Annotated in this window: 56 protein-coding genes and 1 pseudogene (1 of these 57 cut by a window edge); 31 read left to right on the forward strand and 26 right to left on the reverse strand. The window is 72.0% G+C overall.

The window, feature by feature from the left end:
• From FHX32_RS27070 to FHX32_RS27100, 7 genes are all read left to right on the forward strand, one after another.
• The coding region (locus tag FHX32_RS27070) for a PH domain-containing protein (protein ID WP_167189326.1) at positions 1 to 776 on the forward strand (776 nt) is incomplete at its 5' end.
• Between the two features lie 89 nt (positions 777 to 865).
• The gene (locus FHX32_RS27075; RefSeq protein ID WP_167189329.1) at positions 866 to 2,068 is read left to right on the forward strand and encodes an erythromycin esterase family protein; all 1,203 of its coding nucleotides are present in this window, start codon (positions 866 to 868) and stop codon (positions 2,066 to 2,068) included.
• A 163-nt stretch (positions 2,069 to 2,231) separates the two neighbouring features.
• Positions 2,232 to 2,597: a nuclear transport factor 2 family protein gene (locus tag FHX32_RS27080; protein ID WP_167189332.1), complete on the forward strand. Its 366-nt coding sequence runs from the start codon at positions 2,232 to 2,234 to the stop codon at positions 2,595 to 2,597.
• 218 nt (positions 2,598 to 2,815) lie between these two features.
• Positions 2,816 to 5,401 (forward strand): rifamycin-inactivating phosphotransferase, encoded by a 2,586-nt coding sequence (gene rph / locus FHX32_RS27085; RefSeq protein ID WP_486481414.1) that lies wholly within the window; start codon positions 2,816 to 2,818, stop codon positions 5,399 to 5,401.
• 247 nt (positions 5,402 to 5,648) lie between these two features.
• Positions 5,649 to 7,385, forward strand: coding sequence for an IS1634 family transposase (locus FHX32_RS27090; protein ID WP_167189339.1), 1,737 nt, complete (start codon positions 5,649 to 5,651; stop codon positions 7,383 to 7,385).
• Between the two features lie 58 nt (positions 7,386 to 7,443).
• The gene (locus tag FHX32_RS27095; protein ID WP_167189342.1) at positions 7,444 to 8,019 is read left to right on the forward strand and encodes a hypothetical protein; all 576 of its coding nucleotides are present in this window, start codon (positions 7,444 to 7,446) and stop codon (positions 8,017 to 8,019) included.
• Between the two features lie 9 nt (positions 8,020 to 8,028).
• Positions 8,029 to 8,286 carry a hypothetical protein gene (locus FHX32_RS27100; protein ID WP_167189345.1) on the forward strand — a complete coding sequence of 86 codons (258 nt, stop codon included), beginning with the start codon at positions 8,029 to 8,031 and terminating at the stop codon, positions 8,284 to 8,286.
• Between the two features lie 6 nt (positions 8,287 to 8,292).
• On the opposite strand, the gene FHX32_RS27105 is transcribed toward FHX32_RS27100, so the two are convergent.
• Complete coding sequence (locus FHX32_RS27105; RefSeq protein ID WP_167189348.1) at positions 8,293 to 11,274, reverse strand: Tn3 family transposase; 2,982 nt, start codon at positions 11,272 to 11,274, stop codon at positions 8,293 to 8,295.
• A gap of 137 nt (positions 11,275 to 11,411) precedes the next feature.
• On the opposite strand from FHX32_RS27105, the gene FHX32_RS27110 reads away from it, so the two are divergent.
• Positions 11,412 to 11,750 (forward strand): hypothetical protein, encoded by a 339-nt coding sequence (locus FHX32_RS27110; RefSeq protein WP_167189351.1) that lies wholly within the window; start codon positions 11,412 to 11,414, stop codon positions 11,748 to 11,750.
• Between the two features lie 91 nt (positions 11,751 to 11,841).
• Here FHX32_RS27110 and FHX32_RS27115 read toward each other — a convergent pair whose 3' ends face one another.
• The 4 genes from FHX32_RS27115 to FHX32_RS27130 form a co-directional block, all read right to left on the reverse strand.
• On the reverse strand, positions 11,842 to 12,423 hold the full coding sequence (locus FHX32_RS27115; RefSeq protein ID WP_167189354.1) for a GNAT family N-acetyltransferase: 582 nt from the start codon (positions 12,421 to 12,423) through the stop codon (positions 11,842 to 11,844).
• A 443-nt stretch (positions 12,424 to 12,866) separates the two neighbouring features.
• On the reverse strand, positions 12,867 to 13,844 hold the full coding sequence (locus tag FHX32_RS27120; protein ID WP_167189356.1) for an ABC transporter permease subunit: 978 nt from the start codon (positions 13,842 to 13,844) through the stop codon (positions 12,867 to 12,869).
• Positions 13,841 to 14,740, reverse strand: a complete 900-nt coding sequence (locus tag FHX32_RS27125; RefSeq protein ID WP_167189359.1) for an ABC transporter ATP-binding protein — start codon at positions 14,738 to 14,740, stop codon at positions 13,841 to 13,843. The genes FHX32_RS27120 and FHX32_RS27125 overlap by 4 nt, the downstream gene beginning before the upstream one ends.
• Entirely contained in the window at positions 14,737 to 15,132 is a 396-nt protein-coding gene (locus FHX32_RS27130) for a GntR family transcriptional regulator (protein WP_167189362.1), read from the reverse strand. Before FHX32_RS27130 ends, FHX32_RS27125 begins: the two co-directional genes overlap by 4 nt.
• A 179-nt stretch (positions 15,133 to 15,311) precedes the next feature.
• Here FHX32_RS27130 and FHX32_RS27135 point away from each other — a divergent pair, with 179 nt between their 5' ends.
• The 4 genes from FHX32_RS27135 to FHX32_RS27150 all read left to right on the forward strand — a co-directional run bounded on the left by FHX32_RS27135 (position 15,312) and on the right by FHX32_RS27150 (position 17,896).
• On the forward strand, positions 15,312 to 16,151 hold the full coding sequence (locus tag FHX32_RS27135; RefSeq protein ID WP_396835922.1) for a helix-turn-helix domain-containing protein: 840 nt from the start codon (positions 15,312 to 15,314) through the stop codon (positions 16,149 to 16,151).
• 66 nt (positions 16,152 to 16,217) lie between these two features.
• Positions 16,218 to 16,799 carry a dihydrofolate reductase family protein gene (locus FHX32_RS27140; protein ID WP_167189368.1) on the forward strand — a complete coding sequence of 194 codons (582 nt, stop codon included), beginning with the start codon at positions 16,218 to 16,220 and terminating at the stop codon, positions 16,797 to 16,799.
• A gap of 125 nt (positions 16,800 to 16,924) precedes the next feature.
• Entirely contained in the window at positions 16,925 to 17,068 is a 144-nt protein-coding gene (locus FHX32_RS27145) for a hypothetical protein (protein ID WP_167189371.1), read from the forward strand.
• 54 nt (positions 17,069 to 17,122) lie between these two features.
• Positions 17,123 to 17,896, forward strand: a complete 774-nt coding sequence (locus FHX32_RS27150; RefSeq protein WP_167189374.1) for a uroporphyrinogen-III synthase — start codon at positions 17,123 to 17,125, stop codon at positions 17,894 to 17,896.
• On the opposite strand, the pseudogene FHX32_RS27155 reads toward FHX32_RS27150, so the two are convergent.
• A pseudogene (locus FHX32_RS27155) lies at positions 17,857 to 18,129 on the reverse strand (integrase core domain-containing protein); the annotation flags it as partial. The gene FHX32_RS27150 and the pseudogene FHX32_RS27155 sit on opposite strands and share 40 nt — an antisense overlap.
• Positions 18,130 to 18,249: 120 nt before the next feature.
• Here FHX32_RS27155 and FHX32_RS27160 point away from each other — a divergent pair.
• Together FHX32_RS27160 and FHX32_RS27165 are read left to right on the forward strand one after the other, a co-directional pair.
• Positions 18,250 to 19,661, forward strand: a protein-coding gene (locus tag FHX32_RS27160; RefSeq protein WP_486481008.1) for an IS3 family transposase whose coding sequence is annotated in 2 segments (ribosomal slippage) — positions 18,250 to 18,600 and positions 18,603 to 19,661 — 1,410 coding nt in all. Because the reading frame shifts where the segments join, the coding sequence is not laid out codon by codon here.
• 345 nt (positions 19,662 to 20,006) lie between these two features.
• Positions 20,007 to 21,707: an IS1634 family transposase gene (locus tag FHX32_RS27165; RefSeq protein WP_167185129.1), complete on the forward strand. Its 1,701-nt coding sequence runs from the start codon at positions 20,007 to 20,009 to the stop codon at positions 21,705 to 21,707.
• Positions 21,708 to 21,790: 83 nt separating this feature from the next.
• Here the strand turns inward: FHX32_RS27165 and FHX32_RS27170 are convergent, their stop codons facing one another.
• The 7 genes from FHX32_RS27170 to FHX32_RS27195 form a co-directional block, all read right to left on the reverse strand.
• Positions 21,791 to 22,072 (reverse strand): DDE-type integrase/transposase/recombinase, encoded by a 282-nt coding sequence (locus tag FHX32_RS27170; protein WP_167189377.1) that lies wholly within the window; start codon positions 22,070 to 22,072, stop codon positions 21,791 to 21,793.
• Between the two features lie 36 nt (positions 22,073 to 22,108).
• Positions 22,109 to 22,342 carry an IS3 family transposase gene (locus tag FHX32_RS27175; protein ID WP_167189381.1) on the reverse strand — a complete coding sequence of 78 codons (234 nt, stop codon included), beginning with the start codon at positions 22,340 to 22,342 and terminating at the stop codon, positions 22,109 to 22,111.
• A complete protein-coding gene (locus tag FHX32_RS27180) occupies positions 22,339 to 22,665 on the reverse strand; it encodes a transposase (RefSeq protein ID WP_167189384.1) in 327 nt (108 codons plus the stop codon). The genes FHX32_RS27175 and FHX32_RS27180 overlap by 4 nt, the downstream gene beginning before the upstream one ends.
• 294 nt (positions 22,666 to 22,959) lie before the next feature.
• Positions 22,960 to 23,640: a 2-phosphosulfolactate phosphatase gene (locus FHX32_RS27185; protein ID WP_167189387.1), complete on the reverse strand. Its 681-nt coding sequence runs from the start codon at positions 23,638 to 23,640 to the stop codon at positions 22,960 to 22,962.
• A gap of 179 nt (positions 23,641 to 23,819) precedes the next feature.
• Positions 23,820 to 23,909, reverse strand: coding sequence for a hypothetical protein (locus FHX32_RS35455; protein ID WP_486481355.1), 90 nt, complete (start codon positions 23,907 to 23,909; stop codon positions 23,820 to 23,822).
• A 19-nt stretch (positions 23,910 to 23,928) separates the two neighbouring features.
• Entirely contained in the window at positions 23,929 to 25,308 is a 1,380-nt protein-coding gene (locus FHX32_RS34670; RefSeq protein WP_208419441.1) for a hypothetical protein, read from the reverse strand.
• A gap of 268 nt (positions 25,309 to 25,576) precedes the next feature.
• Positions 25,577 to 26,185 carry a class I SAM-dependent methyltransferase gene (locus tag FHX32_RS27195; RefSeq protein ID WP_109905285.1) on the reverse strand — a complete coding sequence of 203 codons (609 nt, stop codon included), beginning with the start codon at positions 26,183 to 26,185 and terminating at the stop codon, positions 25,577 to 25,579.
• A 331-nt stretch (positions 26,186 to 26,516) separates the two neighbouring features.
• Here FHX32_RS27195 and FHX32_RS27200 point away from each other — a divergent pair, with 331 nt between their 5' ends.
• Positions 26,517 to 27,056 (forward strand): DUF1062 domain-containing protein, encoded by a 540-nt coding sequence (locus tag FHX32_RS27200; RefSeq protein WP_396835917.1) that lies wholly within the window; start codon positions 26,517 to 26,519, stop codon positions 27,054 to 27,056.
• Positions 27,057 to 27,152: 96 nt separating this feature from the next.
• Here FHX32_RS27200 and FHX32_RS27205 read toward each other — a convergent pair whose 3' ends face one another.
• Complete coding sequence (locus tag FHX32_RS27205) at positions 27,153 to 27,629, reverse strand: HNH endonuclease (protein ID WP_109905277.1); 477 nt, start codon at positions 27,627 to 27,629, stop codon at positions 27,153 to 27,155.
• 160 nt (positions 27,630 to 27,789) lie between these two features.
• On the opposite strand from FHX32_RS27205, the gene FHX32_RS27210 reads away from it, so the two are divergent.
• The 3 genes from FHX32_RS27210 to FHX32_RS27220 all read left to right on the forward strand — a co-directional run bounded on the left by FHX32_RS27210 (position 27,790) and on the right by FHX32_RS27220 (position 32,513).
• Positions 27,790 to 28,437: an ABC transporter ATP-binding protein gene (locus FHX32_RS27210; protein WP_167189392.1), complete on the forward strand. Its 648-nt coding sequence runs from the start codon at positions 27,790 to 27,792 to the stop codon at positions 28,435 to 28,437.
• Between the two features lie 153 nt (positions 28,438 to 28,590).
• The gene (locus tag FHX32_RS27215) at positions 28,591 to 31,623 is read left to right on the forward strand and encodes an FtsX-like permease family protein (protein WP_167189395.1); all 3,033 of its coding nucleotides are present in this window, start codon (positions 28,591 to 28,593) and stop codon (positions 31,621 to 31,623) included.
• Positions 31,620 to 32,513 carry an ABC transporter ATP-binding protein gene (locus tag FHX32_RS27220; protein ID WP_486481356.1) on the forward strand — a complete coding sequence of 298 codons (894 nt, stop codon included), beginning with the start codon at positions 31,620 to 31,622 and terminating at the stop codon, positions 32,511 to 32,513. Before FHX32_RS27215 ends, FHX32_RS27220 begins: the two co-directional genes overlap by 4 nt.
• A gap of 96 nt (positions 32,514 to 32,609) precedes the next feature.
• Here the strand turns inward: FHX32_RS27220 and FHX32_RS27225 are convergent, their stop codons facing one another.
• Positions 32,610 to 34,064, reverse strand: a complete 1,455-nt coding sequence (locus FHX32_RS27225; protein WP_167189398.1) for a hypothetical protein — start codon at positions 34,062 to 34,064, stop codon at positions 32,610 to 32,612.
• A 188-nt stretch (positions 34,065 to 34,252) separates the two neighbouring features.
• Between FHX32_RS27225 and FHX32_RS27230 the strand changes: the two genes are divergently transcribed.
• A complete protein-coding gene (locus tag FHX32_RS27230) occupies positions 34,253 to 34,756 on the forward strand; it encodes a DinB family protein (RefSeq protein WP_208419510.1) in 504 nt (167 codons plus the stop codon).
• 30 nt (positions 34,757 to 34,786) lie between these two features.
• On the opposite strand, the gene FHX32_RS27235 is transcribed toward FHX32_RS27230, so the two are convergent.
• The gene (locus FHX32_RS27235) at positions 34,787 to 36,331 is read right to left on the reverse strand and encodes an ArnT family glycosyltransferase (RefSeq protein ID WP_167189404.1); all 1,545 of its coding nucleotides are present in this window, start codon (positions 36,329 to 36,331) and stop codon (positions 34,787 to 34,789) included.
• 85 nt (positions 36,332 to 36,416) lie between these two features.
• Between FHX32_RS27235 and FHX32_RS27240 the strand changes: the two genes are divergently transcribed.
• On the forward strand, positions 36,417 to 36,812 hold the full coding sequence (locus FHX32_RS27240) for a cupin domain-containing protein (RefSeq protein ID WP_167189407.1): 396 nt from the start codon (positions 36,417 to 36,419) through the stop codon (positions 36,810 to 36,812).
• Between the two features lie 21 nt (positions 36,813 to 36,833).
• Here the strand turns inward: FHX32_RS27240 and FHX32_RS27245 are convergent, their stop codons facing one another.
• A complete protein-coding gene (locus tag FHX32_RS27245) occupies positions 36,834 to 38,051 on the reverse strand; it encodes an MFS transporter (protein ID WP_167189410.1) in 1,218 nt (405 codons plus the stop codon).
• A 69-nt stretch (positions 38,052 to 38,120) separates the two neighbouring features.
• Here FHX32_RS27245 and FHX32_RS27250 point away from each other — a divergent pair, with 69 nt between their 5' ends.
• The 3 genes from FHX32_RS27250 to FHX32_RS27260 all read left to right on the forward strand — a co-directional run bounded on the left by FHX32_RS27250 (position 38,121) and on the right by FHX32_RS27260 (position 39,796).
• Positions 38,121 to 38,618, forward strand: coding sequence for a MarR family winged helix-turn-helix transcriptional regulator (locus tag FHX32_RS27250; RefSeq protein WP_167189414.1), 498 nt, complete (start codon positions 38,121 to 38,123; stop codon positions 38,616 to 38,618).
• A 53-nt stretch (positions 38,619 to 38,671) separates the two neighbouring features.
• Positions 38,672 to 39,190, forward strand: a complete 519-nt coding sequence (locus tag FHX32_RS27255; protein WP_167189417.1) for a DUF2087 domain-containing protein — start codon at positions 38,672 to 38,674, stop codon at positions 39,188 to 39,190.
• Between the two features lie 180 nt (positions 39,191 to 39,370).
• The gene (locus FHX32_RS27260; protein WP_109899673.1) at positions 39,371 to 39,796 is read left to right on the forward strand and encodes an Hsp20/alpha crystallin family protein; all 426 of its coding nucleotides are present in this window, start codon (positions 39,371 to 39,373) and stop codon (positions 39,794 to 39,796) included.
• Here the strand turns inward: FHX32_RS27260 and FHX32_RS27265 are convergent.
• Positions 39,786 to 40,835 carry a helix-turn-helix transcriptional regulator gene (locus FHX32_RS27265; RefSeq protein WP_167189419.1) on the reverse strand — a complete coding sequence of 350 codons (1,050 nt, stop codon included), beginning with the start codon at positions 40,833 to 40,835 and terminating at the stop codon, positions 39,786 to 39,788. The genes FHX32_RS27260 and FHX32_RS27265 overlap by 11 nt on opposite strands.
• A 116-nt stretch (positions 40,836 to 40,951) precedes the next feature.
• Here FHX32_RS27265 and FHX32_RS27270 point away from each other — a divergent pair, with 116 nt between their 5' ends.
• Positions 40,952 to 41,950, forward strand: a complete 999-nt coding sequence (locus tag FHX32_RS27270) for a tyrosine-type recombinase/integrase (RefSeq protein ID WP_167189422.1) — start codon at positions 40,952 to 40,954, stop codon at positions 41,948 to 41,950.
• Between the two features lie 27 nt (positions 41,951 to 41,977).
• Here FHX32_RS27270 and FHX32_RS27275 read toward each other — a convergent pair whose 3' ends face one another.
• Genes FHX32_RS27275 through FHX32_RS27290 form a run of 4 tightly spaced genes read right to left on the reverse strand, consistent with a single transcriptional unit; the run spans position 41,978 to position 45,737 of the window.
• Complete coding sequence (locus FHX32_RS27275; protein ID WP_109899676.1) at positions 41,978 to 42,349, reverse strand: VOC family protein; 372 nt, start codon at positions 42,347 to 42,349, stop codon at positions 41,978 to 41,980.
• Between the two features lie 55 nt (positions 42,350 to 42,404).
• A complete protein-coding gene (locus FHX32_RS27280) occupies positions 42,405 to 42,890 on the reverse strand; it encodes a cation:proton antiporter regulatory subunit (RefSeq protein ID WP_167189425.1) in 486 nt (161 codons plus the stop codon).
• A gap of 2 nt (positions 42,891 to 42,892) precedes the next feature.
• Positions 42,893 to 44,416, reverse strand: a complete 1,524-nt coding sequence (locus FHX32_RS27285) for a potassium/proton antiporter (protein ID WP_167189428.1) — start codon at positions 44,414 to 44,416, stop codon at positions 42,893 to 42,895.
• 28 nt (positions 44,417 to 44,444) lie between these two features.
• Entirely contained in the window at positions 44,445 to 45,737 is a 1,293-nt protein-coding gene (locus tag FHX32_RS27290; protein WP_396835912.1) for an ArsB/NhaD family transporter, read from the reverse strand.
• Positions 45,738 to 46,350: 613 nt separating this feature from the next.
• On the opposite strand from FHX32_RS27290, the gene FHX32_RS27295 reads away from it, so the two are divergent.
• From FHX32_RS27295 to FHX32_RS27305, 3 genes are all read left to right on the forward strand, one after another.
• Positions 46,351 to 47,307: a HAMP domain-containing sensor histidine kinase gene (locus tag FHX32_RS27295; protein WP_167189431.1), complete on the forward strand. Its 957-nt coding sequence runs from the start codon at positions 46,351 to 46,353 to the stop codon at positions 47,305 to 47,307.
• The gene (locus FHX32_RS27300) at positions 47,304 to 47,951 is read left to right on the forward strand and encodes a response regulator (protein ID WP_109904939.1); all 648 of its coding nucleotides are present in this window, start codon (positions 47,304 to 47,306) and stop codon (positions 47,949 to 47,951) included. The genes FHX32_RS27295 and FHX32_RS27300 overlap by 4 nt, the downstream gene beginning before the upstream one ends.
• A 61-nt stretch (positions 47,952 to 48,012) precedes the next feature.
• Positions 48,013 to 48,471, forward strand: a complete 459-nt coding sequence (locus FHX32_RS27305; RefSeq protein ID WP_088993834.1) for an Rv0361 family membrane protein — start codon at positions 48,013 to 48,015, stop codon at positions 48,469 to 48,471.
• Between the two features lie 43 nt (positions 48,472 to 48,514).
• Here the strand turns inward: FHX32_RS27305 and FHX32_RS27310 are convergent, their stop codons facing one another.
• The 4 genes from FHX32_RS27310 to FHX32_RS27325 form a co-directional block, all read right to left on the reverse strand.
• Positions 48,515 to 49,228, reverse strand: coding sequence for a thymidine kinase (locus tag FHX32_RS27310; RefSeq protein ID WP_109904941.1), 714 nt, complete (start codon positions 49,226 to 49,228; stop codon positions 48,515 to 48,517).
• Between the two features lie 48 nt (positions 49,229 to 49,276).
• A complete protein-coding gene (locus tag FHX32_RS27315; RefSeq protein ID WP_109904943.1) occupies positions 49,277 to 50,671 on the reverse strand; it encodes an MFS transporter in 1,395 nt (464 codons plus the stop codon).
• A 17-nt stretch (positions 50,672 to 50,688) separates the two neighbouring features.
• On the reverse strand, positions 50,689 to 51,456 hold the full coding sequence (locus tag FHX32_RS27320) for a glycerophosphodiester phosphodiesterase family protein (protein WP_167189434.1): 768 nt from the start codon (positions 51,454 to 51,456) through the stop codon (positions 50,689 to 50,691).
• Positions 51,457 to 51,647: 191 nt separating this feature from the next.
• On the reverse strand, positions 51,648 to 52,421 hold the full coding sequence (locus FHX32_RS27325) for a lysophospholipid acyltransferase family protein (RefSeq protein WP_167189437.1): 774 nt from the start codon (positions 52,419 to 52,421) through the stop codon (positions 51,648 to 51,650).
• Positions 52,422 to 52,630: 209 nt separating this feature from the next.
• Here FHX32_RS27325 and FHX32_RS27330 point away from each other — a divergent pair, with 209 nt between their 5' ends.
• The 4 genes from FHX32_RS27330 to FHX32_RS27345 form a co-directional block, all read left to right on the forward strand.
• Positions 52,631 to 54,046 (forward strand): cytochrome ubiquinol oxidase subunit I, encoded by a 1,416-nt coding sequence (locus FHX32_RS27330; protein WP_199236059.1) that lies wholly within the window; start codon positions 52,631 to 52,633, stop codon positions 54,044 to 54,046.
• Between the two features lie 15 nt (positions 54,047 to 54,061).
• A complete protein-coding gene (gene cydB / locus FHX32_RS27335) occupies positions 54,062 to 55,060 on the forward strand; it encodes a cytochrome d ubiquinol oxidase subunit II (protein ID WP_109904951.1) in 999 nt (332 codons plus the stop codon).
• 63 nt (positions 55,061 to 55,123) lie between these two features.
• A complete protein-coding gene (locus FHX32_RS27340) occupies positions 55,124 to 56,161 on the forward strand; it encodes an NAD(P)H-dependent flavin oxidoreductase (protein WP_486481357.1) in 1,038 nt (345 codons plus the stop codon).
• An 86-nt stretch (positions 56,162 to 56,247) separates the two neighbouring features.
• Positions 56,248 to 56,515: the 5' portion of a MarR family winged helix-turn-helix transcriptional regulator gene (locus tag FHX32_RS27345; protein ID WP_109904953.1), read on the forward strand. It continues 194 nt past the right edge of the window; only the first 268 of its 462 coding nucleotides appear in the window; it begins with the start codon at positions 56,248 to 56,250; the stop codon falls past the right edge of the window.

Raw genomic sequence — 56,515 nt, forward strand, 5'->3', positions numbered from 1 at the left:
ACTTCCGGCTGACCCGGGTGACCACCCCGGCCGGCAGCGTGCTGCGTACCACCCAGGGGCTGTTCAAGACCCGCGAGGTCGACCGGGACGACGACCGGCTGCGCGGCGTGGAGATCTCCGAGCCGGTGCTGTGGCGGTGGCTGGGCACGGCGGACATCAACGTCATCAGCACCGGCCTGACGATGTGGAGCATGACCCCGGCCACCACCGTCCTGCCGCGCGGCCCGGTGCGGGTGGCGCGCTCGGTGGCCGCCGCGGTGCTCGACGCCGACCCGAACCCGTTCGAGGCGCCGCTGCGCCGGCACCCGCGGGCCGCCCTGCGCCGCCGACTCGGCTGGGCGGCGCTCGTCGGGGTGGCGCTCACCGGGGCGCTCGCCGGGCTGGGCGCCGTCCTCGACCTGCCCCGGTTGTGGCTGGCCGGGCCGGCGTCGGCGCCGCTGCTGGCGGGGGCCGCAGTGGTGGCGTACCGGGCGCTCGGGCACACGACGGTCGGCGGATACCTGGTGCTCCGGTCTGGGCTGGTCAGCCGGTCCACGGCGGCGGTACGCGGTGGCGCGGTGATCGGCTGGCGGGTGCGGCAGAGCCTGCTGCAACGCCGGCTCGGCCTGGCCACGCTGACCGCCACCACGGCCGCCGGACACGGCCGGTACGCGGCGGTCGACCTCGCCGCCGGCGACGCGGTCGACCTGGCCGACCGGACGCTGCCCGGCCTGCTCGCCCCGTTCGCCACCGCACCGCCGGATCACCACCCGTCGTCGCCCCGGCAGCTCGCCTGAGCAGACACCGGCTTTGAGGGTTTCACGGTGGCTTCCTGCTTGTATCGACGGAAAGTCTCCATCGTCGGTTCAACGATACGGTTCAGGATATGACTGTTGGTATCACGGACGCCGCCCATGTCGCCGACGCCGCTACCGTCATGCGGCTCCTCCCGGCCCGGCCGCGGCTGCTCGCCCTGGGCGAGCCCACCCACGGCGAGGACGCGCTGCTCGACCTGCGTAACGACCTCTTCCGGCAGCTCGTCGAGCAGGCGGGCTACCGGACCATCGCGATGGAGATCGACTGCCTGATGGGGCTGATCGTGGACGACCACGTCACCTCGGGCAGCGGCACCCTGGACGACGTCATGGAGCGCGGCTTCAGCCACGAATGGGGCGCCTTCCCGGCCAACCGCGAACTGGTGCGCTGGATGCGCGCGTACAACGACGGCCGGCCCGCGTCCGAGTGGCTGCGCTTCGCCGGCTTCGACGGCCCGCTGGAGATCACCGGCGCGGCGAGCCCTCGGCAGGCCCTCACCGCACTGCACGCCTACCTCGCCGCCCGGGTGGACACCGACCTGCTTCCCTGCACCGCGGAGACGCTCGACCAGCTGCTCGGCGCCGACGACCGGTGGACCGAACCCGCCGCCATGATGGACCCGTCCCGGTCCGTGGGGCAGACGCCCGAGGCCGGACAGCTGCGGCTGCTCGCCGACGACCTGGTGGCCCTGCTCGACGCGCAGACACCGCACCTGATCGCGACGTCCACGCCGGACGACTGGGACCGGGCGCGCCTGTACGGTCGTACCGCAACCGGCCTGCTGCGGTACCACTTCTGGATGGCCGACCCGTCGCCGCGGCGGATCGCGCGGCTGCTGGGCGTGCGGGACTCGATGATGGCCGCCAACCTGCTCGCCCTCGCCGAACGGGGTCCGACGCTGGTGAACGCCCACAACAGCCACCTCCAGCGGGACAGGAGCAGCATGCGGATGGGCGGCCTGCCGCAGGAATGGTGGAGTGCCGGGGCGATCGTCAGCGCCCACCTGGGCGAGGGCTACGCCTTCCTGGCCACGGCCGTCGGCACGATCCGCGACCACGGGGTGCAGATCCCACCCCCGGACACCATCGAAGGGCTCCTGTACGCGGTGCCGGAGGACCGGTACGTCGTGGACGCGCGCCGGCTGGTGGCGGTCCTCGGCGACGTGACGCCCGCGCCCCGCGTGTCCCCCTGGTACGGCTACGCCCCGCTGGACCCGGCCCACCTGGCGAGCATCGACGGGATCGTGTTCGTCAAGGACTCGCCACCGAGCTAGCCGCCCGGCGCGGCTGGCCGGCACCGCGTTCGACCGGCGCGGTCGGTCGCAGCCGCACCGTGCCGGCCGGACATCCTGCCGTTCCGCCCCGTCCCCGTCACATCCGGCGGTTAGCGTCGCTGGGTCTGCCGTCCCGGGCAGGCCCAGCGAGGGGAGACCGCCGATGTCGCGCAACACCGAGACCGTCGAGACCTACCTGGACGGCTTCCGGAAGAACGACCACGCCCAGATCCTGTCCTGCCTGACCGACGACATCGAGTGGACGGTCTTCGGCGCGTTCCACCTGAAGGGCAAGCAGGCGTACGACGCCGCGATCGAGGGGCCCGGGTTCGTGCCGCCGCCCCGGCTGGAGGTGGTCCGCATGGTGGAGCAGGGCGACACGGTCATGGCCGAACTCGTCGGTTCGGTGCGGCGCGACACCGGCGAGGAGATGCGGATGTCGATGGCCGAGGTGTTCGTGCTACGCGACGGCAAGATCGCCGAGCGTCGCGCCTGGGTGATCGAACTCAAGGAGAACGACCACCGCTGACCGCCGCCGGAGTCGGTCCGCAGGCGGACGACCAAAAGAGCAAGGCAAGGAGATCAGTCTCCTTGCCACTTCTAACGTATAGCGCACCGGGGGGCTTGCGGCAAGACCCGTGGCATGCCGCAGAATCGTCGGCCCGAGGCCACAACCTGCGGAAATGGGGGCACGGCGTGCGTGTGTCAGAGTCGACGAACGGGGGACGCGGTGACGTCGGGCAGTACGTGTTGGATCTTCACGATGTCGACGAGACGCAGGTCGCGGTCGTTGGCGGCAAGGGTGCGCACCTGGGCGGGCTGTCGCGGATCGACGGCGTCCGCGTGCCGGCCGGCTTCTGCGTGACGACGGACGCCTTTCGGCGGATCATGCCGGAAGCGCCGTCGATCTGCAGTCGGCTCGATCAGCTGGCGCGCCTGAACCCGGACGACCGGGAGGCGGTCCGCACGCTCAGCGCGGAGATCCGCGAAACCATCGAAGGGATCGGCGTCCCCGACGACCTGACGGCGGCGATCACCCGCGCGCTCGCCCAGCTCGGCGACCAGGCCGCCTACGCCGTCCGGTCCAGCGCGACGGCGGAGGACCTGCCGACGGCCTCCTTCGCCGGCCAGCAGGACACGTACCTCAACGTGGTGGGCCCGGCCGCGATCCTCCAGCACGTCAGCCGGTGCTGGGCCTCGCTGTTCACCGAGCGGGCCGTGACCTACCGCCAGCGCAACGGGATCGACCACCGCAGCGTCCACATGGCGGTGGTCGTGCAGCGGATGGTCTTCCCGCAAGCGGCCGGCATCCTGTTCACCGCCGACCCCGTCACGTCCAACCGAAGGGTCGCCTCCGTGGAGGCCAGCTTCGGACTCGGCGAGGCCCTCGTCTCCGGCCTGGTGAACCCGGACGTATACAAGGTGCGCGACGGCGAGGTCGTCGCCAGGGCGATCGCCGCCAAGCAGCGTGCTGTCCACCCCTCGCCGGCGGGCGGGACGCGGGAACAGCCGATCGACCCGGAGCTGCGGGAGCAGCCGGCGCTGACGGATGCGCAGGTCGTCCAGCTCGCGCAGCTCGGCCGGCGGATCGAGGCGCATTTCGGTCGCCCCCAGGACATCGAATGGTGCCTGGTCGACGACGGCTTCCAGATCGTCCAGAGCCGGCCGATCACCACGCTGTTCCCCATCCCCGGGTCCGGCGACGGAGAGAACCACGTATATCTCTCCGTCGGTCATCAGCAGATGATGACCGACGCCATGAAGCCGCTGGGGCTCTCCTTCTGGCAGATGACGACCCCCGCGCCGATGGCCGAGGCCGGCGGCCGCCTGTTCGTCGACGTCACCCGGAGGCTGGCGTCGCCGACGAGCCGCGCCGGCCTCCTGGAGCTCGTGCGGCAATCCGATCCGCTGACCGGGGACGCGCTGCGGACCGTCCTCGAGCGCGACGGCTTCATCCGGCCGCTCCCGGACGAGGGCCCCGCCGAGCCACTGGCCGGCGGCGCGCCGGCCCCGATCGAGACCGATCCGGCAATCGTCACCGAGCTGATCGGGCGCAGCGAGGCCTCCGTCGCCGCCGCGGAGCGCGACATCCGTACCAAGTCCGGGGCGGAGCTGCTCGACTTCATCCGGGCGGACCTGCAGGAGCTGAGGCGGATCCTGTTCGATCCGCGGAGCCATCAGGTGTTCATGTCGGCGATGGAGGCCACCTGGTGGCTCAACGAGCAGTTGAAGGTGTGGCTGGGCGAGAAGAACGCGGCGGACAGCCTCACCCGGTCCGTGCCCCACAACGTCACCTCGGAGATGGGGCTGGCGCTCCTGGACGTCGCTGACGTGATCCGCCCGCATCCGGACGTGGTGGCGTTTCTGCAGCAGGTTGAGGACGACGGTTTCCTGGACGAGCTGCCCAGGCTCGCGGGCGGGCGGGCGGCGCGGGACGCCATCGCGGACTGGCTCGACAGGTACGGCATGCGCTGCGTCGGCGAGATCGACATCACCCGCCCGCGTTGGCGTGAACGCCCCTCCACGCTGGTGCCCATGATCCTCGGCAACATCAGGAACTTCGAGCCGGGAGCCGGCGAGCGGCGCTTCGAACAGGGGCGGCAGGAGGCCCGGAAGAAGGAGGAGGAGCTGCTCGAACGCCTGCGGGCACTGCCGGACGGGGAGCGCAGGGCCGACGAGACGAAGCGGATGATCGACCGGGTCCGGACCTTCATCGGGTACCGGGAGTATCCGAAGTACGGCATGGTCAGCCGCTACTTCGTGTACAAGCAGGCCCTGATGGAAGAAGCCGAGCGTCTCGTGCGGGCCGGCGCGCTTCGTGAGAAGGAGGACATCTTCTACCTCACGTTCGAGGAGCTGCCCGACGTCGTGCGTACGAACCGCGTGGATGACCAGCTCATCGCCCGGCGCAAGGAGGCTTTCAGGTCGTATCAGGCGCTCACGCCGCCCCGGGTGCTCACGTCGGATGGCGAGGCCATCGTCGGCGCGTACCGACGCGACGATGTGCCGGCCGGTGCGCTGATCGGCCTGCCGGTCTCCGCCGGAACCGTCGAAGGGCGGGCCCGCGTCATCCTGGACCTGGCACAGGCCGATCTCGAACCGGGCGACATCCTCGTCACGACCCACACGGACCCCAGCTGGACGCCGCTCTTCGTCGCCGTCGCGGGCCTGGTGACGGAGGTCGGCGGATTGATGACCCACGGCGCCGTGATCGCACGGGAGTACGGCTTGCCGGCCGTCGTCGGCGTGGTGGATGCCACCCGACTGATCCCGGACGGGCAGCGGATCCGAGTGCACGGAACCGACGGGTACATCGAGGTCCTGCCGGACTGATCGCCGTGGCTTCCGGCGAGACGAAATGTCCCGGTAGCACCGGCGGGGCCGCGGGCGGAAAACCGTTTGAGCCTTCCTTGCGCGTTCCCGTACCCGAGTTCGACAGTTGGTGGGCATGCGGGGCGGGTTGGCGGCGGATCTGTGCAGGTGAGAGGGCTGGCGCCCGTCTGAGACTGCCCGGAGGCGTGGGCAAACGGATTTGCCGTGGGTGTTGCTCCTATCAGGCTTGTTGCCTGATGATGCGGGCATGTACTTGCGGAAGATCCAGCGGCGGAACAAGGACGGGTCGGTGGTGCGCTACCTCCAACTCGCCCACAACCGGCGCGTCGGCGGCACCACGCAGGCCGAGGTGCTGGTCAACTTCGGCCGCGAGGACCGCCTGGACGTCAACGGCCTGCGGCGGCTGGTCGCCTCCATCAACCGCTACCTCGGCGAGGAGGACGAGGCCGCCGCGCCGCTGGGCGCCGATGAGACCGGGCCGCTGACGGTGGAGTCCTCCCGGCCGCTCGGGGCGAGCTGGCTGCTCGACGGGCTGTGGAGACTCCTGGGCATCGACACCGCCCTGGCCTCCCGCGTCGACGGGCGCAAGTTCCGCACCGACGTCGAGCGCACCCTGTTCGCGCTGGTCGCCAACCGGGCCATCGCCCCCGCCTCCAAGCTCGCCGCCGCCGAGTGGGCCACCCGCGACCAGGTCATCCCCGGCCTGGACGCACTGGCCGAGCAGCACGCCTACCGCGCCATGGACCTGCTCGTCGCCGCCGATGTCCACGCCGCCGTGCAGGAAGCGGTGTTCTTCTCCGCCGCCCACCTGCTCAACCTCGAAGTCGACCTGGTCTTTTTCGACACCACCTCCACCTACTTCGAACGCGACACCGCGGACGACCCGGACGGCGAGGGCTCCAGCCTGCGCCAGTACGGGCACTCCAAGGACCACCGCAAGGACCTGCCGCAGATCGTCATCGGACTGGCCGTCACCCGCGAAGGCATTCCCGTGCGTTGTTGGACCTGGCCCGGCGGCACCAACGACCAGACCGTGATCACCGAGGTCAAGGACGGGCTGCGCGACTGGCGGCTCGGGCGAGTGGTCACCGTCTGCGACACCGGGTTCTCCTCCGAGGCCAACCAGTCCTACCTGCGTCGGGCCGGCGGCCACTACATCACCGGCATCAAGATGCGCGAGGGCTCCCACCGCGCCGATCAGGCCCTGGCCCGCCAGGGCCGCTACCAGCAAGTGCGCGACAACCTGCGCGTCAAAGAGGTCCGCCTCGACGGCGACGAGGGCAGGCGCTTCATCATCTGCCACAACCCCGCCGAGGCCGAACGCGATGCCGCCCGACGCGAAGACCAACTCGCCGCGATCGGCGAGGAGTTGGCGCGCATCAAGGCCGCCCGGGAAGCCGACGCGACCAAGGCGAAGGCCAAGGCGGCCAAGACCGGTAAGCGCCCCACGGCCCCTTCGGACGCCCCGCACCGCAAGGCCGAGTGCGCGCTTCGCGACCATCCGGCCCTCGGCCGCTGGCTCAAGCAGCACCCCACCACCGGGCGGCTGTCCATCGACGCCGCCAAGGTCGCCGCCGAGTCCCGCCTGGACGGCAAATACCTCCTCGCGACCAGCGACCCCGACCTGTCCGCCGAGGACGTCGCACTCGGCTACAAGAACCTGCTCGAAGCCGAACGCGCCTTCCGCACGATGAAATCCACCCTCGACCTGCGGCCGGTCTACCACCGCCTCGACGAGCGGATACGCGCCCACGTGCTGCTGTGCTGGCTCGCCCTGCTACTGATCCGCGTCGCTGAGCGCCGCACCAAGCAGACCTGGCCCAAGATCGCCGCCGAGCTCGGCAGGATCCACCAGGTCACGCTCTCCGGCCCCGCCGGCAGCCTCCAGCAGACCACCCGGCTCACCGACACCCAGGCCAAACTCTTCACCGACTGCGGTGTCCCGCTCCCGCCAAAGATGAGCGACCTCAAGACCGCCGAATAGCCGCTGAGCTGGGAAAACGCGCTTCGGAGCCGTGGGCAAACGGCCCCGAAGCCTCCCCATGCCCATCACCGCAGGTCAGCCCGCAGATCCGCCACCGCCGCATGCCCACCAACTGTCGAACCCGGGGCCAGGTGCCGACATTGTGCGGGCACATGGTGTCGTCCTCGATCGCAAACGTCAGCTCGGCGGTGGTGTCGTAGGCGCGCGCGGTCAAGGCGCCCGGCACCCGGGCGGCCTCACCGTCATGGACGGAGGATGCGGCGCCTGGCTCGAGAACCCACACTACTCGGGCGGCGCCGGAGGGGTCATCGTCAAGACTCGATACTCCTGCGACCTCGGCTTCACCATGACCGTCACCGGCGCCCTGAGTTACCTGTACTACTGCGGCAACAACCAGCCAACCGGCAGCCTAGAATCCGGCTGGACCAACAGCCAGGGCTGCCAGCCGGTGCGCAGCTCCAACTACTCAAGCTTCGCCGTCGGTTCCAATCAGACCGTGACCAGGTACACGCCCGATGTCGGTCAGTCCGGCTCCCCGTACAAGGGCTGGTACATCGCATGCACCCGGTACTACCGCACGGGCGTCACGGGCTCAATCCGCGTCTGGAGTCCGCCAGCGTACGTCAATTGGTAACGTGGTCCCATGGACCCGGCGCCTGAGCAACAGGACAACTGGGTGCCGGACCTGCGTACCCTGCGGTGGGCCGCCGCGCAGGTCGATGCCGAAGGGCTTGCCGCAGCGATCGCGCACGACGTCCCGCTACGGACCGACATCCCAGCCGGCCTGACGCAAGAACTTTGGCGGGCGGCGGCCGACGCGGCGTACGAGGCTACTTGGTGGCCGATCCTGCAAGTCGCGCAACGCCTTCGGGATGAGCCCAACCAAACGACCGAGAGTTGAGCGAATTCACTGACCGATTGGGGTGGGCGTCATCGCTGTTCCTCCGTCGGTGCCTCGCTCGTAGTCGATGCGTTGGTCGAGGTCGAGCTGGAACGTGCCGTGCAAGGCCACGTTGGACCAGAACAGCCGGGTCAGGCCGCGCAGATCGTGTTCGGTGAGCCGGGCCGCCCAGTCCGGTTCGGCCAGGACGCGGTCGACCATGCGGGTGTTGACCAGCACGAGCGCGGACTGGAGCAGGTGCAGTGAGAGCATGGAGATCTCCTGGGCCTCGCGGTCGGCGCCGGGCAGCTCGGCCTCGCGGCCGTAGTGGATGGCCACGTTCGCCGAGTTCCACTGTTCGACCACCTGCAAGCCCTCATGGATCTCGCGGCGCAGCGCAGGGTCGGCGAGGTAGTCGGCGATGAACGCCGTCCGGACCGCGCGGCCGAGTTCCTCGATCGCGGCGAGGGTGGGGTGTTTCGGGCCGCGGGTGTTGAACCGGCGCAGGATCTGCTCGGCCTCGGCGGTGCCGAGCTGCAATGCCCGCGCGTACTTGATCATCTGGTCGTATTCGCGGGTGATCAGGTCCCAGTTGATCGCCCGAGTCAGCACCGGCTCCAGCCCCGGATAGGTAGCCCCCTCAGCGGGCCGGTAGAGCCGGGCGGCGCCGATGTTCTTCAGCCGGGGCAGCAGCCGGTAGCCGAGCAGGTGCGTGAACGCGAACCCGACCACCGACGCGCCGTGCGTGTCGGTGTAGTTCGCGGTGATCTGTGAGTCGACGTCGGCGGCGTGCCGGATCAGGCCCTCCATCATCGCCGCGACCTCGGACGACGAGCAGGTCTTGAGCTGCGAGTACACGCACACGCTCTTACGCTCGACGTGCCAGTAGATCATCACACCGGGGCCGCCGTAGCGGGCGTGCCACTCGGTCATCAGGTTCGACTCCCACGACCCGAACTTCTTCGAGTCGGACGCACAGGCAGTGCCGGCGCCCCACCAGCGCGGGTCACGCTCCCGCAGCGTCGCCCCGACCACCGCGGCGATGGCCCGCCGCAGACCGTCGCGGTTGACGAACAGGTGCCGCGTGCGCCGCAGCTGCGCCTCAGTGACGCCGTGGTCACCGGAGTGCACGATCCGCTTCACGCCGATGTTCGTGCCCAGCGCGAACAGCACCAGCAGCAGCCGCTTACGCAGCTCGCCCGGGGCCAGGTGCTCGCGGGTGGCGATCGACGTGAACTCGGTGTGCAGGTCGGTCAGCCAGTCGGTCTCCTTGAGCAGGTCGAGCAGGCTCACCACACCCCACCGACGGGTCACCTCCGCCTTGACCGCGTCCAGGTTCGCCGGGACCGGCTGGGCCGGCTGCTTCGACACCGAGATCCACACCTGCCCCTTACGGACCCCGACCGACGTGCCCGCCGTACCAGCGCGCATCGCGGCCGCCCACCGGGCCAATGACGTGTCCACCCGCGACCGCAGCGCGGTGACGAACTCGGTCGGGTCGGTCGGCTGCGCGATCGCGGTGTAGTGCACGTCGCGGTGCAGGTCGAAGTCGACCGGCAGATCCGTCTCCGGGTTACGCCAGGCACGGGCGCCCTCCACCCAGATCTCGCGCCGGCGCACGGCGTCTCGCAGCGCCAGCAACGCGCACAGCTCGTACGGAATCCGCTCGACCCGGCCACGGTCGTCGATGACCGCCGGTCGCCAGTCGGCCTTGACCACCCCGTCCAGCGGCACCCGGTCGGCCCGCTCGTAGTGGGTGAGCCGGCCGTCGCGGTCCTTGTACCGATGCAGTAACTCCAGGGCGTCCATCACCGGCCGGTACGCCGTGTTGTTGCACCGGAACGTCAACGCGTCCAGCAGCTTCGGCAGCATCGTGCGGTAGTGGTGCGAGTACGAGCTGGCCAGCACCGTACGCACCCGCTGGCGTCGCCGCGACTCGGTAGCCTTCGCCTCGGCCACCAGATCCTTGAGGGTCTGCTCACCGACCGCCGGATACACCACGTCGCGGACGATCCCGTCCGGGTGGGCCACCGACACCCCGGCCAGCCGGTACAGCACGTTGTCCTTGTCCGCGACCCGGCGGAACTCCGCGATCTGCTCCCGCTCGACCCGCCGCTCCGCCCGCGTGTTGATCACCCGCACCAGGTCGATGAACAACTCGACCAACGAATCGGTGACCTCGGTCTGCCGGCACCAGCACAACACCGCCAGCAGCGTCAGAGACACCTCCGGCGGGTGGTCGCGGCGCAGCGTCGACGGATACTCCGCCGCCGCCCGCGCCCTCCACCGGGCGACCCGCTTCTCCGCGACGTCGGCGAACAGCCCGGCCGGAAGCCCGATCGTCCGGACCCGACGCAGCTTCACGATCTCACCCAGCAGAGTCTCCAGGCCCAGCTTGCCCGGGTCCGCCTTCAACTCGTTGAAGAAACTCACCCCGCCAGCGCCGTCGGCATCCGCCTCGGCGTCCTGGTCGTCGCCGAGGATCGCCCACAACGCGGCGGTCACATCAGCGGGCAGCCGGCCCACGGTGTCCTCGCAGAACCGGGCGTCAGCGATCCGGTTCGCCGCGCCCACGATCCGGTCCATCCGGCCCGGCTGCTCCAGCTTCTCCGCCCGGCACCGGGCCAACACCGCCTCGCGCTGCCGGTCCTCGTTCAACTCGCTCGGACAGACCTGCTCGGCCAGCCACGCGATCATCTTGTCCTCGTCGCCCCGAGAGAACATCCGGAAACCGAACGCGTCACGGATCTGGACCCGATACCGCTCAACGCCGCGCCCCGTCACCTCGAACTCGGCGTCCGGCACGCCGAGCTGCCGCACGAGATAGTCCACCGCGGCCGGCGGGACCTCGCCGACGTGACGCGGGAACCGGCCCTCGATCTCGAAGAACTTCACCATCAACGCAAAGCTCAACCGGCGGCCGCCGTGCAGCCGCGCCATCAGCTCCAGATCAGCATCGACCAGCGTCCACGACGCGATCAGGTCATCGAGTTCCCACTCCCGGCGCACCGCAACACCCTGACAGACGACGATCAACGGCTGACGGCGACCCGGAACCCGACGTCGATACGCTGAACGCCGACCCCACGCCCGGCGAACACGAAGGACAGACCATGCGCAGGTGGGTACGGTACGAAGCTCCGATCATGGTCTGCGTCGACTTCGGCGACGACGGCTACACCGGCAAAGTCGTCACCGTCGCCCTCGGCGACGACCCCGACGACATCCGCCTCGCCCGCGACCACCGCGGCCACTTTCTCGTCTACGACGACACGATGGAACCCGTCTCCAGCGGCGAACAGCAGGCGAACCGCGCCATCACCATCGCCGAGTACCGCGAATGGCCCGAACGCCTCGACTGGGAAGAAGGCCCCGACGTCCTGCGCTACCCCGACCTCTACGGCCCCGCCGAAGCCGCCGACGACCAGGACGAAGACGACGACCTCGAACCACTCGACCTCCACGAGCGCGGTGCCGTCCACTGACGCCCGTACCTGAACAGCCAAACCGGCCCCGCCAGCACGCAACAACGCTGCGCGGGGCCAATCCGTCTCCTACGACACCTAAACACCAAGATCAAATATTTGCGGTGCTGGGACAGCTACCCAAGCGCGGGGCCTCCAACGAGCCCGCGGGAAATTCGGAGTCGATGAAGCGGGCGTCGCTGCGCTCCAGCTCCCAACGGGCGCGCATCGTCGCCGGGGAGAACCCGAAGCGCCCGTAGATGCTTCCCTCACTTGCGCTCAGCGCGGCCAACGGTTCGCCGCGCTCCAAGGCTTCGTCGAACATCGCCTGCATCATGCCGCGCAGGAGTCCGCGCCGACGGTGGGTCGCGATCACGGCAGTTGCCGTGACACCACCGAACGGCACAGCACGCAGCCCTGGCACGGTGATGGTCAGCGAGAGCATCGCCGAGCCGCCCACCAGCTTCCCGTCCACGAAGGCGGCCTGGGGATGGAAGTGGTCATCCATCACCTCATCGGCCCAGGCTTCCAACTGCTGCTCGGTGGCCGGCTTTCTCGGCGGCGGCCACGCTTCCGGACCGCCGTGCCCCGAACTGGGAGCCGGCTCCCAGTTCGGCAGCCCGTTGACGTACGGCAGCACCTTGAGGTAGTCGACTGCCTCGGAGCGTTCGACGGGTCGGATCTCAATCTTCACGAGCCGCAATCCTTCAGGTCGGCCAGCGCCGAGGCAACGAGGATTCGGTAGCTGCCCAGTCGTCGACGGCCTGCCCTGACGGCGGGGAACGTGTGACGGCCCGTTCCGTCCCGGCACACAGCGCCAGGTCACCATCGGCGCATTACTGGATTACCGGTAACACCAATCCAGCAATCCGAGCGGACCAATCCGGACAAATTGGCAGCGCATCATAATGACTGTTCTTGTGCGTAATGGCTCAGCCTGGTGTACCCACGTACTCGTCGGTCGCCGGCAGACTGCAGGTCGAGAAAGAGATCCTGCGCAAGGCAGCTTCCGATCGCGGCATAACCCGGTGTCCAGACCCCCAGGGGAAGCCCAGTTCTGCCATCCACCCGGCGTGAACGTCGACCACCGCCCGGCCAACAAGCCGAACAGCACCGTGAAACGTTCGTGTCAGGGCACTAGATCGTACGGCGCCGTACCCGCCACACCACCACACCAATCAGGACCGCCGCGACGGCGACGAACAGGGCCGCCTCGATGAGCTGGAACGTCCAGAACCGGTCGGCCGGGTGGTAGATCTTGAACTGCTGGATGCCCCGCGCGTGCAGGAACTGGTTGAGGTTGGTGCCGGCCCGGTTGGCGGCGGCCTCCAGCTCGTAGTACTCGGTCCAGCTCAGCCTGCGCCCGATGGCGTCTGCGTAGCCGTGTTCGATCGTCCAGGAAGCGTTGCTGGGCACGGGCCGGTGCCCCGCCTGGTCCTTCGAGCCGCCGACGGGGACCGGCTCCATGGTGGTGAGCGGCGCGGCGTACGCGGGACGGGCCAACAGCGCCACCGGCATCCGGGCGGCGAGGAACGCCGCGAACGCGACGCCGAACGCGGGCAGGCTGCGCCGCAGGATCGCCCCGGCGGCGGTGGCGACGCCGAACGCGAACAGCGCGTACGCCACCGGAACAAGTCCCTCCAGGTCGAAGGCGTCGTACTGGAATCGCCCTTCCCACGCGTCGAATGGCTGACGGAACCAGGTGAGCACCGCGGTGAACATCCCGGTGAGCGTGACGGTGACGCCGGCCAGTGCCGCGAGCTTGGCCGCCAACCAGCGCATCCGCGGCACGGCCTGCGTCCAGGCGAGCTGCCAGGTGCCGTCCTCCAGTTCGCGCGCGAGCAGTGGCGCACCGAGGAACGCACCGATGACGACGGGGACCAGATAGAAGGCCGCCAGGAGGTTCTCGACGTACCCGTACTCCTCGTCGAGCCGGCGGAAAGAGGCCGTGCAGGCCTCGTTGATACCGGCCTCTCCCGCACACCGGGCGGGACCACCGGGGAACAGGTCGTGGGCCTGCGTCCCGAGCACGAGCAGGGCAATGCCGAACATGCCGACGAGCAGACCCAGGACGCAGACCTCGGTCCGGTGCTGGCGCCAGATCAACCACGTCACACCGCCACCCCCGACGTGACCGCGGCGCTCGGCTCGGACGGCCGGCGCAGGTACGCCAGCACCAGGTCCTCCAGCGCGACCGGCTGGGCCTGCCACCCAGGCGCGGCCGGGATCGCGCCGTCGCGTACCAGCAGGGTCGTGTGCCGGTCGCTGTGGACGGCCTCCACGACGGCGCCGGCCCGGTCGAGGTCGGTGGCCGTGCGCGGGCCGACGAGCAGCCGGTGCTCGGCGAGGAGGGTGTCGATGTCACCGGTGAGCGTGACCCGGCCGTTGTTGAGCACGACCAGGTGGTCGCAGACGCGCTCCAGCTCGTGCACGACGTGGGAGGAGAACAGGACGGTCACCCCGCCTTCGGCCACCGCGCCCATGAGGACCTGCAGGAACTCGTGCCGGGCCAGCGGGTCGAGGCTGGCCACCGGCTCGTCGAGGACAAGCAGGTCCGGCCGCTTCGCCAGGGCCAGAGCCAACGCGACCTGGGCCTGCTGCCCGCCGGAGAGCGTACCGACCCTGCGGTCGAGCGGGATGCCCAGCTTCGCCAGCCGGCCTGCGGCTAGCCCCTGGTCGAACCGCAGGTTGCAAGCCCGGCCGAAGCGGAGCATCTCGGCGACGGTGAAGCGCTTGTACAGCGGGTGGTCCTGGGCCAGGAACCCGACCCGAGACAGCGTTTGCGGGGTGCTGGCGGTGACGTCGTGGCCGAGGACCTCCACCGTGCCGGTGCTCGGTGCCAGCAACCCGACGACCAGGCGCAGCAGCGTGGTCTTGCCCGCGCCGTTCGGCCCGACCAGGGCGATCACGCCGCCCGCCGGCAGGGCCAGGGTGCAGTCGCGCAGCGCCCAGCCCTTCCGGTACCGCTTGCCCACACCGTCGGTGCGCAGCGCGAACTCGGTCGCTGTCACGCCACGTCCTCATTCCTCGTCTGCTGGTGGACGGAAGTAAAGAGCGCGTTGACCGCCTGCTCGTCGAGGCCGGCCGCGTAGGCGCGGCGCAGCCAGGTCGCCAGGCCGCGGCGCAGCGACGTGTACGTCGATGCCGGCATCACGGCCGACTGCTGTTCGTTGACGAACGTGCCCTGGCCGGGCCGGCCGGTGACCAGGTTCTCCTGCTCCATCTGCCGGTACGCCTTGGCGACGGTGTTCGGATTGATCGCCAGGTCCTCGACCACCTCGCGGATGAGCGGGAGGCGGTCACCGGGTTGGAGAAAGCCCAGCAGCACCGCCTGGCGGACCTGCTGGACGAGTTGCAGGTACGGCGGTACGCCGGAGTGGGTGTCGAGCCGGAAGACGAACACGGTAGCCCTTTACTGGCCCTTTACTGCTTTGCTAGTACCTTAGTAAAGCAGCAGGTTGGCGGTCAAGAGAGCCGACGCGCCCGCACGACCGTGGCACCAGATCCGGGCCGTCCTCGGTGGCGTGGCGGGATGGAACTTGCTCCACTGCCCAGCCCAGGGGCGTCTGCGATGCTGTGGGCGTGGAGTACGTGTCCAGAGTGCCGCGACCGCCGCTGGACGGGCTGATCGACGACCTTTACTACCTGGAGGGTGCGCCGCCGTACGCCCGGCTGACGCTGCCGCCCGCGCCGTCGGCGTTGCTCATCGTCAACCTCGGGGCGCCGTTCCGCATCCGCGCCGGCACCGACATCGAGACGGCCGAGTACGCCGACGGCTGTGTGGTCACCATGCCCACCCGCGCGTGGGAGTTCAGCTATCCGCTCCGGACCCGGTCCGTCGGCGCGCACGTCAAGCCGTGGGGGCTGGCGCCGTTTCTGCCGATGCCCGCGGCCGAGCTGTGTGACCGGCCGGTGACGGTGGAGCAGGTCTGGGGCCGGCCCGCCATCGCCGAGCTGCGAGACCGGCTGGCCACGGCGGACGGACCGCACGAGATGCTGACGCTGCTCGAGGAGGAGCTGATGCGACGGCTGTGCGAGACCGCCGGCCTGGGGCTGGTCCGCCATACGAGCAGCGCCATCGCGGCGACCAGCGGGGCGATGTCGATCGGCGACCTGAGCGTGGCAGCCGGTGTCAGCAGCACTCACCTGGCCCAGCGGTTCAAGGAGCTCATCGGCGTCACACCGAAGCGGCTGGCCCGCACCTACCGCTTCGCCGCCACCGTGTTCGCGATCAACCCCGCCGGGCCGATCGACTGGGGCGAACTTGCCGGTGGCGCAGGCTACTTCGACCAGGCCCACTTCGGCCACGAGTTCCGGGCGTTCACCGGGCTCACGCCGACCCGGTACGTCGAAGTCCGGCGGCGGTTCCTGCGCGAACATCCCGGTCACGTGCTGGACGGCTGGCCGCTGCCGGCCGATTGATTTCTTACAAGAGCGGCAGCTCACGACCCGCTAATTTGGGGGCACCCCAGAGCAGAGGAGAGCCTCGTGGGCAAGGTGGTCATGTACAGCTCGGTGTCGGTGGACGGCTTCATCGCGGACGAGAACGACCAGCCCGGACCGCTGTTCGACTGGTTGGTCAACGGTGACGTCCCGTTGGACTCCAGCGGCGAGGTGAAGGTGTCGCAGACGTCCTACGACTACACCCGGCCGTACTGGGACCAGATCGGAGTGACAGTCGTCGGCCGCCACGTCTTCGACCTGACGGACGGCTGGGACGGGAAGCCGCCGGGCGGGATCGACCACGTCGTCGTCGTGACCCACCGGGGCAGGCCCGAGGGCTGGCACCCCGAGGCGCCGTTTCACTTCGTCGACGGCGTCGAGGCAGCCGTGGCCAAAGCACAGGAGCTTGCGGGTGACCGCATGGTCGAGGTCGCCGCTGGCGACGTCGGTGGCCAGGTGCTTGCCGCGGGTCTGGTCGACGAGGTGCGCATGGACGTCGTACCCGTGGTGTTCGGGTCCGGCAAGCGCTACTTCGGGCCGGTCCACGCGCAGCACCTGCTGGAGGATCCTGACGTGGTGATTCACGGCAACCGGGTGCTTCACCTGCGCTATCGGGTGCGCCGCTGATCGATCTGACGGTGCGGAAGCCGAGGGCGACGCGACGGCCTGGCCCGCGGCTCGCCGGCGCGGCTGGTGTCCTGGCACCACACACGCCCACACCCGGCCAACCGTGAGTCAAGTCGAGTTAGTGCGTGACCTTGCGGGCGTGGACCCTCGAGGATGGCCTGCTTTTCGGCGGGGATGGCGGGGCGAAGGTCTGTGTCGTGCCATTGATCGCGATGGTCGCCGAGCGCAGCAGCCGCGGCTGCTTGATGACGTTGCGGATCGCCAGCTGAGTCGGCAACCGAGACCTCGCCACCGACGCTGGTGGCTCTGCAAGGATGGTGGCCATGGCGAGCTTCCACGCGCGGTACGTGTCCGGTGATCCCGACGACGTATGGCGCGACCTGCGCGGTCTTGGCCTACAGGTCTTCGACGCCCCGTACCGCGAGGACGCCGAGGCGGTGGCGCGCGAGTTCGCCGACCGTGCCCGCAGGAACGTCGAGACGCTCGTTGAGCGGCTGCAGGCGCGGGGCTTCCGTGCGGAGGAGAACGACGACGAGGGGACGCCGTGTCGCGCCCACGTTCCCCCGTCGCCGGGCGCGCCCGCGCTGGCCGACTGGCTGGAGGTGACGTTCGCGCCGTTCCCGATGACGATCAGCGCGTGGATCCGGCAGGTGGGCGATGTGTGGCTCGTCGGGGAATTGCCGGGTTGGCCGGCCAGCGTGCTCGCGGACCCGTTGGTGGTGCAGCTCGAGTGGGCCGAGCGGGGCGGCTCGCGCTCCTACTACGAGGCCGAGCACGCCGCGTACCTCAGGGACACCGCGCGCCGGGACGCCGGCATCCCGTTCCAGCTCGACTACGCGCCCGACGAGCTCCACAAGGCGAACATCAGCGGCGACGCGCCCTACGGCATCGACCTGCCCGGCCCCGGAATCGACGGGAAGGTGGGGCCCTCGATCTGGTTCGTCGACGATCTCAACACTGCGTTTGCGGCCGGCGGATTTCCCGGTGCGCTGTGGGACGAGGGCTACCAGGAGCCGCCCGCCGGATTGCGTGAACCGCCCCGGGTTCTGTGGAGACCTCAGCTGTTGACTCCGACCACCTCGCGGGGCTGGGGTTGAGCGTAGAACGTCGATTCGTGTTCGGTGGGTGGGACGTGCCCGATGGCTGAGTGCAGGCGCTGGTTGTTGTACCAGTCGACCCACTCGGCGGTGGCCAGTTCGACCTGGGCGAGGCTGCGCCACGGGCCTCGGGGTTTGATCAGTTCGGTCTTGTAGAGGCCGATGGTGGATTCCATCAGCGCGTTGTCGAGGGCGTCGCCGACGCTGCCGATCGAGGCGTCGATACCGGCGTCCCCTGTCTGCCAGGGTGAGTTGAGGCCAACGGTTCATAGCAAGTCCGTCTGGCAGGGCGAGTTCAGGATCGAGATGCGTTGAGTACTGCTGTTGATATGACGGTGGCCCAGGATGGGGTCATGAGTCGCAAGAAGGGTCCGCGGTCGGACGGGCCGCGGGCGCGCCGGTCGTTCAGCCCGGGGCAGAAGCTGGACCTGTTGACCCGGTATGAGCAGGCTGTCGCGGCGGGTGAGGGCGGGGCGTTTCTGCGGCGGGAGGGCTTGTACTCGTCGTTGATGAGTGAGTGGCGCCGGGCCCGCGATGCCGGGCTGTTGCAGGGCAAGCCGGCTGGGGAGACGGTCGGGCGGCCCAGCGCCGAGCAGGCCGAGATCGCCCGGTTGCGGCGGGAGCTGGAGCGTACGCAGGCGAAGCTGGCGCGGACCGAGACGGCGCTGACGATCATGGGAAAAGCGCGCGAGCTCTTGGAGGAGATCTCCAGGAGCGAGCCGGACGATCCGGACGTGTTCGGGCTCGGCAGGCGCTGATGGACACCTACCACGCGTTGACCGGTGCGGGGACCACCACGCGGGACGCGAAGCGGCTGACCGGGATCGCCCGGTCCAGCGCCGATCGTGACCGACGTCGGCCGACACCGTCACGCCCGGCGCGGCGTCCGCCGGTGAACGCGCTCAGCCCGGCCGAACGGGAGCAGGTCCTGCAGCTGCTGGACAGTCCCGAGTTCGTTGACGCCGCGCCGGCGCAGATCTACGCGGCGTTGCTGGACCAGGGTGTGTACGTGGGCTCGATCGCCACGATGTACCGGATCCTGCGCGAGCACCGGCAGGTCCGCGAGCGGCGCAGGCTGGCCCGGCACCCGGCCCGCCGGCGTCCCGAGCTGGTCGCTGACGCCCCGAGGCAGGTCTACAGCTGGGACATCACGAAACTGCCCGGCCCTGCGAAGAGCGTCTACTACGACGCCTACGTGATGATCGACATCTACTCCCGGTACATCGTCGGGGTGCGGGTGCACGCCCGCGAGTCCGGGCCCTTGGCCGAGGCCATGATCCGCCAGGTGTTCGACACCCACGGCGTCCCGCACGTGGTCCACGCCGACCGGGGCACCTCGATGACCTCGAAATCCGTCGCTGACCTGCTCGAGGACCTGGCCGTTACCCGCTCACACTCCCGGCCGAAGGTGTCCAACGACAACCCGTACAGCGAGGCCTGGTTCAAGACGTTGAAGTACGCGCCGGTGTTCCCCGACCGGTTCGCGTCCCTCGCGGACGCCCGAACGTTCATGACCAACTTCGTGACCTGGTACAACCATGCCCACCGGCACTCCGGCATCGGTCTGCACACCCCCGCCGACATCCACCACGGCCGGCACCACACGGTCCGCGCCCACCGGGAGGACACCCTGGCCGCAGCCCGCGCCGCGCACCCGGAACGGTTCAGCACCACCCGGCTACTACCGAAGATCCTCGACCTGCCCGAACAGGTCTGGATCAACAAGCCCGACCAGGAAACGAAGCCCCTCCCACAAGCCGCTTAACTCCCGCTGGCCTCAATCCCTTGACACGTTCCGGTCGAGCAGGTGGGTGGTGAACCGGAACGACGTGTACTGGCTGCCCGCATCGCTGTGGTGCACCAGTCCCGCCCCGACGGGTTGTCCGGCGCGGTCTCGGCGCCACAGCCCCATGTTCAAAGCGGCGAGGACCAGCGCCTGCGTTCCGCAGCTCAGCGTCGATATAGTCGGCGTTGCGGCGTGAAGGCGCAGGTCAAGGCGTTGCGGCCTGGTGGAAACCGCGAAATCGCCTAGTGACACGCCTGCCTGTGTATAACTGTTATGAGCTGCTGATCTATGCCGGGTCTCATAGTCGGTGTACGGTCGTTCCTCGTGTACGTGAAGGCGTCGACCCGCAAGACCCGCGACGGGCAGACGATCCGCTACCTGCAGTTGGCCCACAATGAGTGGGACCCGGCCGCGAAGGCGTCCAAGACCCGGGTGTTGTACTCGTTCGGCCGTGAGGACCAGCTCGACGTGGCCGGTATCCGCCGCCTGGTGGACGCGTTGTCGCGGCTGCTGGCCCCGGCCGACGCCCTGGCCGCGGCCGCGCCGGCCGGGTTGTCGTTCGAACAGTCGAGGCCGCTGGGCGGGGCGTGGCTGCTCGACGGGCTGTGGCGCCGTCTGCGTATCGACACCGTCCTGCGGCCGCTGGTCGGCTCGGCGCGGCGGGAGGTCGACGTGGAGCGGGTGCTGTTCGCGCTGGTCGCGAACCGGGCCCTGGCGCCGTCGAGCAAGCTGGCCGCCGCCGAGTGGATCTGCCAGGACGTGCACCTGCCCGGCCTGCCACATGTCACCGACGACGCCTGCTACCGGGCGATGGACCAGCTGATCGAGGTCGAACCTGCGTTGACCCGCGGTGTCTACGACCAGATCGCCGACCTGCTCAACCTCGAGGTCGACCTGCTGTTCTTCGACACCACCAGCACCTACTTCGAACTCGACGAGGCCGACGAACCGCTGTGGCGCGACGCCTTGGGCAAGGTCGTGGCCGAAGGCGACCCGGCCGCAGTCAAGCAGGCCGGGTTCCGCACGCATGGTAAGAGCAAGGACTCCCGCGACGACCTGCCCCAGGTCGTGGTCGGGATGGCCGTCACCCGCACCGGTATCCCGGTGCGGGTGTGGTGCTGGCCCGGCAACACCGGCGACTCCGCCCTGATCCGGCAGGTCAAGACCGACATGCGGGAGTGGAGCCTGGCCCGCATCGTCTGGGTCGCCGACCGTGGCTTCGCCTCCGCTGAGAACCGCCGCTTCCTGCAACAGGGCGGCGGGCACTACATCCTCGGCGAGAAGCTGCGCGCCGGCACCAGCGAAGCCGACGCCGCCCTCGCACGGCAGGGCCGCTACGCCACCGTCGCGGACAACCTGCAGGTCAAGGAAGTCAACATCGACACCGACGACCGGTTCGTCATCTGCTACAACCCCGAGGCCGCCGACCGCGACGCCGCCGTCCGGACCCGGCTGATCGCCCAGCTCACCGACCTGATCGACGACACCGACCGGCTGTCGGCCACCAAACGCGCCGAGCTCCGCGGCGTGATCTCGACCAAGCCCGGCCTGAACCGGTTCCTGCGCGTCACGCCCAAGGGCCTGCTGCGCATCGACCAGGCCAAGGTCAAGGCGGAGCAGCGGCTGGACGGCAAGTACCTGCTGCGCTGCTCCGACCCAACACTGTCCGCCGAGGACATCGCCCTGGGCTACAAGCAACTGCTCGAAGTCGAACGCGGCTGGCGCGACATGAAGACCACCCTCGACCTGCGCCCGGTGTTCCACCACCGCGAGGACCGCATCCGCGCCCACATCCTGCTCTGCTGGCTGGCCCTGCTGCTGATCCGGGTCGCCGAGACCGAAACCGGCCGCACCTGGACCGCGATCCGCACCGAGATCGACCGGCTGCACCTGGGCGTGTTCACCGGCCCCGCCGGCACGTTCGCCCAGCGCACCGAGCTGTCCCAACCCCAGAAGGCCCTGCTCACGAAGCTGAAGATCACCGAACCGCCTCGGATCTTCGACGCCACACCCGCAACCGCCTGACCTGCAACAACACAACTGCCTAGTGACACGCCCAGTCACCGGGCCTACCGGCGTTTGCCCAGCTCAAACCCCAAATTCGCGGACTATATCGACGCCGAGCTGCGGAACGCAGGCAGCGGGGTGCGTTTGTTCGTCGCCGCGGACCAACCGACGATCGCCCTGGAGTAGACGTCGACGACGAACGCGACGTAGACGACGCCGGACCAGGCAGCGATGTGGGTGAAGTCCGCGACCCAGCACCGGTTCGGCCGGGCGGCGGTGAAGTCCCGGTTGAGCAGGTCAGCGGCCCGTTCATGCCCGGGATCAGCGACCGTCGTGCGGATCTTCTTGCCCCGCACGGCACCGGCCAGGCCGGCATCACGCATCAACCGCTCAACCGTGCACCGGGCCGTCGGATGCCCTTAGCGGCGCAGCTCGTGCCAGATCTTGCGAGCTCCGTAGACCCCGTAGTTCGCCGAGTGGATCTCGCGGACGAGTTCCCTCAGCTGCGTATCGCGGACCTGTCGCTTCGACGGCGGGCGCTTCTTGGCCGCCCAGTAGCCGCTCGGGGTGATCTGCAGCCCGTGCTGGCGCAGCACGCGGCAGATCGGCTCGACTCCGCCGAAGCGGTCCCGATGCTTGTCGACGAAGGTCACGATCGTGTCGTAGGCCGGTCGAGCTCGGCCGCGAAGAAAGCCGACGCGGCCTTCAGGATCTCATTCGCCCGACGCAGCTCGGCGTTCTCCCGCCGCAGCCGCTTCAGCTCCGCCGACTCCTCCGACGTGACCCCGGGCCGCTGCCCCTGGTCGACTTGCGCCTGGCGGACCCACTTGCGCAACGTCTCGGCCGTGCCGATCCCGAGCCGGGCCGCCACCGCCGTGATGGCAGCCCAGTCCGACTCGTAGTTCGGCCGCACCTCCGCGACCATCCGCACCGCGCGCTCACGCAGCTCCCGCGGATACGGCTTCGTTCCTGCCATCTCTCGATCCTTCCCAAGCGGGGAAGTCTCTACAAGATCCGGGGCGGTTCAGCGTGAGTCGCTCGCCGCGGGGCTGCTGCGGCTCTGAGGCCGCCAGACGGCTGGCCGGTCAGACCCAGTTGACTCATTCGGTTAGTGCGTGAAACAGCCCCACCTACAGGCATCACCGCAGGTGAACGCGACGCGGGCCGCACGAGCGCGGCACCGTTAGCCAACTCAGGTGCGCCAGCTCCCGCCCTGGCCATCGGCACTTCCGGCTGACGTGACCGATGACGGACTGGAAGACAGGCCATTTCAGCACGGCACCTTCGCGAGGACAACGTGATCTCTGCGGACGTCGCCGACCATGGCGAATTCGGCCCGGTCGACGTCGCAGCAGAAGCGGAGGTCGTTGGAAAGATCAACACGTTCGGACGCGGGTAGCTGTGCATAGCCACGAGCATGCTCGGCGGCGCCGCTCATGATGCCAGCGACCAGGTCTGCCCGTCGCGGCGCTGACCCGTTGAGAAGGCCGCTCAGGTACGTCGCACAGGCCCAGTCCTCGGCGGTCCTCCCGGTGCAGATGAGGGTGCACGGAGTCTCGGCGTGGTTGCTCGCGATCCAGCGGGCGGTGGCACCGACATTCCTCGCTGACACCGCGAGCAGCGCCGTCGGGTCCGGACACCGGGCAAGCCCGAGCGTGCCGTTCGATGTCGCCTGAATCAGGCGCTGGCCGTCAAGCCGCGCCGCCGACATCTCGAACGGCGAGTTCCCGACGTTGAAATCCACGGGCTTGAGACCGTTGGTCTCCCCGACCAGAAGGCGGTCGGGGAGGAGCCGGTGGAGAGCTCGGCCAACCTCGACCGACGGCGCGCAGGCTATCTCGGTCACGCCACGCTCGAAGGCAACCGCAGCCGTGGTGAAAGCCCGAATCACATCGATGACGACGACGACCCGGCCGGGCAGAATTTCGGCATCCATACCTACGATCGACACGGCACAGATCATTCGTTCTAGACGTTCGGCCTGCAAGGAGATTCCCGCAGCGAGATCCGGCCCACTGTCATCGGCCGAGCCGGGAGTGCCGGCTATGTTCCGGAAACCAGGTAGGCGGCGAGGATGTGGTTGGGGTGGCGGTCGACGTTCTTGCGGGCGCGGTCGTAGCGCATGGTGGTTCATGGATCGGCGTGGCGGGCGGCGTTCTGGACGTCGCGGAGGCTGGCGCCGGCGTCGAGCATGGTGGTGACGAACGTGTGGCGCAGCATGTGGGAGTGCTGGTGCGCCTTAAAGTGAGGTGCGCTTAAGGCGTCGGGCCAGCACGCGGTTACGGCGCTGTTCCGTGGTTTCGCCTGGTTGGGCTTCCTCAAACAAGAGGGCGTGCTGGGTACGCGCCTTAAGCGCGCTGCGCTGCGCCCGCTCGGAGAAAATGGTGCTGGTGGCCTGGGCCGCGTTCGAGACAGCTGCGGCTGCCGTTCCCACCAGCAATCCTCGGAGTCCGTCGAAAGCTGCTCCGGTAGCTCCGCCCATTACGCCGAATGTCATGGACCGAGCCGCGTCAGAGAACGGAGCGGAGCGAGCCTTCCTTAGCGCCGATGTGGTCTGGCTCGCTACCCCTGCCAGGTGATTGCGTAGCTGGCGCTGAGTGGCCGTATCGGCCATCCCGCCTTCAGTCATCACCGTTAGCTCTGCTAGCGCATCGCGCAGCGACTGGCGCCAAGCCTCCAACACTTCGGAATCGCGTCGGAGATTTACCACATCGCGTACTGGGAGATCGTTCAAGGCCGGCAGATGTACCGTTGCCAAGCTCTGCAGAAGCATGAATTCAAGATCCGCGTCGACTTGCCCAAGCCCATGCTGCGCCAACAGCAGGTAGTACCCCAGATGCTGCGCAGACGGCAGCCAGACGTCGGTTGCCGGCATCAGCCGACTGAATAGAAACCGCGGAAGGTCGAGACTCACCGCATGGAACATGTCGTGGGTGCTGAGCTCTACATAGTGGAGATGCTCCCGAAACCGCTGGGCACGTTTGCGGTTGGCGCGCTCGGGTTGATTCGGCCTGCCAACCCAATCGACCGGTCGCCCTGAGAAGCTCTCTTGAAGTTCGTCAAAGAGCTCCAGGAGCGCCCTGCGCCCGTCCGGGCTCTGACAGATGAGATCGAGACACTTCTCCTCCGCGTCGTTGACGCTGGGGAACTCGCGATAGTTTGGCGGTTCCAGCCTGACCACATCTGCTTCTACCAGCGCGCCGAACTGGTGCCAGAATTCGAGGGCGCCGCGCAACACAACGGAGCGCTGATTCGGCGCTCCTCCGCTTGAGATGCCGATAATTGGATCGTAAAGTGCAACGCCATGACCGTAGAGCAGTGCCTGTCGGAGATCCTCGCTGATAACCGCAGTCCGTGGCGGCCGACGGGGGCCAAACATCGTCAAACCGCCGAAATTGTAATATATCTCCGACTCGAAGAGAGCAGGATGAAGCTCATTCGGTGGGGTGGTCGGACTTTCCTTGCCGGCATAGTAGGCAGCCAATCTGCCATCCAGCCAGGTCAGCCGGTCCGGATTCAGTGCTTCACGCCAGAGCGCCTTGTTGCGCTCGCCATCGCCAAGTAAATCGGCGATCGTGGCACCGAGCGCCTCTTCTATGATTCGTTCGCGTTCGTCCACTGACTTGACGCCCCAGTCTCGAACAGTCGAAATGCCCCCTTAGTGCAGTACAGCACACAGCGGGCCCCGAGCGCTAGCTCATGTCGGCGGCTGGATAATGGCGATAGTTCGGCGCGGAGTGAGTGCTTATTTCAGTCGCCGACGTATGACTGCCCATGCTCGCTCAGAGCAGGACACGCCCGATTGGCCGCGGTGAAGCGGCCGCGGGCCGCCGACCGGCCCGGATTTCCCCGTGGCTCGCTCGGCGGTGGAGACTCGTCGACTCAGCTCACCGTTCGTCCGAGGCCGCCGCGATCGCGGCGTACGGCCGGTGGGTGCCATCGCTGGGCCGATGCTGGCGCTCGACCTCCAGGAAGCCGGCGCGCGCCAACCGCTCGGAGAATTCGTCAGCGGGCCAGCGGTAGGCCGTCACGACTTTGTGGTCGAATGCAGCGACCTCGTCGCCGTCGAAGAAGCCGACCACCAGGGTGCCGGCTGGAGTGATCACCCGCCGGAACTCGGCGAGTGCCCCGTCGAGGTCCTGGGGCGGTAGGTGGATCAACGAGAACCAGGCCAGGATGCCGGCGATGGAACTGTCTTCGACGTCCAGGCTCGTCATCGACCCGAGTTGGTACCTACCGTGCGGATGGGCGGCCTGCGCATGGGCGATGAACTCGGGCACCACGTCGATCCCCGTCGCGTCGACACCCAGCGACCGGAGGTACCCGGTGACATGGCCCGGTCCGCAGCCCACATCGAGCACGTTGCCAGGCTGGATCGACAGATGGCGCGCGATGAAGGCGAGGTCATCGGCATGAACCTGCTGGCTCGTGCCGAACAGCTCGATGTAGAGGTCTGCGACGGAGGCATACGCGTCCCGAACCTGCTCCACGTTCACCGCGTGACTATATGAGAGCCCTGTCGGCCTGATGAGGGCGAGCCCGTTGGCACTGACGAGGCTCCGGTCGGAAACCGGTTGAGCCTCGCGTCCGGGCTCCCGTAGGTTGCCTGCGGCCCGTCGTCGTGAGGACAGAGGACAAAACCGCGTGACCCCGCCTGCTCTCTAGACCTGACACATTCTTCCGCGCCCGGTAGCCGACGCTTCCGTCGGTGCTGGCGGGCTGCCCTTGTGCGCCCGGCAAACAGCGTCTGAGGTCGCGCGTAATCGGCCTCGTGTCAGGTCTAGCGAGATCAGGTCTAGAAAAATCGTGTCTTCACAACCTCATATCGTGCTGCCCTGGGTCGTTCGTCGCACCAGGCTGCCGCTGCTGTCGTTGCGGTGCGTGGACTGCCGATCGGAGTCGGCCACCACCGGCGAGGGCAGGTTCCGGGTCAACGCCAACGGCAAGCTGCTGGACGTGTGGCTGCTGGTCCGGTGCGTGTCCTGCGATCGGACGAGCAAGCTCACCGTGCACGAGCGCACGCCGGCCAGATCCTTCAGCCCGGCCGAGCTGCACGGCTACCACGTCAACGATCCGGAACTGGTGGCGGCCAGGCTGTTGGATCCGGCGCTCGCCCGGCGCAACCACTTCGCGCTGGACTGGGCGGGGGCCTGGCGACTGGACACCCCGTCGACCTGGCTCGAGGAGGCGTGGCCGGTCCAGGTGCGGGTCGTCTTCGAGGATCCGGTACCGGTGCGTCCGGACCGGCTCATCGCGCAAGGTCTCGGGTTCAGCAGGAACGAGGTGCTGCGCCGGATCAAGTGCGACATTCCGCTGCGCCGTACCACGAGCACCGGATTCACCTTCACCGTGATGACCGCGAACTAGCGGCCGGTGGTCGGGCGGGCCACCCGGCCCGCCCGACCACCGGCGACACGGTGCCGACACCGTACGTGCGCACCAGAGCCCGTCGCGAAACAAGCGTCAGGGGTTCGTCGGCGTGGACCGGCCGTGGCCGGCACGTGCCTCGGCGACCTGCGCCGCCTGGCGTTCCCGCCACCGCTTCTGGGCGTCGCGGTTGCAGACCCGGCACACCTTCCGGTAGCGGCCGGTCGCCGGATCGACCTCCCGGTCGTGGCCGTTACGGCACCGGGGGTGCTGCCGCCGACCGCGGCAGCTCTCGGCGTGGGTGACCTGGCGCAGGTGGGTCGGCTCGATGCAGTCCGGCACCCCGCACAGGTGGTGCACGCCGAGCGCCGGGTCGTAGCCGCCGACGAGGACGGCGAAGGCGGCGATGTGCGCCCACGCCCGACCGGCGAGCTTCTGGTACACGCCGCGCCGGCTGCCGTAGCCGCGGACGATCAGGCAGCCGTCGTCCCGGCGCACCGCGCGGCTCAGCAGGTAGGTCCGGAGGGTCTCCTCGGTGAAATGCCGGGACAGCCCGGTCACCTGCGACAGCACCCGGCCAGGATAGGGCGGCGTTCGGACGGTCCGCGCCGTGGGCGATGACGATGGTCCGGGACCGAAAAGGCCGCGAGCCGCACGCCCAGGGCCTGTTGTGCGGTGTGCGCCGGACGTGGCAGTCTGCTTGGCGCCCGGCCCCCGGAGGTGGCGCAACCACATGCTGGCCATCCATGACGCGTCCGTCGGATACGGCGACGCCCCGCCCGTGCTGCGGGGCGTCTCGGTGGCGGTCCACCCGGGTCGGGTGCTGGCGCTCACCGGATCGTCGGGCGCGGGAAAGACCACCCTGCTGCACGCGATGGCCGGGCTGCTGCGACCGCGCGCCGGCACGGTGACCGTCGACGGGCAGCCGCTGCGCGACCGCGACCACGCGGTGACGCTCGGGATCGTCCTGGTCCCGCAGGACCACGGCCTGGCGCCGATCCTGACCGCGGCGGAGAACGTGCAGGTGGTCCTCGTCGCCGGGGGCATGGCGGCCCCGCGGGCGCGCCAGGTCACCACCGGGACGCTGGTCCGGTTGGGTCTGTCCGGTCAGGCCGACCAGCTGGTCGAGGAACTTTCCGGCGGCCAGCAGCAGCGGGCGGCGATCGCCCGTGGTCTGGCCCTGCGCGGCGGCGTCCTGCTCGCCGACGAGGTGACCAGCGAACTCGACGCGGGCAACCGGCAGCGGGTGCTGGACCTGCTGCACGACGAGGCCCGCCGGGGTGCGGCGGTCGTGTTCGCCACCCACGACCCGGAGGTGGCCGCCGCCTGCGACGCGGAACTGCACCTCGCCGACGGAGCGGCGGAGCTGCGGCGCGGTTGACGCCTCCCGGTGAGCATCAGCCCCCGGCAGGCGGCGGGCGGGTCCGGAACGTCGCCGTGCTCGCGGATGAAGTCACCCACCCGGTAACCGGCCGGTATCGATCCGCGTGCGCGGGACGGCCGGCGGCCTCGTCGCTGACTAGCATGACCGTCCATGCTGGCCGTCATCGCGGGAGCACTGGCCGCCCGCCGGGCGCAGGCGCTGGCGGTGCTCCTGCTCGCGGTGCTCGCCAGCGCCGCGGCCGCGGCCGCGCCGATGTACGTGGCCGCCGCCGGTCAGGCCCTGGCCAGTCAGGAACTCGCCGCCGCCGGGCCCGACGAGCGTCGGGTGCGGTTCAGCTCGATCGCCGACTATCCGGGAATCCCCACCGATCCCGGCGTGGCGGCGTTCCGCGGTCAGGTCGAGCCGTTCGCCGCGGCCGGCTTCGAGGTCGTCCTCGGCGCGCAGGCTCCCGGCGTCGCCGCCGGCCCGGCCGGCACCGTCGCGTCGACCCTGGTCTTCCGGCAGGGGATCTGCGAGCGCGTCGCGGTGACCGGCACCTGCCCGGCGCCCACCGCCGCCGGCCAGCGACCTGAGGTGATGGTCAGTACGAACACCGCGACCCACCTCGGCGTGAGCGCCGGCGGCGAGCTGACCTTCGCCGGTGTGCCGCTGCGGGTCACCGGCGTCTACCGGCCGCTCGACCCGTCCGCGCCGTACTGGCTCGGCACCGAGTACCTCCCGCCGCCCGCGCCGGGCCCGCCCCCCGCGTCCTCGGTGGGCAGCGCGCGGGACGCCATCTTCACCGGCGGCGGATCCGCCCGCCTGGCCGACGAGGACGCCATCCTGCAACGGCCCACCGCCGACCTGTTCGTCACCGAACGGTTGGTACGCACCGGGTCGGTCGACGACCTGCGGGCCGCTGTCGCCACCGCCAGCGGCAACGCCGGGCGTGACCGGCTCGGCACCAGCACCAGCCTGCCCGACCTGCTGCACCGGGTCACGGTGCAGCGCGACCAGTTGGCCGTCGGCGTGACCCTGGGCGCCGGGCTGCTCGTTCTGCTCTGCTGGCTGGTGCTCTTCATGGCGGTGAGCTCGGCGGCCGACCTGCGCCGACCGGAGCAGGGCCTGCTGCTGTTGCGCGGAGTGCAACGCCGGCGGCTGTGGACGCTGGCGGTGGGCGAGCACGCCGCGCCGGCGCTGGCCGCGATCCCGCTGGGCTGCCTGGCCGGGCTGGCCGCCGTCGACCTGCTCGCCGCGCACACGCTGGCCGGCGAGATCGCGGTGGCGCTGGACCCCACCGCTGTCGGGTACGCCGCCCTCGCCGCGGTCGGGGCGCTCGCCGCGGTGCTGCTGGCCCAGGCCCGCAGCCTGTCCGCGCCGGTGGTCGACCTGCTGCGCCGGGTGCCCTCGCGGGTACGCGGCTGGCGGGCGAGCATCGGCGACGTGGTGGCGCTGTCGGTCGCCGTGGCCGCCGTGGTGCAGTTACGGGCCGGCGGGGCGCCGTCCGGGCTCGCGCTGCTGGCGCCGGTCGTCGGCGCGCTCGCCGTGGGTGTGCTGCTGGCCCGGCTCGCCATGACCGTCGGGGCGGCGGTGGGCGCGCGGCTGCTGGCCCGGGGCCGCAACGCCGCCGGCCTGGCGCTGGTGCAGGTGGCCCGGCAGCCCCGCTTCCGGCCGCTGATCGCGCTGCTCACGGTGGTGGTCGCGATGCTGGCGTTCACCGCCGCCACGCGTGAGCTGGCCACCGCGGCGTACGCGGACCGGGCGACCGTGGACGTCGGCGCTGCCCGGGTGGTCGGTGTCGACGCGCTGTCCCGCAAGCACCTGTTGGACGCCGTCCGGGCGGTCGATCCCGAGGGGCGGTACGCGATGGCGGTGGTGGCGCGGAGCAGGACCAGCCGGGGCGACCTGCCGCTGCTGGCCGTCGACTCCGACCGGCTGGCGGCGGTCGCCGCGCCGCACCCGTCGTACGGGGTGCGGCTCTCCGACATCGCCGGCACGCTCCGCCCCCGGCCACCGGCCGAGCCGGTGGAGCTGCGCGGCTGGTCGCTGACCGTGGTGGTCACCGTCGACTACGACGAGGCCGCCTACGCCGGCGCCGAACCGCGCCTGTTCGTCTCGGTCGCCAGCCGGTCCGGCAGCCGCCGGATCACCGCGGACCGGCCGCTGGAGACCGGCCGGGGCGCGTACCGGGTGCCGGTGCCGGAGTGCGAGTCGCCGTGCCGGCTGGTCAACTTCGAGATCGCCACCCCGCTCACCCCTCGACCCCTGCGGGTCCGGTTCGAGGAGCTGCGCGTGCGTGCCGGGGACGGCGACACGGTCCGGCTGACTGCCGCCGATTTCGCCGAGGTCGGTCGGTGGCGGGCGTCGGACGAGCGGTTCTTCTCGCTGACGGCCGCTGGCGGCAGTGCGCCGGGGCTGGTCCTGGACGTGCCGGAGGGCCGCTGGCCGGATCCGATCGCGGTCGCCGTCGCCGACGCGCCCGATGTGCTTCCCGGCTGGCTGACCCGGTCGGCGGGAACCAACCTCGGGTCGGTCCGGTACGACGCCCTCGACTCGACCCCGGCCACGGCGCTGGTCGCCGGATTCGCCGCCCGGCTGCCGCGGTTCGGGGAGTCCGGTCTGGTGCTGGACCTGGAGCACGCCGACCGGCGCGCGGTCGGCGGCCAGAGCGGCGACAAGGAGGTGTGGCTGGGCCGGACGGCGCCCGCCGACGTGCTCGACCGGCTGCGGGCGCAGGGCCTGATCGTGCGGTACGAGCGCACGATCGGCGCCGAGCGCCGGACCCTGGCCAGCCAGGCTCCCGCCTTGGCGTTGGGGTTCAACCTCTTCGCCGCGCTGGCCGGTGTGCTGATCGGGGCGGCCGGCCTGGTCGCGATGGCGGTGGCCGAGCAGCGCAACCGGGTCGCCACGATGGTGGCGCTGCGCCGGCAGGGGCTGTCCCCGCGCGCGGTCCGCGGCGGGTACGGCTGGCCGGTCGCCGTGGCCACCGCGGCGGGGGTGTTCGCGGCGGTGGCGATGTGGCTGCTCACCCGGCACGGGCAGCGGCTGTTCAGCGACGGGCGGTCGTCCGTGCCGATACCGGACTGGCCGGATGCCGGCGGGTTGCTGGTGGTCACGGTGCCCGCGGTGGCGCTGTTCGCGCTGGCCGCGGCGGTCCTCGGCCGGGTCCTCGCCGCCTCGGTACGCCGGCGGGCCGGCCGGTGAGCGCGCCGCCGCCCGACGGGGGCACCCCGGTCAGCTGCCACCGGCTGATCCACATCTACCCCACCGGGTCGGGGGACGTGGTCGCGCTGTCCGGGGTGGACCTGCACATCGCCGCCGGCGAGATGCTGGCGCTCGTCGGCCCGTCCGGCTCCGGCAAGTCCACCCTGGTGGCGATCCTCGGCGGCCTGATGCGGCCCAGCGCCGGTCGGGCCTACGTGGGCGAGCACGACCTGTCGCGGCTGTCGACCAGGCAGCTCGCCGCGTTGCGGGGCGCCGTGGTGGGCACGGTGTTGCAGGGCGCCGAACGCAACCTGCTGCCGTACGTGTCGCTGACGCGCAACGTCTGGTTGGCGCAGCGACCAGCGGCGCGGCTGCCCGGCCGCCGGCTCGACCCGCCGGAGGCGATCCTGGAGCTGGTCGGCCTGGCCGGCGCGGGCGGGCGGCGCGTCGGCGAGCTGAGCCCGGGCCAGCGGCAGCGGGCCGCGCTGGCGCAGGGGCTCGCGGCCGGGCCCGGGCTGCTGCTGGTCGACGAGCCGACCAGCCAACTCGACGGGCCGGGCCGGGACGAGGTGCTCGCGGCGTTGGAGACGGTCAACGTCGAGCGGGGCACCACCGTGGTCGTGGTGACCCACGACGGCGAGGTGGGTGCCCGGCTGGGTCGGGCGGTCACCATCCGCGACGGGCGGGTGGGCGCCGAGGGGCGGGACGGCCGGGAGTACGCCGTGGTGGCCGGGGATGGCACCCTCCAGTTGCCGCCGGAGACGCTGGCGGCGTTCCCGCCCGGCACCCTGTTCGCGGTCGAGCACACCGACCGCACGGTCACCCTGCGGGCGGAGGTCGACCCCACGTCCGCCCGGGCCGCGGCGCCCGGCGAGCCGACCGAGGCGTGACGGCCGTACCGCCGGAACACCGGCGGGCGTTGTCCGGTCCGCCGGCACCCGATGCCGGTCGGGGTATGACGGGCCGGCTGGCCGCGCCGCGGCGGGTCAGGTCCGCGCGCCACCGAGGCCGAGCAGCACGGCCAGGCCCAGGGCGCTGCGCGGGGCGTACGGCACGCGCCACAGCCCGCCGTGCGCGGCGCCGTACGCCTCGTCCTGCCACGGGTGCGGCTGGGCCGGCGCGCCGGTGCGCAGGTCGTGCACCAGCAGCGCGGCCATCAGGGTGTTGCTGGTGGCCGGCTCGAACACCTCGATGCCGAACCGGTGCGCGCCCGCGTACGCGGCGGCGAGCGCCCGGTTGCGCAGCACCGAGCGGGTGCGGGTGGGTGGCGCCACCTTGAACGACACGGTCGCCCCGGCGTCCCGGGCCACCGTCGCCCGCCACCGCTGCAACCGCTTGGCCAGCGCGTAGTTGGGACCCTGCTGCGGGACGAGGCTGTCGTTGACGCCGGGGTCGGCGTCCGGCGGGTAGTTGCGGTGCAGCAGCCGGCCGCCGGAGGCCACCCGCAGCGACCGGCGGAGCACGCCGCGGGCCGCGTAGCCGCGCTCGGCGTGGCGTACCGCGTCGCCGGGGACGGCGAAGACGTCGGTGGGGGTGGCCAGGAAGGCCAGCGCCACGTCGTCGCGGCGCTCCTGCAGGTGGTGGGTGAGCGCGTCGACCGCCGTGGCGACCCGGACGTTGGTGGCGCCGTCGGCGTAGACGTAGTTGCCGAGCACGAGCCGGCCGTCGACACCGAGCAGCCAGTCGGCGACCTGCGGCAGGCGGTGCAGCAGGTCGGCGCCGGCGTGCTCGGCGAGCGCGGCGTCGTCGGTGCCGGCGGGCACCGGCACGTGCAGCCGCCCGCCGTGGCGGTGGGCGGTCTGCAGCAGCCGCCGCCAGATCTCCGGCCGGGGCAGGTCCACCGCGACCACGTCGCCGCCCCAGCGCAGCACGGACGGCAGCGGACCCATCTCGGCGCCCGCGCCGAGCACGACGACGCGCTGGTCGCGCAGGTCGAGCCAGTCCGGGTTGGCCGCGACGGCGCGTACCGCCTCGGCGCAGGACGGCTCGACGACGCCGGCGGTGACCCAGGCGTCGAGCCGGCGCAGCAGCTCGTCGCCGCGCAGCCGCCGGCCCCGGTAGGGCAGCGTCAGCTCGCGGTCGGGGTCGCCGGTGCCGGTGACCGTCGCGGTGTCCAGCGGCGCGTCGCCGCCCGGGGTGGTGAAGAGCTGGTCCAGGCCGATCTCGGTGCCGTCGTCGCGGACCACGGTCATCCGGCGGTGCAGCGCGGCGAGCCCGTCCCGGGCGATCGTCACGGCGGCGTCCCGGGAGAGCAGGCCGGCCTCGACGAGTCGCCGGAAGTGCCCGAGGTAGCCGTGCCGCCAGTTCGTCTCGTGCTCGGCCGAGCGGGCCCCGACCGGGTCGACGGCGCGCAGGGCGTCGGCGACGACCGCCCGGCCGAGCGCGGAGGTGCTGCGCCCGGCGTCGGTCTTCGGGAACACCACCCCGGTCGGACCCTCCACGGCCACCGCCTTCTCTCGCCGGCCCGGTGGGCCGCCCTCGGTTCGTCGGGTGCCACTCTGCCGCACCCGGCGCCGCCGCGCAGCTCCGGGATCCGCGCCCCGGCCGGCTGATCACCACGCGCCCCGCCGCGGTGGAGGGCGCCCTGACCGCCGCCGCCGTGCGCGCGACGGACAATGGCCCGGTGACGATGCCGTTCCCTGAGCCCACCGCCCCGGCGGCCAGCCGTGCCGAGGTGTTCCTGCGCTACCTCGACTACTTCCGGGAGAGCCTGCTGGCCAAGGTGTGCGCGCTGCCCGAGGAGGAGGTGCGGCGCAGCCGGGTGGCGTCCGGCTGGACCCCGCTGGAGCTGGTGAAGCACCTGCGGTTCGTGGAGCTGCGCTGGATCGAGTGGGGGTTCCAGGGCCGGGACGTCGCCGAGCCGTGGGGGGACCGGCGCGGCGACCGCTGGCACGTCGCCGCCGAGGAGACCCGCGACGACCTGGTGGCGGCGCTGCGCGCGCAGGGCGCGCACACCACCGCCGTGGTGAGCGGCAACGACCTGGCGGCGGTCGGCGCGCCCGGCCCGCGGTGGGACGGCGCCGACCCGGCGACCCTGGAGCGGGTGCTGTTCCACCTGGTCCAGGAGTACGCCCGCCATCTCGGGCACCTGGACATCGTCGCCGAACTGGCGGGCGGCCCGACGGGGGAGTGAACCGCCGGCCGGGCCGCGACGGCGCCCGGGTCAGCCGCGGTGGCGTACCTCGGCGTCCCAGAACTGCGCCCACGGGCGCCGCAGCCCCCGGCAGACCCAGATCGGGCCGCCGTTCTCGTCGTTGTCCACCTCGACCCGCTGGTCCACCCGCCCGGCCAGGGTGACCTCGGTGAACCAGCCGCGCAGCCGGTCCGGGCGCTGCCACCCGACGGCGATCACCACGTCGGCGTTCTCCGGCGGGCGGCCGAAGTCGGCCATGCTGTTGTGGCCGGAGTAGGCGGCGGGCAGCCCGCGGGCCGGCCCGTAGCGGGCCACCGCGCCCGCCTCGCCGTAGTTGCCGGTGAGGATCACGGCCCGCGCCCGCTGGTCGGCGGGCAGGCCACGGTGGACGGTGGCGAGCGAGTCGGCGAACGCGGGCCAGCCGATCGTCTCGCCGGCGTCGTAGTTGACAGCGACGACCACGTCGGGCAGCCGCTGCGCCGGCAGGGTGGGCAGCAGGAGCACCGCGCTGCCGGCGACGGTCAGCGCGGCGCCGGCCGCCAGCAGGCCGGGCCGCCACCGGGCCCGGGCCGTCCAACCGGCGGCGACCACCGCGCCGGCGGCGGTGAGCACCAGCAGCAGGGGCGCGTCGTAGTAGCCCTTGCCACCGGCGGCCAGCACCACGGCGACGACCACCAGCCACGCCCAGCCCACCGCCCGGTACGCCCGCCACCGTGGTCGGCGCAGCAGCGCCACCAGCCCGGCCACCCAGATCGGCACCGCGTACGGGCTGATGATGACGAACTGCAGGACGAGCGCGTCGAGGCGACCGCTGTAGGAGCTGTCCCCGCCGGCGATCGAGGCGGCCACCGACAGCTGCGGGAATCCGTGGGTGGCCTGCCAGCTCAGGGTGGGCGCGGCGAGCAGCGCGGCCAGCGCGGCGGCGGCGAGCACCCAGCGGTCACGCAGCAGCCGGCGCGGCCCGGCGACGGCCACCCCGGCCAGCAGCCCGGCCGCGAGCAGGGCGGGCAGCAGCTTGTTGAGTATCCCGACGCCGAGGGCCAGCCCGACGCCGAGCGCCCAGCGGCTGTCGCCGGTACGCAGCAGCCGGACCGCGCACCACGCCGCGGCCAGCCAGACCAGCAGGTCGACGGTGGTGGTGCTGAGCAGGTGCCCGGGAGCGAGGACGATGCCGGAGGTGGCGGCGAGGAACGCGGCGAAGGTCTGCCCACCCCGGCCGGCGCCGAGTTCGCGGGCGATCGACGCGGTGAGCAGCACCGCGGCGCCGGCGATCAGCGCCGACGGCGTCCGCAGCGCGAGCAGGCTGCCCGGGGCGACGGTGTCGGCGAGCCGGGCCAGCGCCGGCACCAGCGGGCCCTGGTCGACGTAGCCCCAGTCGAGGTGCCGGCCGCAGAGCAGGAAGTACAGCTCGTCGCGGTGGTAGCCGTAGCGGGTGGCGAGCAGCAGCAGCACCGTGCTCGTGGCGGCGGCGACCAGCCACGGACCGTGGGCGCGCGGACCGGGCGCGGGTGGCTGTTCCGGCGCGGTCGGCTCGTCGGGGGCGCGGTCGGTGACGTCGGTGACGGGTTCGGCCACCCGCCCATCATCGCCCGCCGGTGCCACCGCGGGCTGCCCCGCGACGCGGGCTGACGGGGTCGGCCCGGCCGGGCAGGATGGACGGATGAGAGCCGAGCCGATCGACCTGGCCGCCGCGCTGGCCGGGTTCACCCAGCTGTGGAGCCCCCGGATCGTCACCCGGGTCAACGACTACGACGTGCGGATCGCCAAGGTGGCCGGCGAGCACGTCTGGCACACCCACGACGACACCGACGAGTTCTTCCTGGTGCTGGAGGGCGAGTTGCGCATCGCGTCGCGTGACGGGGAGGGCGGCGCGGAGCGGGAGGTGGTGCTGCCGCGCGGGTCCGTCCACGTGGTACCGCGCGGGGTGGAGCACCGCCCGTCGTCGCCGGGCGGCGCGTCGATCCTGATGTTCGAGCCGTCCGGCACGTCCAGCGTCGGGGACCGGCACGACCCGGTGCCCGACCACGTGGACGCCACCACCGGGCACCCGCTCTGAGCCACCCCGCACCCGCGCCGGTCACCGCGCGACGGCCGCCAGGTCGTCGCGCGGGGCCAGGGTCAGTCGGCGTACGCCCGGCACGGCCGCGGTGCCGGCGCAGGCCACCAGCACCAGCAGGCCGGCCGTGAGCAGCGGCGCGGGGTCGCCGAAGGCCCGTGCCGCGACCGGTGCGAGGGCGTAGCCGAGCGGCGTCGCGGCCAGCGAGACCAGCCAGTCGTACGAGGTGACCCGGGCGAGCACCTGCGGCGGGAACTCGTGCTGCACGACGGTCTCCCAGACCGGGTTGAGGTAGCCGAGGGCGGTGAGCGCCAGCCCGTACGCGGCGATCACCAGCGGGGCGGGGGCGGCGACGGCCAGCAGCGCCAGCGGCGCCGCGTACCCGGCCAGGGCGAGGTTGGCCAGCAGCACCGGGCGGCGCGGCCGCACCCGCGCGGCCAGCAGCGAACCGGCGAGCATGCCGACCGCCCCGGCCTGCAGCAGCAGCACCCAGACGCCCTCGCCGCCGAGTCGGTGCACGGCCACCGCGGGCCCGAGGGTCATCAGCACGGCGGCGGCGCCGTTCCACACGCCGTGGGCGACCAGGCTGGTCCAGTACCAGTCGCGGGCGCGTACCTCCCGCCAGCCGTGCGCCAGGTCGGTGCGCAGGGACGGGGCGGGCAGCGGCACGTGCCGGATCCGGACGGCGGCGAGCAGCGCGGCGCTGACCGCGAACGAGGCGGCGTCGAACAGGAAGGCCCAGCCCGGCCCGGCGGCCCAGATCAGCGCGCCGGCCAGTGCCGGGCCGGCGAGCCGGCTGGCGTTGGCGGTGACGCCGACGAGCGCGTTGGCCGGTTGCCGCTGGGCCGGGGTGACCGTGGCGGCGACCAGGGGTGCGGCGGTGGGCAGGGCGAATGCGCCGGCGGCGCCGCCGACCGCGGTGGCCACCGCGATCGGGGTCAGGCCCGGGTCGCCGAGGAGTTCGACGCCGACGACGAGTTGCGCGGCGCAACGGACCAGGTCGGCCGCGATCGCGACCCGGCGGGCGTCGAACCGGTCGGCGAGCACGCCGCCGAGTGGCAGCAGGAGCAGGCGGGGGACGGTGGCGCAGGCCAGCACCAGGGCGAGCGCGCCGGGGGAGCCGGTCGCGCGGAGCACGGCCAGGGCGAGGGCGGCGGGCACCACGGCGTCGCCGACGGCCGAGACGGTACGGCTGAGGAAGAGCAGCCGGAAGGAGCGAACGCGCAGGGGATGGGTCACCCGGGCAAGCTACTTCGACGTCGAACCTTTCGTCAACGAATATTTCGTTGTTGACGTACGCTGTCCGCCATGACCGCCCGCGATCAGGTCGACCGGCACGTGGAACGCTGGCTGCCGGTCCTGCCCGACCTCGACCCCGACATCGAGGGCGCGGTCACCCGGATGCAGTTCCTCACCCGGCACCTGCGCACCGTCAAGCAGCGGGTGCTGGCGACGCTCGACCTTCAGGGCCACGAGTACGACACGCTGCACGCCCTGGCCGGGCGCGGCGGCCGGGCCGCCCCGTCCGACCTGGCCCGCGACCTGGCCATGGCGCCCGCCTCGGTCACCGCCCGGGTGGACACGCTGGCACGGCGGGGGTTCGTCCGGCGCATCCCGTCGGCCGTCGACCGGCGCCGGGTCGACGTCGAGCTCACCGATGCCGGCCGGGCCGCCTGGCGGGGCGCCATGGACGTGCGGGGCGCGGAGGAGCACCGGCTGCTGGCCGCCCTCGACCCCGAGCAGCGGCGGCTGCTGGCCGACCTGCTGCGCCGGGTGGTGCTGGTCGCCGAGCGGCCGGCCGACTGACGATCGGGAAATCGCCTCGCGCCGCCGTACCCCGCGCTGGCAGGGTGGCCGGCATGACGACGCAGGCTCTGGCGGGGGCGCTCGCCGACGACGTACGGCGGCAGGTCTTCGCGGCGATCGTGCTCGGCGCCGCGGACGCCCCGGCGGTGGCCGCCCGGACCGGGCTGGCGGCGCGGCCGGTCGTCACGGCGATCCGCCGGCTGCGCGACGCCGGCCTGGTCACCGGCGACGACAGCGACCTGCGGGTGGACGCCGACCGGCTGCGCGAGGCGGCCCGCACCGACCCGCCGGCCCGGCCGGCGGAGGAGCCGGAGCAGCGGATCCTGCACACGTTCCTGCGCGACGGGGTGCTGGTCGCCCTGCCGGCGCAGCGCGGCCGACGTCGGGTGCTGCTGGGGCACATCGCCGGCAGCTTCGAGCCGGGCGTGCGCTACCCGGAGCGGGCGGTGGACGACACGCTGCGCGCCTGGTGCGTCGGTGGCGGCTCGGACCACGTGACCCTGCGGCGGTACCTGGTCGACGAGTGCCTGCTCGCCCGGGACCAGGGCGTCTACTGGCGCACCGGCGCCTGATCGTTCGTCGGGCGAAACGATCCCGCCGGACACCCGCAGCGACCTGGTCGAGGCCCGCGCTCTGTCCAAAGCTGCTGCCGAGTTGACGACTGTCGTTTCCCGCGCTATTACGGAGGAGGAAGTTGAGTCGTCCAGACTCAACCTGAAACCTTCGGCCAGGAGAACCGAGGAGGCACGACCATGCTGATGCGCACCGACCCGTTCCGTGAGATCGACCGGCTCGCCGAGCAGTTCTTCGGCACCGCCGCCCGTCCGGCCACGATGCACGTGGACGCCTACCGCGACGGCGACTACTTCTACGCCGCGTTCGACCTGCCCGGCGTCGACCCGGACAGCATCGACTGCACTGTGGAGCGCAACGTGCTGACCGTTCGCGCCGAGCGTCGCCGGCCCACCGGCGACAAGGTCGAGCTCGTCGCCGCCGAGCGCCCGATGGGCATCTTCAGCCGGCAGCTGTTCCTCGGCGACGCCCTCGACACCGACAAGCTCGAGGCCGGCTACGACAACGGGGTGCTGACGCTGCGCATCCCGATCGCCGAGCGGGCCAAGCCGCGGCGGATCAGCATCACCGCCAACGGCAACGGCCGCAAGCAGATCAACGCCTGACCGCTTCCGGGGCGGGTTCCGGTACGCCGGACCCGCCCCGCGGCGGGTCCGGGCACCCCTCGGACGCTGGCGGGTAGAGCGCGGCCAGCGCCCGGGCGGTGCCGACGAACCGCTCCCGCAGCTCCGCCGGAGCCAGCACCTCCGCCTCCGCGCCGAGCTTCAGCAGCTCGATGTGGCCGTGTCGGACCGACTCGATCGGCACGGTGGTGCGCAGCCAGCCGTGCTCGTCAGGCGGGCCGGCCGCCGCCCGGGCCGCCCGGGCCATCGCCGGCGGGAAGACGTACCCGGTCAGCTCCAGCGCCGCCGTTGTCATCCGTACCGTCGCCTCGGCCCGGTAGACGCCGCGCTCGTAGCGGTCGGCGTGTTCCTGCCAGCAGCGGCCCAGGTCGAAGCCGTCGGGCCGGTCGAAGTGCTCGTCGAGGACGGTCAGGTCGAGCACCGCCCCGACCCGGTAGGTGCGCACGTCGCCCCCGACGTCGGCGACCAGGTACCAGCGGCCGGCCTTGAGTACCACGCCGAGCGGGGCGAGCACCCGGGTCACCTCCCGGGGCGCCTTCCACCGCCGGTAGCGCACCTCGACCCGGCGGTCCTCCCACACCGCCCGGGCCAACGCGGCCAGGTGCGGGGTCGGTTCCGGCTCCCGGAACCAGGTCGGCGCGTCGAGGTGGAACCGCTGCCGGATCCGCTCGCCCCGATCGGCCAGCTCGGCGGGCAACGCGGCGCGCAGCTTCAGCTCGGCGGTGGCCAGCACCGAGCCGAGCCCCAGCTCGGCCGCCGGGCCCGGCATGCCGGTCAGGAACAGCGCCTGCGCCTCGTCGGCGGTGAGCCCGGTCAGCCGGGTCCGGTAGCCGTCCAGCAGGCGGTAGCCGCCGGCCGGGCCACGGTCGGCGTAGACCGGGACGCCGGCGGCGCCGAGCGACTCGACGTCCCGGTAGACGGTGCGTACCGACACCGCCAGGGCGTCGGCCAGCTCCTGCGCGGTCATCCGGCCCCGGGTCTGCAGGAGCAGCAGCAGGGACACCAGCCGACTCGCGCGCACCGCCCGACCGTACCCCCGGCCCGGCAACGGCGGCGGTGCCGGGCGACGGGGTGTGTCGGAAACCGGTCGGGCGCGCCTCGTCGCGAATCCCACCCCGAGCTGAGAACCTTTTTCACATGATCTCCCCGGGCGCCCCGGCGCTGCCCCGCCCGTCGGCTCCGCCCGCCCTACCGGGGGGTTCCACCGACTTCACCGAGGCGTGGCTGCGCAACCGGCGGCTCAGCGAGCACACCCGGCAGGCGTACCGGCGGGACATCGCCGGCTGGCTGGCCTGGTGCGCCGCCCGGGAGCTGGACCCGCTGCGGGCGAACTTCCTGCACGTCAACGAGTACGGCCGGACGCTGGAGTCGACCCTGGCGGCGCGCAGCGGCCGCCCGCTGACCCCAGCCACCGTGGCCCGCAAGCTCTCCGCGCTGTCCAGCTGGTACGACTTCCTGGTCAAGCTTGGGGCGGTGGCGGCCAACCCGGTGGCCGGCGCGGACCGGCCGCGCATCGACCGGGACCACTCGGCCACCGTCGGGCTCACCCCGGAGGAGGTCGACGCGCTGCTCGCCGCCGCCGAGGCCGACACCGGGCCCACCGCGCCGCGCAACCGCGCCGCGATCGCGCTCCTGGCCGACCTCGGGCTGCGGGTCGGCGAACTGGTCTCGCTGGACCTGGCCGACCTGGGCGCCGAGCGGGGGCACCGCAGCGTCCGGTTCGTCGGCAAGGGCGGCAAGGCCCGCCGCCGGGCGCTCACCCCGGGCACCGCGTACGCCGTGGACGCCTACCTGGCCCAGCGGGCCGCCGCGCAGGGAGTGCCGGTGACCGAGCTGACCGGGCCGCTGCTGGTCACCGCCAGCGGCGCCCGGCTCGACCGGCACTCGGTGTTCCGGCTGGTGCGCCGGCTGGCCCGGGCCGCCGGCATCCCGGCCTGGGCGCAATTGTCGCCGCACTCGCTGCGGCACGCCTTCGCCACCACCGCCCGCGCCGAGGGCGTCCCGCTGGAGGACGTCCAGGACGCGATGGGGCACGCCGACCCGCGCACCACCCGCCGCTACGACCGGGACCGGCACAACCTCGACCGCGACCCGGCGTACGTGATCTGGGCGGCCCGGTCCCGCCGGCGCGGCTGACGGACCGGGACCGCCGACGTGCCGGGTTCAGCCCTGCGGGCGGGGGCAGATGCAGAACGGCTGCCCGATCGGGTCCACCAGCACCACCCACCGCCCGTCGCCGGGCTGGAACTCCGGCTTCGACGCCCCCGCGGCCAGGAACTCCTTCTCGGCCACCGCCAGGTCGTCGACGTACAGGTCGAGGTGGTAGCGCTTGGCACCGGAGGGGTCCGGCCAGGACGGCGGGCGGTAGCCCTCGACCAGCCCGAAGCCGATGGCCACACCACCGCTGCTGATCATGGCGTACTCGGGCTGGCTGTGGGTCACCTCCCAGCCGAGCACCCGGTGGTAGAACGCCGCGTGCGCGGCGGGGTCGGAGCTGTCGAGGTTGACCATGGCGAGATCGGCTGTCGCTGTCATGCCCGCCAGCCTGCCGCAGGTACCTGACATCCTCTGGCAGGTACCCGCGGTCGAGTCATGGCTCGGCGGGGGTGATCCGGCGGCTCAGCGCACCGACGCCCTCCGGGGTGCCGGCCACCAGCAGCGCGTCACCGTGCGCGAGCCGGCGCTCCGGTCCGGGCGCGGTGATCGTCCGCCCGTCCCGCAGCAGCGCGACCACGGTGACGCCGGGAACGTCAGCGACCACGTCGCGCAGCACCCGGCCGCCGTGCGGGGAGACGGCGGTGACCGGCACGGCCGCCACTGTCAGCTTCCCGGCCCGCTGTTCCAGGTCGGGGACGTGGTCGATGGTGGCGACCGGGTGCAGCAGTTCGGCCAGTTCCCGCGCCTCGGCGGGGGTGAGGCTCACCGACCGCTCGACGGTGTCCGGGTCGCCAGGCGCGTAGAGGAGCAGATCGCGCCGTCCGCCGTGGTGGTGCAGCACGCCGAGCGAGCGCCCCTCGACGGTGTGCAGGGTGTAACCGATCCCGATGCCGGGCAACGCGGTGCGTTCGATCTGCATGGTCATCTCCTGTTCGCTGTCGGGGTGGGCTCCGGGTGCCCGGTCTCGCCGAACCAGCCGGCCAGCCGACCGGCCCGGGCGACGGCCCGCAGTCGCCGCTCGGTGGCCTCCCGCACCCGGGGGGTGGTGAGCACGACGAGTTGGTCCCCGAGGCGCAGCCGGGTGTGCCGGTCGGGCACGAAGGTGTCCGGCCCGCGTACCACCAGGGTGGTCGCGGCCGGCGGCGGCAGCCGTAGTTCGGGCAGGTAGACCCCCTGCAACCGGGAGCCGGGCTCGACCGTGACGTGGATCAGGTCGGCGTCCATGGCGTCCAGCGGCGCCAGTTCGACCTGCAGGTCGGGCCCGAGGCGGTGCGGCGCGAGCCGCAGCCGCCGGGCCAGCCAGGGCAGGGCCGGCGCCTGGATCACGGTGAAGACGACGACCAGCAGGAACACGACGTTGAACACCTGGTCGCTGCCGGGCGCGCCGGTGACCACCGGGATGGTGGCCAGCACGATCGGCACCGCCCCGCGCAGCCCGGCCCAGGACAGGAAGACCTGTTCGCGCAGCGGGACCCGGAAGGCGGCCAGCGACACCAGCACCGACGCGGGCCGGGCGACCAGCAGCAGGGCGGCGCCGACCACCAGCGCGGGCACCACGCTCCCGGGCAGTTCGCTCGGCGTGACCAGCAGGCCGAGCATGACGAACAGGCCGATCTGGGCGATCCAGCCCAGCCCTTCGGCGACCGAGCGGGTGGCCCGCCGGTGCGGCAGGCCGGCGTTGCCGAGCACCAGGCCGGCCAGGTACGCGGCGAGGAAGCCGCTGGTCTGGGTCAGCCCGGCCACGGCGTAGGCGAGCACACCGCAACCCACGATCGCGATCGGGTGCAGCCCGGAGGTGGGCAGCGTGAGCCGGCGCAGCAGCCAGACCCCGACCGTGCCGATGAGCAGGCCGATCACGCCGCCGGCGGCGAGCTGGAAGAGCATCGCGACCAGCAGCGGCAGCGGCTGCACCGCCTCCAGGGTGGCGGCGCTGAAGGTGAGCACCAGGATGAACGTGGGCGCGTCGTTGAGGCCGGACTCGGCCTCCACCAGGCTGGTGAGCCGCTTCGGCAGCGGCACGGCCCGCAGCACGGCGAAGACCGCCGCGGCGTCGGTGGAGGAGACGATCGCGCCGAGCAGCAGCGCCATCTGCCAGCCGACGTCCAGCAGCAGGTACGCCGCCGCCGCGGTGACCCCGACGCTGGTCAGCACCCCGAGCGTGGCGAGCACGGTCGCGGGCGCCAGCACCGGCCGGACGTCTTTCACGTCGGTGGTCAGGCCGCCCTCCACCAGGATCACCGCGAGCGCGGCCATGCCCAGCGCCTGGGCCAGGGCGGCGTCGTCGAACGGCAGGCCGAGCCCGTCCTGGCCGAGCAGCAGACCCACCCCGAGGTACGCCAGCAGCACGGGCATGCCCAGCCGGGCGGCGAGCCGGGCCGCGGCGACGCTGACCAGGAGGACGCCGGTGCCGATGGCCAGCGTCACGTACAGCTGGGTCAGGGTCACCGCGGCCCCCTCTCCGCTCCCGTTCGCCTCATGCGAAGTAGCGCAGCCACACGTAGCCCCAGGCGATCAGCGTGGTCAGCACCGTGGTGGCGATGCCGTACCGGGTGAACTGCCAGAAGCTGATCGGTTCGCCGGCGCGGGCAGCGATGCCCAGCACGACGATGTTGGCGCTGGCCGCGACGGCGGTGCCGTTGCCGCCGAGGTCGGCGCCGAGGGCGAAGGACCACCACAGCGCCTGCCCGGTCTGCGGGTCGGCCTGGCTGGCGATGTCCGCCACGATGGGTGCCATCGTCGCCGTGTACGGGATGTTGTCGAAGAACGCGCCGAGCACCGCCGAGCCGAAGATGAGGCTGGTCGCGCCGGCGAACCAGCTGTCCCCGATGGCGCCGGTCGCCCACTGCCCGACCTGCTCGATGACCCCGGTCTCGGTCAGCCCGGCGACCATCACGAACAGGCCCAGGAAGAACGTCAGCGTCGGCCACTCGACCTCGGCCAGGTACTTCGCGGTGTCGGCCCGGGTGACCAGCACCATCACCCCGGCGCCGAGCAGGGCCACGACCGCCACGTCCACCCCGGTCACGGTGTGCAGCGCGAAGCCGACCATCACCAGCACCAGCACGACCAGGCAGCGGGTCAGCATGGCCGGGTCGGTGATCGCGGCGCGGGCGTCCATGTCGCGGACCGCCGCGAACCGCTCCGGGTGGTACTCGAACGACCGCCGGAACATGAACCGGGCCAGCACCAGGAAGGCCAGGAACATCACCACGGTGATCGGGGCCATGTGCACCAGGAAGTCGTTGAAGCTCAGCCCGGCGCGGCTGCCGATGATGATGTTCGGCGGGTCGCCGATGAGGGTCGCGGCGCCGCCGATGTTGGACGCCAGCACCTCGGCGATCAGGTACGGGGCGGCGGAGATGCCCAGCCGCCGGCAGACCGAGATGGTGATCGGGGCGACCAGCATGACGGTGGTGACGTTGTCCAGGAACGGGGAGGCGAGGCCGGTGATCCCGACCAGCAGCGCCATCAGCCGGTACGGCCGCCCCTGGGAGCGTTGCGCCGCCCAGATCGCCAGGAACTCGAAGACGCCGGTCTGCTTGACCACTCCGACGATGATCATCATGCCGAAGAGCAGGAAGATGACGTCCCAGTCGATCCCCGCGTGGTGCGAGTAGAACACGTCCGAGCCGGGCACCAGGCCGAGCAGGGCCATCAGGCCGGCGGCCCCCAGCACCACCGCCACCCGGTTGATCTTCTCGGTGGCGATGAACATGAACGCCACCGCGAAGATCACGGTGGCGGCGATCGCGGGCCAGGCGCTCACGGGCGCCGGCCCGGCGGGCCGTGCCGGCCGCGGTGCGTGCCTTCGGGTGGCGCGGCGGGCGGGGTCGTCGGTGCGGGCGGCACCAGCACTGCGGTCACGAGTACCTCCGGTGGGGTCAGCGACCACGGCCCCTCCCGGCGACGGGAGGTCGCCGGAAGGGGCCGCCGGGGAGGGTGGCGGGGTCGCGGGCCGGGCGTCTGCCGGCCTCGTGCTGCAAGTTCAGCCGGCCGGGATGCCGATCGACCATCGGGTCTGACACCCATTTGGTGCCGGTGCCGGCCTGTAATCCGACGTCCCGGCCGGGGCCGCCGCCGGCGTCCGCGCGGACCTCCGCCCGGCACCCGGCACCCCCGCCGCCCAGTCGTGGCATGCTGGCCGTGGCCTGCCTGGACGCCGTGCGGGCGGTCGTGGCGAGCCCGGCGGGCGACCCGACCGGGACCGGGTCACCGGGCGAGCCCCCGTAAGGCCGGGGCGGGTGTGGGTGGGCCAGCGCGGGCAAATGGGTGTGGCCACGCATTTACACCGGCCGCCGACGCCGGACAGGCTGGCAAGACGGTTCCCGACCGCGGACGCGGTCCGGGCGGCGGCGGGTCGGGGGAAGGGGGGCGTACGGGTGTCGCTGTTCTGGCGGATCTTCCTGCTCAACGCCGCCGTGCTGGTCACCGCCACGTTGCTGCTGCTCGGCCCGGTCACCGTCTCCACCCCGGTGCTGCTCACCGAGGCCGTGGTGCTGACCGTGGGGCTCATCGCGATGCTGGTCGCCAACGCCGCGCTGCTGCGGGTGGGCCTGGCGCCGCTGCGGCGGCTGGCCCGGGCGATGGCCACCATCGACCTGCTGCAGCCCGAGCCGCGCCTGGTGCCCGGCGGTCCCGGCGGCACCGCCGAGCTGATCCACGCCTTCAACGCCATGATCGACCGGCTGGAGGCGGAGCGGGCGGCCAGCGCCGCTGCCGCGCTCTCCGCCCAGGAGGCCGAACGGCGCCGGGTCGCCCAGGAGCTGCACGACGAGGTCGGCCAGACGTTGACCGCGGTGCTGCTCGAACTCAAACAGGTGGCCCGGCACGCCCCCGACCCGCTGCGCGGGCAGCTGACCCAGGTGCAGGAGACCACCCGCGACAGCCTCGACGAGATCCGCCGCATCGCCCGCCGGCTGCGCCCGGGGGTGCTGGAGGAGCTGGGGCTGGTCAGCGCGCTGAAGGCGCTGGTCAGCGAGATCACCGGGCACACCGACCTGACCGTGGAGCAGCAGCTCGCCGCGGACCTGCCGGCCCTCGGCAGCGAGGCGGAGCTGGTGCTCTACCGGGTCGCTCAGGAGGCGCTGACCAACACCGTCCGGCACGGCAAGGCCACCACGGTGGAGCTGTCGCTGCAGCGCCGTACCGGGGCCGTGCGGTTGCGGGTCCGTGACGACGGGCGGGGCATCGGCGCCGCCGCGGAGGGCACCGGCATCCGGGGCATGCGCGAGCGGGCCCTGCTGATCGGCGCCCAGCTGAGCGTGGGCCCGGCGCCGGGCGGCGGCACCGAGGTGCGGTTGACCGTCCCGGTGGCCGAGCGGGACGGTGGCTCGTGACCACCCGGATCCTGCTCGCCGACGACCACGCGCTGGTCCGCCGGGGCGTGCGGCTGATACTCGACAGCGAGCCGGACCTGACCGTGGTGGCGGAGGCCGGTGACGGGGCGGAGGCGTTGAGCCTGGCCGCCACCGAGCGCCCCGACCTGGTCATCCTGGACATCGCCATGCCCCGGATGACCGGTCTGCAGGCCGCCCGGGAACTGGCCCGCCAGCAGCCCGACCTGCGCATCCTGATCCTGACCATGTACGACAACGAGCAGTACTTCTTCGAGGCGCTGAAGGCCGGCGCGAACGGCTACGTGCTCAAGTCCGTCGCCGACCGGGACCTGGTGGAGGCGTGCCGGGCGGCCATGCGCGACGAGCCGTTCCTCTACCCGGGCGCGGTCAACGCGCTGATCCGCAACTTCCTGGAGCGCAGCGCGCAGGGCGCCGAACCGCCGGCCCGGGCCATCACCGAGCGCGAGGAGGAGATCCTCAAGCTGGTCGCCGAGGGCCACTCCTCGAAGGAGATCGCCCGGCTGCTGTTCATCAGTGTCAAGACCGTGGAACGGCACCGGGCGAACCTGTTGCAGAAGCTCGGCCTGCGCGACCGGCTGGAGCTGACCCGCTACGCCATCCGGGCGGGCCTGATCGAACCGTGAGGCGCGCCGACGGGCGACTTTCCCACGCGCGGCCGGCGATGATTCTCTACCGTCGACAGATGTGGGCGCTGAGCAGCGGTGGAGCCGGCCGGCGCGGCGGCGCCGCCCGCTGCGCGCCGGGCTGGTCTTCGCCGGTATGGGCGTGGCCCTGTGCTGCGTCGGGGTGGCCGGGCTGGGCGCCTGGAACGTGCAGGTGGTGACCCGGGCCAGCGGGCCGGTACGGGAGACCGCCGACGGGTTCCTGCGGCAGGTGACCGCGGGCGACACCGACGGGGCGTACGAGCGGTTGTGCGCCGACGCGCGTACCCGGTGGAGCGAGATCGGCTTCACCAGCTGGGTGCGTACGCCGCCGGTGGTCAGCGACTACGAGATCGTCGACGTGTCGGTGGCCACCCGGCGGGGTCGCCCGCACGGCACGGTGTCGGTGCGGCTGACCCGCGACAGCGGCGCCACCGAGGAGCGGACGCTGTCGGTGGTGAACGAGGACGGTGGCTGGCGGGTCTGCGGCGACCCGTACTGAGCCGCGGCGGGCGGTGGCCGGACCGGTCAGTGGCGTGGGTCGGTCAGTGGCGTGGGCCGAGGTCGCCGGCGCGGTAGTGCCGCCGGCAGAGCACCTGGTAGCGCACCTCGGCGGTGTCGACGGTGTCACCGATGACGACCTGCGCGCCCTCGCGCACCACCCGGCCGCCGACCACCCGGGCGTTGAGCAGCCCTTCCCGGCCGCACCAGCAGAGCACCTCGACCTGGATGCGGGCCACCTCGTCGGCCAGTTCGAACAGCCGCTGCGCGGCGGGGAACAGGCAGGAGCGGAAGTCGGTGGCGAGGCCGAAGGCGTACACGTCGACGTCGTAGCTGTCGACGAGTTCGGCCATCTGCTCGACGTGCTCGACGCTGTAGAAGCTGGCCTCGTCGCAGATGAGGTAGTCGACCCGGACCCCCTCGGCCCAGGTGTCGCGCACCAGCGCGCGCAGGTCGAGGTCGTCGGTGACCTCGATCGCGTCGTGGGTCAGGCCGATGCGGGTGGTGACCCGCGGGCCCAACGAGCGGTCGATGCGGGTGGTGACCAGGCCGCGGCGGCCCTGCCGGGAGTGGTTGTAGTTCATCTGCAGGGCCATCGTGGACTTTCCGCAGTCCATCGGCCCCCAGAAGAACTTCAACGCCGCCGCGTGCAGTGGCCGTCCGTCCACCCCGCGCGCCGCCGCGCAGCCCGCTGGCGTGTCGTGCGGGCCGGGCAGCGGGCGGGCCAGGCAGGTCAGGGCGGCGGCGTCGTCGGTCACGGTCGGGCAGCCTAACCGATCGACCCGATCGGATCCGGAGGGTGCCGGTCAGAGCACCCGGGGCGGAGTGTTCCCGGCGGCCACGATGGCCCGGCGGATCGGCACGGCCAGCAGCAGCAGGAACCCGACGACGAAGAAGATCAGCAGGGAGACCAGGCCCACCCGGTAGGAGGAGGTGAGCTGGAAGACCAGGCCGAACGCGAGCGGACCGAGCCAGCTGGTGCCCTTGTCGCTGATCTCGTAGAAGCCGTAGTACTCGCCTTCCTTGCCGGCGGGGATGAGCTGGCTGAACAGCGACCGGCTCAGCGCCTGGCTGCCGCCGAGCACCAGGCCGATGGCGGCGCCGAGGACCATGAACGGCAGCGGCGCCTCGGCCGGCAGCCGGAACGCGGCGACGATCACACCGGTCCAGAGCACCAGGCTCAGCAGCACGGTCTTCCAGGCGCCGATGCGGCGGGCCAGGGCACCCAGGCTGAGCGCGCCGCCGAAGGCGAGGAACTGCACCAGCAGGATGGTGGTGATCAAAGTGCTCTGCCCCAGCCGCAGCTCCTCGGTGCCGTACTGGCTGGCCAGGGTGATGACGGTCTGGATGCCGTCGTTGTAGACCAGGAAGGCGAGCAGGAAGAACAGCGTCAGCGGGTACGCCTTGATCTCGCGCAGGGTGCGGCCGAGCTGGCGGAACCCGTCGGTGAACACGTTGCCACCGGCGCCGGCCAGCGCCGCGGCGGTGGGCCGCTCGCGCAGCCAGCGCAGCGGCACCAGGGTGAACAGCGCCCACCACACGCCGGCCGACACGATGGACCAGCGGGCCAGGTCCAGCGTGCGCTGCGGGTTGCCGTCCTCGCTGAGCAGGGTGACCGCTACCAGGTTGCCGGCCAGCAACAACCCGCCGCCGAGGTAGCCCAGCGCCCAGCCGCGGCTGGAGATGCCGTCGCGTTCGTCGGGTCCGCCGAGCTGCGGCAGGAACGAGTTGTAGACCACGATGGCGGCGCCGAAGCTGATGTTGGCGATCAGGAACAGCGCCCCGCCGAGCAGGTAGCGGTCGCCGGTGACGAAGGCCATCGCCACGGTCGCCCCGGCGCCGGTGAACGCGGCCCCGCCCAGCAGCCGCTTCTTGTGCAGGGACCGGTCGGCGATCGCGCCCATCACCGGCAGCACGAAAACGGTGAGGAACACCGACAGCGAGATCAGGTACGGGTAGTACGAGCCGGCGGCGACCTTGATGCCCAGCGGGTAGACGAACCCGTCGCAGCTGTCCGCGCCGAGTTCGCAGCCGGCGGCCAGTTCGGTGACGGTGGTCAGGAACGGGCCGAGGAACACCGTGATGACGGTGGTCTGGAAGGCGGAGTTGGCCCAGTCGTAGACGTACCAGCCGGTGCGTTCCCGGCGGGTGCTCGCCGGGGCGGGGGCGTCGCCCACGGTGGGGGTGGCGGTCTCGGCCATCGGTTCCTCGTCGGGGGTCAGGCGGCCCAGTGGCCGCGGCTGCGGTAGACGTCGCGCAGCACGCCGACGTGATCGGTCATGATGCCATCCACTCCAAGATCAAGTAACTCGTGCATCTCGGTGGGTTCGTCGATCGTCCAGACGTGCACCTGCAGGCCGAGGCGGTGGGCGAAGCGCAGGAACCGTCGGTCCACCACGCGGATGCGCCCGTAGCGCACCGGCACCTGCGCGGCGACCACGGACGGCGGCAGCCGCAGCGGCCGGCCGTGTAGCGAGGCCATCCGCAGCCGGGCCACCCCGCGCATGCCGAGGCCGGTGGCGACCCGGCCCTCGGTGAGCGCGCGCAGCCGGGCCAGCCGGGCGTCGCTGAACGAGGCGAGCAGCACCCGGTCGCCGGCGCCGGCCCGCGCCACGGTGGCCACGGTCGGGTCGACGCCGCCGTCGGCCTTGACGTCGATGTTGAACCGGACCTGCGGCCAGGCGTCGAGCACCTCGTCGAGGCGGGGCACCACGGCGGCGCCACCGACCCGTACCGAGGCGAGATCGGCCCAGCGCAGCGCGGCGATGCGCCCCCGCTCGCCGGTGACCCGCTCCAGCGTCGGGTCGTGGAAGATCACCGCCACGCCGTCGGCGGTGGCGTGCACGTCGGTCTCCACGTACCGGTAGCCGAGGCCGATCGCGCGGGCGAACGCTTCGGTGGTGTTCTCGTCGCCCTCGGCGGCCCCGCCGCGGTGGGCGAACGCCAGCGGCGCGGGCGCGTCCAGGTAGGGGTGGGCGGTCAGCACGCAGCGCAGTATGCCGGCACCGGGTGACCCGCGGGTGACCGGGCGGCGGCGGATCCGCGCCGCCACGCCGCGACCCGCCCTGCCGGGGGAACGGTCCCGGGTCCGGCGCCCGCGGCGGCGAGCGCGTCGGTCCCGGCCACCGCTGACGCCGCCCGCCGCCCGCCGCCCGCCGCCCGCCGGCCGGCGGCCGGTCAGGCCGGGCGGCGGCGGTGGGAGCGGCTGGTGTCGGCCGGGCGGCCGGGATCGACGTACCGGGGTCGGTCGGGTTCGTCGGGGCGCAGCGGGACCAGCTCGTCGGTGAGCGCGTCGATGATCCGGTCGGTGGCCCGCCGGGCCGCTCCGGGGACGCCGTGGGCGAGGTCGATCAGCTCGACCGGCCGGCCGAAATGCACCCGGATCACCGGGCGGCGCAGCACGGACCGGGCGATCCCGCGCAGCAGCCCCTTCGGAGCACGGTAGGGCAGCACCTCGTGCGCGCCCCACTGGGCCACCGGGATCACCGGGGCGCCGCAGGCCAGCGCGAGCCGGGCGGTGCCGGTCTTGCCGCGTTCGGGCCACATGCCGGGGTCCAGGCCGATCCGCCCCTCGGGGTAGACCAGGATCACCGAGCCGCCGGCGACCGCCGCCGCCGCGTCGTCGAGGGCCTGGTGCACGGCGCTGCTGCCCCGCTCGACGCGGATGTGCCCGGCGCGGCGCATCGCGGCCCCGACGACGGGCGCGCGGAACAGCCCGCCGGTGGCCATGATCCGGGGGGCGACGCCGGCCGCCCGGCAGGCGGCGGCCATCACCACCGGGTCGAACGGGCTGATGTGGTTGGCGGCCAGGATCAGCGGCCCGCGCCGCAGCTGCGCCGGCACGCTCCCGGTGACCTCCAGGCGGGCCAGCAGGGCGACGACGACACGGGCGAGCAGCTGGGCGGCGCGCCAGATCAGCGGCGGCTGCCAGGGGGAGCGGGCGGTGTCCATCAGCGCGCAATGGTCGCACGGTCGGTCCCGCCGCCGGGGGCCAGGGCGGGCCGCGCCGCGCCGGACGGGGTGGTGACCAGGGGCCGGCCGGCCGGGGTGATCAAGGTCATTGGTCCCGGTCCGGTTCGGGACCCCCGGCCCTGCCGATTCGTCTACGACCCGCAGTAGTATTTACTACGTCTCGTAGTATGACAGCCTGGGGGTTGCAGGTGGACGCGTTGGACGTCGCCCGCTGGCAGTTCGGTGTCACCACCGTCTACCACTTTCTCTTCGTACCGCTGACCATCGGCCTGTCCGTGCTGGTCGCCATCCTGCAGACGCTGTGGCACCGCACGGGCAACGAGAAGTACCTGAAGCTGACCAAGTTCTACGGCAAGCTCTTCCTGATCAACTTCGCGATGGGCGTGGTCACCGGCATCGTGCAGGAGTTCCAGTTCGGCATGAACTGGAGCGACTACTCGCGCTTCGTCGGCGACATCTTCGGCGCCCCGCTCGCGATCGAGGCGCTGGTCGCCTTCTTCCTGGAGTCCACCTTCATCGGCCTGTGGATCTTCGGCTGGGACCGGCTGCCCAAGCGGCTGCACCTGGCGGCCATCTGGGCCGCCGCGATCGGCACCAACCTGTCGGCGTACTTCATCCTGGCCGCGAACTCGTTCATGCAGAACCCGGTCGGCTACCGGATCAACCCGGAGACCGGCCGCGCCGAACTCACCGACTTCCTCGCGGTGCTGACCAACAAGGTCGCCCTGGTCACCTTCCCGCACACCATCGCCGGAGCGTTCCTGGTCGCCGGGTCACTGCTGGTCGCGGTGGCGCTGTGGCACCTGATCCGCAACCGCGACTCGGCCGACACCCCGGCCTACCGGTTCGCCGCCAAGTTCGGCTCCTGGGTCACCCTGATCGCCACCGCCGGCGTGGTCATCACCGGCGACATCCAGGGCAAGATCATGACCGAGGTGCAGCCGATGAAGATGGCCGCCGCCGAGGGCCTCTACACCACCGAGAGCCCCGCCTCCTTCTCCGTGCTCACCGTGGGCAGCCTCGACGGCAGCCGGGAACTGTTCGCCATCAAGATCCCGTACCTGCTGTCCTGGCTCGGCACCGGCGACCCGAACGGCACCGTGCACGGCATCAACGACCTGCAGGCCCAGTACGCCGCCCAGTACGGCGCCGGCAGCTACACCCCGATCATCCCGGTCACCTACTGGAGCTTCCGCTTCATGATCGCCTTCGGCCTGGCCGCCGCCGCGATCGCGCTGCTGGTGCTCTGGAGCCAGCGCAAGGGCCGCACCCCGACCAGCAGGTGGCTGCTGCGCGCCGGCCTGGCCATGCCGCTGCTGCCCCTGGTCGCCAACTCGTTCGGCTGGATCTTCACCGAGATGGGCCGCCAGCCGTGGATCGTCTTCGGCGAGATGCTCACCCGCGACGGCGTCTCCCGCAGCGTCTCGCTGACCGAGGTGCTCACCTCGTTCACCGCGTTCACCCTGATCTACGCCACCCTCGCGGTGATCGAGGTCAAGCTGCTGCTGCGCTACGCCAAGGCCGGCGTACCGGACCTCACCCCGGCACCCGAGATCGACGACAGCCACGACGACGCCGAGCGCCCGCTCGCCTTCGCCTACTGACCACCGGAGACCACCGTGGAACTCACGACCATCTGGTTCCTGCTCGTCGCCGTCCTGTTCACCGGCTACTTCATCCTGGAGGGCTTCGACTTCGGCGTCGGCATGCTGCTGCCCGTGCTCGGCCGCGACGACCGGGAACGCCGCGTCCTGATCAACACCATCGGGCCGGTGTGGGACGGCAACGAGGTGTGGCTGATCACCGCCGGTGGCGCCATGTTCGCCGCCTTCCCCGAGTGGTACGCCACCCTCTTCTCCGGCTTCTACCTGCCGCTGCTGCTGATCCTGCTCGCGCTGATCGCCCGCGGCGTCGCCTTCGAGTACCGGCACAAGCGCCCCGAGCCGTCCTGGAAGCGGCGCTGGGACGCGGCGATCTTCTTCGGCTCGCTGGTGCCGGCGGTGCTGTGGGGGGTGGCCTTCGCCAACATCCTGCGCGGCGTGCCGCTGGACGCCGACCACGAGTACGTCGGCGGCCTGCTCGACCTGCTCCACCCGTACGCCCTGCTCGGCGGCGCCACCACCGCGGCGCTGTTCCTCACCCACGGCGCGGTGTTCATCGCGCTGAAGACCGTCGGTGAGGTGCGCGAGCGGGCCGGCGCCCTCGCGGTGCGCCTCGGCGTCGGCACCGCGCTGCTGGCGGTGGCCTTCCTGACCTGGACGCTGAGCATCCGCTCCAGCGCGGCCGCCGTCGTGCTCGCCGTCGCCGCGGCGCTCGCCCTGCTCGGTGGTCTCGCCGCCGCCCGGGTACGCCGGGAGGGTTGGGCGTTCACCGGCACCGCGGTGGCTATCGGCCTGGCCGTGGCGACCCTGTTCGCGGCGCTGTTCCCGAACGTGCTGCCGTCCACCCTGGACGCGGCCGGCACGCTGACCGCCAGCAACGCCGCCTCCACCCCCTACACCCTGAAGATCATGACCTGGGTGGCGGTGGTGTTCACCCCGATCGTGCTGGCCTACCAGGGCTGGACGTACTGGGTGTTCCGCAAGCGGATCGGCGTCGCGCACATCCCGCAGCACTGACACCCCCGGCCGGCCCGCCCACTCCCCGGGGCGGGCCGGCCGACGCGCGGCTAGGGTGAGCCGGTGACCGGTGAACCCTGGCGTGCCCTGTTCGGCAGCGCGACGCCGCTGGTCGGCGCCCCGATGGCCGGTGGCGCCACCACGCCCGCGCTGGTGCGGGCGGTCACCGCGGCCGGCGGTTTCGGGTTCCTCGCCGCCGGCTACCGCACCGCCGAGGCGGTCGCCGCGGACCTGGCCGACCTGCGCGCCACCGGCACCCCGTGTGGGGTGAACCTGTTCGTGCCCGGCCCCCGCGAGATCGACGAGGCCACCTTCCGCGCCTACGCCCACCGGATCGCCGCCGAGGCCGAGCCGTACGGCCTCGACCTGACCGCCGCGGCACCGGTGCACGACGACGACCACTGGGCCGACAAGATCGACCTGCTGCTCGCCGAGCCGGTGCCGGTGGTCAGCTTCACCTTCGGGTTGCCCGACCGGGCGGCCGTGGCCGCGCTGCGCCGCGCCGGCACCCGGGTGCTGGTCACCGTGACCTCCGCCGACGAGGCACGCGCCGCCCGCGACCTCGGCGTCGACGGGCTCGTCGCCCAGGGCACCGAGGCCGGCGGGCACAGCGGCACCCACACCCCCCGCCGGCCCGCCCCGCCCGTCTCCACCGGCCCGCTGGTACGCGCCGCGGCCGCGGCGACCGGCCTGCCCGTGCTGGCCACCGGCGGCGTGGCCGGCCCCGACGACGTGCGCGACCTGCTCGCCGCCGGCGCGGCCGCGGTGGCGGTCGGCACGCTGCTGCTGCGAACCGACGAGAGCGGCGCCAGCCGCACCCACCGCGACGCGCTGGCCGACCCGGCCCGCACCGGCACCGTCCTCACCCGCGCGTTCACCGGACGGCCGGCGCGCGGGCTGCGCAACGCCTTCATCGACCGGTACGAGCCGCACGCGCCGCTCGGCTACCCGGAGCTGCACCACCTGACCCGAGGGATGCGGGCGGCGGCCGCCGCGGCCGGGCACCCGGAGCGGGTGCACCTGTGGGCCGGCACCGGCTACCGGCACGCCACCACCGGCCCGGCCGCCGCCGTCGTCGAGCGGCTGACCGCGGCACTCTGACCGGCGACCGGTCAGGTCACGTCCGCGGGGAGCGCCGACGGCAGCGGGTTCGTGGGTCCGGCCAACAATCCGGTTAGGCTCACCCCATGGACCACACCGGCGAGTCGGAAACGCCCACCCGGCTGCGTACCACCCCGAGCTGGCTGCTCACCCAGACCGCCGCCCACGCCGGCCGGCTGGTCAGCGAGGGCTTCGGCGGCATCGGCGCCCGCGGCTACCACTACCGGATCCTCGCCGCGCTCGACGAGTTCGGCCCGGCCAGCCAGGCCGACCTGGGCCGGCGCGGCGGCATCGACCGCAGCGACGTCGTCGCCACCGTCAACGAACTCGCCGCCAAAGACCTCGTCGTGCGCG

This window comes from Micromonospora sp. CNZ280 (assembly GCF_011759515.1).

Coding starts and splice junctions, on each gene's coding strand:
- FHX32_RS27275 (WP_109899676.1), bottom strand. CDS start 42,349: ATGACAGCGACAGCCGATCTCGCCATGGTCAACCTCGACAGCTCCGAC.
- FHX32_RS27075 (WP_167189329.1), top strand. CDS start 866: ATGACTGTTGGTATCACGGACGCCGCCCATGTCGCCGACGCCGCTACC.
- FHX32_RS35455 (WP_486481355.1), bottom strand. CDS start 23,909: ATGCTGCGCCACACGTTCGTCACCACCATGCTCGACGCCGGCGCCAGC.
- FHX32_RS27210 (WP_167189392.1), top strand. CDS start 27,790: ATGCTGGCCATCCATGACGCGTCCGTCGGATACGGCGACGCCCCGCCC.
- FHX32_RS27255 (WP_167189417.1), top strand. CDS start 38,672: ATGACGACGCAGGCTCTGGCGGGGGCGCTCGCCGACGACGTACGGCGG.
- FHX32_RS27110 (WP_167189351.1), top strand. CDS start 11,412: ATGGTCTGCGTCGACTTCGGCGACGACGGCTACACCGGCAAAGTCGTC.
- FHX32_RS27150 (WP_167189374.1), top strand. CDS start 17,123: ATGGCGAGCTTCCACGCGCGGTACGTGTCCGGTGATCCCGACGACGTA.
- FHX32_RS27100 (WP_167189345.1), top strand. CDS start 8,029: ATGGACCCGGCGCCTGAGCAACAGGACAACTGGGTGCCGGACCTGCGT.
- FHX32_RS27315 (WP_109904943.1), bottom strand. CDS start 50,671: ATGGCCGAGACCGCCACCCCCACCGTGGGCGACGCCCCCGCCCCGGCG.
- FHX32_RS27215 (WP_167189395.1), top strand. CDS start 28,591: ATGCTGGCCGTCATCGCGGGAGCACTGGCCGCCCGCCGGGCGCAGGCG.
- FHX32_RS27170 (WP_167189377.1), bottom strand. CDS start 22,072: ATGCGTGATGCCGGCCTGGCCGGTGCCGTGCGGGGCAAGAAGATCCGC.
- FHX32_RS27240 (WP_167189407.1), top strand. CDS start 36,417: ATGAGAGCCGAGCCGATCGACCTGGCCGCCGCGCTGGCCGGGTTCACC.
- FHX32_RS27180 (WP_167189384.1), bottom strand. CDS start 22,665: ATGGCAGGAACGAAGCCGTATCCGCGGGAGCTGCGTGAGCGCGCGGTG.
- FHX32_RS27080 (WP_167189332.1), top strand. CDS start 2,232: ATGTCGCGCAACACCGAGACCGTCGAGACCTACCTGGACGGCTTCCGG.
- FHX32_RS27280 (WP_167189425.1), bottom strand. CDS start 42,890: ATGCAGATCGAACGCACCGCGTTGCCCGGCATCGGGATCGGTTACACC.
- FHX32_RS27090 (WP_167189339.1), top strand. CDS start 5,649: ATGTACTTGCGGAAGATCCAGCGGCGGAACAAGGACGGGTCGGTGGTG.
- FHX32_RS27230 (WP_208419510.1), top strand. CDS start 34,253: ATGCCGTTCCCTGAGCCCACCGCCCCGGCGGCCAGCCGTGCCGAGGTG.
- FHX32_RS27270 (WP_167189422.1), top strand. CDS start 40,952: ATGATCTCCCCGGGCGCCCCGGCGCTGCCCCGCCCGTCGGCTCCGCCC.
- FHX32_RS27250 (WP_167189414.1), top strand. CDS start 38,121: ATGACCGCCCGCGATCAGGTCGACCGGCACGTGGAACGCTGGCTGCCG.
- FHX32_RS27325 (WP_167189437.1), bottom strand. CDS start 52,421: ATGGACACCGCCCGCTCCCCCTGGCAGCCGCCGCTGATCTGGCGCGCC.
- FHX32_RS27095 (WP_167189342.1), top strand. CDS start 7,444: ATGCCCATCACCGCAGGTCAGCCCGCAGATCCGCCACCGCCGCATGCC.
- FHX32_RS27260 (WP_109899673.1), top strand. CDS start 39,371: ATGCTGATGCGCACCGACCCGTTCCGTGAGATCGACCGGCTCGCCGAG.